General features: G+C 61.6%; 39 protein-coding genes and 1 riboswitch (1 of these 40 running past the window's edge). Of the genes, 16 read left to right on the top strand and 23 right to left on the bottom strand.

Going from position 1 to position 57671, the window contains the following annotated elements; genetic code table 11:
• Positions 1-431 carry the 5' portion of a DUF4159 domain-containing protein gene (locus ACFSDX_RS00195; RefSeq protein WP_382310927.1) on the bottom strand. Its footprint begins 193 nt before the window's first position, so 431 of the gene's 624 nt are visible here — the first part of the coding sequence; it begins with the start codon at positions 429-431; its stop codon lies off the left edge, out of view.
• 217 nt (positions 432-648) lie between these two features.
• On the opposite strand from ACFSDX_RS00195, the gene ACFSDX_RS00190 reads away from it, so the two are divergent.
• The gene (locus ACFSDX_RS00190; RefSeq protein WP_382310925.1) at positions 649-1272 is read left to right on the top strand and encodes a porin family protein; all 624 of its coding nucleotides are present in this window, start codon (positions 649-651) and stop codon (positions 1270-1272) included.
• Positions 1273-1332: 60 nt separating this feature from the next.
• Here the strand turns inward: ACFSDX_RS00190 and ACFSDX_RS00185 are convergent, their stop codons facing one another.
• The 6 genes from ACFSDX_RS00185 to ACFSDX_RS00160 all read right to left on the bottom strand — a co-directional run bounded on the left by ACFSDX_RS00185 (position 1333) and on the right by ACFSDX_RS00160 (position 10681).
• Positions 1333-2658 (bottom strand): TldD/PmbA family protein, encoded by a 1326-nt coding sequence (locus ACFSDX_RS00185; RefSeq protein WP_382310923.1) that lies wholly within the window; start codon positions 2656-2658, stop codon positions 1333-1335.
• Positions 2659-2804: 146 nt separating this feature from the next.
• Positions 2805-4457, bottom strand: coding sequence for a TldD/PmbA family protein (locus ACFSDX_RS00180; protein WP_382310921.1), 1653 nt, complete (start codon positions 4455-4457; stop codon positions 2805-2807).
• 246 nt (positions 4458-4703) lie between these two features.
• Positions 4704-6038: a TldD/PmbA family protein gene (locus ACFSDX_RS00175; RefSeq protein WP_382310919.1), complete on the bottom strand. Its 1335-nt coding sequence runs from the start codon at positions 6036-6038 to the stop codon at positions 4704-4706.
• Between the two features lie 140 nt (positions 6039-6178).
• Positions 6179-7831, bottom strand: a complete 1653-nt coding sequence (locus ACFSDX_RS00170; protein ID WP_382310917.1) for a TldD/PmbA family protein — start codon at positions 7829-7831, stop codon at positions 6179-6181.
• Positions 7832-8095: 264 nt separating this feature from the next.
• Positions 8096-9748 carry a TldD/PmbA family protein gene (locus ACFSDX_RS00165; protein ID WP_382310915.1) on the bottom strand — a complete coding sequence of 551 codons (1653 nt, stop codon included), beginning with the start codon at positions 9746-9748 and terminating at the stop codon, positions 8096-8098.
• Positions 9749-9937: 189 nt separating this feature from the next.
• Entirely contained in the window at positions 9938-10681 is a 744-nt protein-coding gene (locus ACFSDX_RS00160; RefSeq protein ID WP_382310913.1) for a LytR/AlgR family response regulator transcription factor, read from the bottom strand.
• Between the two features lie 289 nt (positions 10682-10970).
• Here ACFSDX_RS00160 and ACFSDX_RS00155 point away from each other — a divergent pair, with 289 nt between their 5' ends.
• Complete coding sequence (locus ACFSDX_RS00155; RefSeq protein WP_382310912.1) at positions 10971-11465, top strand: hypothetical protein; 495 nt, start codon at positions 10971-10973, stop codon at positions 11463-11465.
• On the opposite strand, the gene ACFSDX_RS00150 is transcribed toward ACFSDX_RS00155, so the two are convergent.
• Positions 11451-12527: a sensor histidine kinase gene (locus ACFSDX_RS00150; protein WP_382310910.1), complete on the bottom strand. Its 1077-nt coding sequence runs from the start codon at positions 12525-12527 to the stop codon at positions 11451-11453. The two genes, ACFSDX_RS00155 and ACFSDX_RS00150, sit on opposite strands and share 15 nt — an antisense overlap.
• Before the next feature lie 212 nt (positions 12528-12739).
• On the opposite strand from ACFSDX_RS00150, the gene ACFSDX_RS00145 reads away from it, so the two are divergent.
• Positions 12740-13624 carry a DUF5694 domain-containing protein gene (locus ACFSDX_RS00145; protein WP_382310908.1) on the top strand — a complete coding sequence of 295 codons (885 nt, stop codon included), beginning with the start codon at positions 12740-12742 and terminating at the stop codon, positions 13622-13624.
• Between the two features lie 112 nt (positions 13625-13736).
• Here the strand turns inward: ACFSDX_RS00145 and ACFSDX_RS00140 are convergent, their stop codons facing one another.
• Together ACFSDX_RS00140 and ACFSDX_RS00135 are read right to left on the bottom strand one after the other, a co-directional pair.
• Complete coding sequence (locus ACFSDX_RS00140) at positions 13737-17081, bottom strand: S41 family peptidase (protein WP_382310906.1); 3345 nt, start codon at positions 17079-17081, stop codon at positions 13737-13739.
• A 156-nt stretch (positions 17082-17237) separates the two neighbouring features.
• The gene (locus ACFSDX_RS00135) at positions 17238-21953 is read right to left on the bottom strand and encodes a choice-of-anchor J domain-containing protein (protein WP_382310905.1); all 4716 of its coding nucleotides are present in this window, start codon (positions 21951-21953) and stop codon (positions 17238-17240) included.
• A 283-nt stretch (positions 21954-22236) separates the two neighbouring features.
• On the opposite strand from ACFSDX_RS00135, the gene ACFSDX_RS00130 reads away from it, so the two are divergent.
• From ACFSDX_RS00130 to metF, 4 genes are all read left to right on the top strand, one after another.
• Positions 22237-23505, top strand: coding sequence for an OmpP1/FadL family transporter (locus tag ACFSDX_RS00130; RefSeq protein ID WP_382310903.1), 1269 nt, complete (start codon positions 22237-22239; stop codon positions 23503-23505).
• A gap of 30 nt (positions 23506-23535) precedes the next feature.
• Positions 23536-24990, top strand: coding sequence for an SGNH/GDSL hydrolase family protein (locus ACFSDX_RS00125; protein ID WP_382310901.1), 1455 nt, complete (start codon positions 23536-23538; stop codon positions 24988-24990).
• A 138-nt stretch (positions 24991-25128) separates the two neighbouring features.
• Positions 25129-25238: riboswitch (SAM riboswitch) on the top strand.
• Positions 25239-25311: 73 nt separating this feature from the next.
• On the top strand, positions 25312-29100 hold the full coding sequence (metH, locus tag ACFSDX_RS00120; RefSeq protein WP_382310899.1) for a methionine synthase: 3789 nt from the start codon (positions 25312-25314) through the stop codon (positions 29098-29100).
• Between the two features lie 90 nt (positions 29101-29190).
• Positions 29191-30168, top strand: coding sequence for a methylenetetrahydrofolate reductase [NAD(P)H] (metF, locus tag ACFSDX_RS00115; protein ID WP_382310897.1), 978 nt, complete (start codon positions 29191-29193; stop codon positions 30166-30168).
• Positions 30169-30248: 80 nt separating this feature from the next.
• Here the strand turns inward: metF and ACFSDX_RS00110 are convergent, their stop codons facing one another.
• On the bottom strand, positions 30249-30935 hold the full coding sequence (locus ACFSDX_RS00110; protein WP_382310895.1) for a DUF1345 domain-containing protein: 687 nt from the start codon (positions 30933-30935) through the stop codon (positions 30249-30251).
• Positions 30936-31030: 95 nt separating this feature from the next.
• Between ACFSDX_RS00110 and ACFSDX_RS00105 the strand changes: the two genes are divergently transcribed.
• A complete protein-coding gene (locus ACFSDX_RS00105; protein WP_382310893.1) occupies positions 31031-32245 on the top strand; it encodes an NAD(P)-dependent oxidoreductase in 1215 nt (404 codons plus the stop codon).
• Between the two features lie 97 nt (positions 32246-32342).
• On the opposite strand, the gene ACFSDX_RS00100 is transcribed toward ACFSDX_RS00105, so the two are convergent.
• Complete coding sequence (locus tag ACFSDX_RS00100; RefSeq protein WP_382310891.1) at positions 32343-33233, bottom strand: NHL repeat-containing protein; 891 nt, start codon at positions 33231-33233, stop codon at positions 32343-32345.
• Between the two features lie 185 nt (positions 33234-33418).
• On the opposite strand from ACFSDX_RS00100, the gene ACFSDX_RS00095 reads away from it, so the two are divergent.
• The 3 genes from ACFSDX_RS00095 to ACFSDX_RS00085 all read left to right on the top strand — a co-directional run bounded on the left by ACFSDX_RS00095 (position 33419) and on the right by ACFSDX_RS00085 (position 36324).
• Complete coding sequence (locus tag ACFSDX_RS00095; protein WP_382310890.1) at positions 33419-34135, top strand: methyltransferase domain-containing protein; 717 nt, start codon at positions 33419-33421, stop codon at positions 34133-34135.
• A 196-nt stretch (positions 34136-34331) separates the two neighbouring features.
• Positions 34332-35030, top strand: a complete 699-nt coding sequence (locus tag ACFSDX_RS00090) for a hypothetical protein (RefSeq protein WP_382310888.1) — start codon at positions 34332-34334, stop codon at positions 35028-35030.
• An 85-nt stretch (positions 35031-35115) separates the two neighbouring features.
• Complete coding sequence (locus ACFSDX_RS00085; RefSeq protein WP_382310886.1) at positions 35116-36324, top strand: putative sensor domain DACNV-containing protein; 1209 nt, start codon at positions 35116-35118, stop codon at positions 36322-36324.
• A gap of 1176 nt (positions 36325-37500) precedes the next feature.
• Here ACFSDX_RS00085 and ACFSDX_RS00080 read toward each other — a convergent pair.
• Both ACFSDX_RS00080 and ACFSDX_RS00075 read right to left on the bottom strand, forming a co-directional pair.
• Positions 37501-38613: a type III polyketide synthase gene (locus ACFSDX_RS00080; protein ID WP_382310884.1), complete on the bottom strand. Its 1113-nt coding sequence runs from the start codon at positions 38611-38613 to the stop codon at positions 37501-37503.
• Between the two features lie 207 nt (positions 38614-38820).
• On the bottom strand, positions 38821-39975 hold the full coding sequence (locus ACFSDX_RS00075; protein WP_382310882.1) for an NAD(P)/FAD-dependent oxidoreductase: 1155 nt from the start codon (positions 39973-39975) through the stop codon (positions 38821-38823).
• 148 nt (positions 39976-40123) lie between these two features.
• On the opposite strand from ACFSDX_RS00075, the gene ACFSDX_RS00070 reads away from it, so the two are divergent.
• Entirely contained in the window at positions 40124-40507 is a 384-nt protein-coding gene (locus ACFSDX_RS00070; RefSeq protein ID WP_382310880.1) for a T9SS type A sorting domain-containing protein, read from the top strand.
• Positions 40508-40919: 412 nt separating this feature from the next.
• Here the strand turns inward: ACFSDX_RS00070 and ACFSDX_RS00065 are convergent, their stop codons facing one another.
• A complete protein-coding gene (locus tag ACFSDX_RS00065; protein ID WP_382310878.1) occupies positions 40920-42305 on the bottom strand; it encodes a sigma-54-dependent transcriptional regulator in 1386 nt (461 codons plus the stop codon).
• Between the two features lie 302 nt (positions 42306-42607).
• Between ACFSDX_RS00065 and ACFSDX_RS00060 the strand changes: the two genes are divergently transcribed.
• The gene (locus tag ACFSDX_RS00060) at positions 42608-44764 is read left to right on the top strand and encodes a T9SS type A sorting domain-containing protein (protein WP_382310876.1); all 2157 of its coding nucleotides are present in this window, start codon (positions 42608-42610) and stop codon (positions 44762-44764) included.
• Positions 44765-44871: 107 nt separating this feature from the next.
• Here ACFSDX_RS00060 and ACFSDX_RS00055 read toward each other — a convergent pair whose 3' ends face one another.
• The 3 genes from ACFSDX_RS00055 to ACFSDX_RS00045 form a co-directional block, all read right to left on the bottom strand.
• Positions 44872-45645, bottom strand: a complete 774-nt coding sequence (locus ACFSDX_RS00055; RefSeq protein ID WP_382310874.1) for an exodeoxyribonuclease III — start codon at positions 45643-45645, stop codon at positions 44872-44874.
• Between the two features lie 130 nt (positions 45646-45775).
• Complete coding sequence (locus ACFSDX_RS00050; RefSeq protein ID WP_382310872.1) at positions 45776-46159, bottom strand: hypothetical protein; 384 nt, start codon at positions 46157-46159, stop codon at positions 45776-45778.
• Complete coding sequence (locus ACFSDX_RS00045) at positions 46149-46541, bottom strand: carboxymuconolactone decarboxylase family protein (RefSeq protein WP_382310870.1); 393 nt, start codon at positions 46539-46541, stop codon at positions 46149-46151. The genes ACFSDX_RS00050 and ACFSDX_RS00045 overlap by 11 nt, the downstream gene beginning before the upstream one ends.
• A gap of 94 nt (positions 46542-46635) precedes the next feature.
• On the opposite strand from ACFSDX_RS00045, the gene ACFSDX_RS00040 reads away from it, so the two are divergent.
• Positions 46636-47340, top strand: a complete 705-nt coding sequence (locus tag ACFSDX_RS00040; RefSeq protein ID WP_382310867.1) for a ComF family protein — start codon at positions 46636-46638, stop codon at positions 47338-47340.
• A gap of 229 nt (positions 47341-47569) precedes the next feature.
• On the opposite strand, the gene ACFSDX_RS00035 is transcribed toward ACFSDX_RS00040, so the two are convergent.
• From ACFSDX_RS00035 to ACFSDX_RS00025, 3 genes are all read right to left on the bottom strand, one after another.
• Positions 47570-48841, bottom strand: coding sequence for an SUMF1/EgtB/PvdO family nonheme iron enzyme (locus ACFSDX_RS00035; protein ID WP_382310865.1), 1272 nt, complete (start codon positions 48839-48841; stop codon positions 47570-47572).
• A gap of 70 nt (positions 48842-48911) precedes the next feature.
• The gene (locus ACFSDX_RS00030) at positions 48912-49973 is read right to left on the bottom strand and encodes a PorP/SprF family type IX secretion system membrane protein (RefSeq protein WP_382310863.1); all 1062 of its coding nucleotides are present in this window, start codon (positions 49971-49973) and stop codon (positions 48912-48914) included.
• 154 nt (positions 49974-50127) lie between these two features.
• Positions 50128-52221, bottom strand: coding sequence for an OmpA family protein (locus ACFSDX_RS00025; protein WP_382310860.1), 2094 nt, complete (start codon positions 52219-52221; stop codon positions 50128-50130).
• 148 nt (positions 52222-52369) lie between these two features.
• On the opposite strand from ACFSDX_RS00025, the gene ACFSDX_RS00020 reads away from it, so the two are divergent.
• Positions 52370-53572 (top strand): lycopene cyclase family protein, encoded by a 1203-nt coding sequence (locus ACFSDX_RS00020; RefSeq protein WP_382310858.1) that lies wholly within the window; start codon positions 52370-52372, stop codon positions 53570-53572.
• Between the two features lie 92 nt (positions 53573-53664).
• Here the strand turns inward: ACFSDX_RS00020 and ACFSDX_RS00015 are convergent, their stop codons facing one another.
• A complete protein-coding gene (locus ACFSDX_RS00015; protein ID WP_068339058.1) occupies positions 53665-53886 on the bottom strand; it encodes a DUF2795 domain-containing protein in 222 nt (73 codons plus the stop codon).
• 79 nt (positions 53887-53965) lie between these two features.
• Positions 53966-55297 carry a DUF349 domain-containing protein gene (locus ACFSDX_RS00010; RefSeq protein ID WP_382310855.1) on the bottom strand — a complete coding sequence of 444 codons (1332 nt, stop codon included), beginning with the start codon at positions 55295-55297 and terminating at the stop codon, positions 53966-53968.
• Positions 55298-55530: 233 nt separating this feature from the next.
• Between ACFSDX_RS00010 and ettA the strand changes: the two genes are divergently transcribed.
• Positions 55531-57198, top strand: coding sequence for an energy-dependent translational throttle protein EttA (gene ettA / locus ACFSDX_RS00005; protein WP_382312309.1), 1668 nt, complete (start codon positions 55531-55533; stop codon positions 57196-57198).
• Positions 57199-57671 lie beyond the last annotated feature (473 nt).

Genomic DNA, 57671 nt, shown 5'->3' with positions numbered 1-57671 from the left:
AAGCCTGTGTTGGGCGGCCCATCCTTAAACTTAAAGAACTGGCTGTAAATAGGATGGGTCTTCGATATTTTCTTGAGCGATGTGGCCCCGAAGCAGGCCCGCATCTGCTCCTCGAAGGAGCGGGCGAATAGCCCGTCGATGTCGTGGTTGCAGTCGTCCACGAATACGAAGCCGCCGTTGCGCACGTACTGCGTGAAGTTTTTCTTTTCCTGGGCCGAAAACTGCACCAGCCGGTGCCCGCTGAGGTAGCAAAAAGGGTAGTTGAACAGCTCGGGGCTATCGAGGGCCACCACCTTTTCCTTGGGGTCAACGGGTACCGTGGTATACTGCACCAAGGAGTGCAGTAGGTTAGCGGGCATGCGCTCATCCACCGCGTCCCAGTCGCCGGAGTGGTAGCTGAGGCGCACAAACGTGAAAGGAGCAGCGGGCATACGAAACGGTTAAGCAAGCAAATAAAGGCGGCCGGAGCGCCTAAATGAAACAGGGCGACGCCGTTGGTTGCGCCGTACGCCATTCTTTTTACAGTTTTTTCTGGCGAAAGCTCATCATAACTCCATTGGGTAGGGGGCCGTTAGTGCCTGCAGCTGTACTATTCTGCTCTTCGCCGCGTTAGCCGCTTTAGTATTTTACTCTTAAAAAATTATCCTAATGAAAGCCCTCATCCTTCCGGTTGCCGCCCTACTTACCCTCGCCCTTGCCCCCAAAGCCCACGCCCAATTTGGCGTAAAAGGAGGCGTCAACTTTGCCCAGCTGCAAGGCCGCTCGGGCGAAGATGCCAGCTACAAAACCTTCTACCACGTGGGTATTTTGTACCAGGCCAACATCTTGGGGCCGTTGTCCATCCAGCCCGAGCTGCAATACTCGGTGCAGGGCAGCGACCTCAAAGGTGCCATCACCAACTACGAAACCAAGCTGCACTACTTCACAGTGCCCGTGCTCGCCAAAGTGACCCTAGGGCCCGTTTTTGTGGAAGCCGGCCCGCAGTTTGGCTACCTCGTGAGCGCCAACGACAAAGGCAACGTGCAGATTAGCAACACCAACGGCTCGGCCAGCTACGGCCAAGTGGACCAGGCTTCTACGGGCAACTACAAGCGCGGCGACTTTAGCCTCGCCGCTGGCGCAGGCCTGAAATTCAGCGCCCTTTCCATCGGCGCCCGCTACGTGGCCGGCCTCAACGACATCAACGACGTGCGCAACCTAAGCGGCGTGAACGACCCCAAGCTGCAAAACCGCGTGTTCCAGCTCTACGCCGCCATCCAGTTTGGCAAGTAGCAATGAGTGAATGAGTGAGTTACGACTGGTAATTCACTCATTCATACCTCACTCATTGTCTTATACCGCGTCGGACAAGCTGGTGAAGGTGAAGTCGCGGATTTTCAGCGGGGGCACCAGGCAGTTAGCCAAGCGTTGGGGCCGGCCGATGGCTTCCACGTTGTTGAGCATGATGATGGGGCTTTCGTTGAAGCGCATGTTCTTGATGGGAAATTTGATAGCACCGTTTTCGATGTAAAACGTGCCGTCGCGCGTTAGGCCGGTGTAGAGCAGCGTTTGCGGGTCTACTTCGCGGATGTACCAGAGGCGCGTGACCAGAATACCCTTGGCGGTGCTTTTGATGAGTTCGGCGGTGCTTTGGGTGCCGCCCGTCATGATAAAGCTGCTGGGAAAAGCGGTGGGCGCCACGTTGTTTTTCTGGGCCCAGAAGCGCGAGTAAAACATATTCTTCACCACGCCTTTTTCGACCCAGCTCATGCGCTTAGTGGGCAGGCCGTCACCATCAAAGGCGTTGCCCGGTACCTCAGCATTCAGCGGGTCAGAGTAGATGTTCACGCGCTCGTCAAAGAGCTTTTCGCCCTTGCGGTTGCCGCCGCCTTTCTTGGTTAAGAAGCTGCGGCCCTCGTCGGCCTCGCGGGCGCCCATGCTGTACACGAGGCCACCTAGGAGCGAGAGGTCATCGCCGGCCATGAGGGCGGCCGGCTCCAGAATAACGGTGTACTTGCCCGGCTCGATGGCCTTAGCCGTTACCGACGAAGCTGCCTTGTCGGCCGCCCGCTGGGTCAACGATTTAAAATTGAGCTTGCTAGGGTCGGTGGCGTCGGCGATGGCGTAGCCCGAGCCGCGCCCGTCGGCGGTGCGCACCGTCACCGAAAAGTCGGTGTTGGTCGACTGTTGGTAGCTTTCCAAGCCCTTTGAATTGCGCAGCGCCGTGAAGCTCGTGCCCCCATTGAGAAAGCCCGCCGACGTGAGGTTTTTGGCCGCGCACAGCGCGATGCTGTCGGCCGCGGCCTGGGCGCGGGTGGCGGGCGTGAGCAGCGTAGCCGCCGCCGAGGGTGGGTTGAGGTAGGTTTGGGGACCTAGGAGGGGCATATACTCGGGGCTCTCGGGGGCGAGGCGCGCGATTTCCTCGGCGCGCTGCACGCAGCGGCGCAGCGTGGCATCGTCAAACTCGTTGCAGGTCGCGATGCCCGAGCGCTTGCCGAAGCGCGACTCCACGGTGAGCGACACCGTGTCGGAGGCGCCGGCCGTGCTCACGCTGTTGCGGGCGTAGCGGATGTTACCGGTATTGCGCCCGTCGAGGCCGACTGCGCACTCGTCGGCGGTACTGTAGGTCAGTACCTTTTTTAGTAAAGCCTGGGCTTCGTCTTTGGAGAGAATAGCCATTGTTTTTTGAGCTGTTATAATGCTGATGGAGGGGGGGCACCTGTCCTTGCGAGCGCAGCGAAGCAATCTTTCCTTTCTGCTTATCTGACGTCTGCGATGCGGGAAGGAGAGATTGCTTCGCTACGCTCGCAAGGACAAGCGTTTACCTACCCCACTTTCCGGGCCGTATTAATCACGTTCACGCCGTTAAACCGCGTCGTAGCCGAGCCGTGGCTCACCGACGAGCTTTGCGTGGGCTGGCCCTTGCCGTCGAAGAAGGTGCCGAAGAGGCGGTAGTCGCTCTGGTCGCACGAGCCGGCGCAGGCGCCCCAAAACTCCTGGGTGTTCGACTGGTAGGCCACGTCCTCAATGGGCTCCGTAATTTTGCCTTTCTCAATGGCGAAGAACAGCTGTCCGCCAAACTGGAAGTTATAGCGCTGCTGGTCAATGCTGAACGAGCCCGCGCCGGCAATGTAAATACCCTTGTCCACCTTGCTTATCATCTCATCCACGCTCATTTTGGCGGGGCTGGGCTTGAGGCTGATGTTGGCCATGCGCTGAAACTGCACATCGTCCCACGACTGGGCGTAGCAGCAGCCGTCCGATTCCTTCTGGCCCACGATGTGCGCCTGGTCCCGAATTTTCTGGTAGTCGACCAGCTTGCCGGCCTTGATGATGTCCCACTGCTTGGTTTTCACGCCCTCGTCGTCGTAGCCCACGGTGCCTACGGCGCCGGGTTGTAGCTTGTCGGCCACAATGTTGACCTCCTTAGAGCCGTAGGGCAGGTTCTTAGCCTTCCACTCCAGGGTGGCGAAGCTGGTGCCCGCAAAGTTGGCCTCGTAGCCCAGCACCCGGTCGAGTTCGGTGGGGTGGCCCACGCTCTCGTGGATGGTCAGCCCCAGGTGGCCGGGGTCGAGCACGAGGTCGTACTTGCCGGGCGTCACCGATTTCATCGTCAGCTTGGCCTTGGCTTGCTTGCCGGCTAGGGCGGCGTCGGCCAGCAGGTCGTAGCGCAGCTTGTAGCCGATGGTGTCGGTGCCCTGCGGGCCGCGCACCTGCTCAGCGGCGCTCGGCGTGAGGTACTCGTAGCCCATGCCCACGGGCGCGCTCAGCGCCTCCCGCGAGCGGAATTTGCCCGACTTGGTATCTACTGCCGTGGCGTTGAAGGTGGGCCACAGGCGGTGCACGTCCTGGTCGATGTACGAGCCGTCGGTGCTGGCAAAGTATTTCTGCTCATTTACTTGAAACAGCGCCGAGTTGATGTAGCTGGCGCCGTTGTCCATCGCGGCGGCGTTGGCGGCCAGCAGCAGGTCGGCCTTTTGCTTCACGGGCACCTCGAAGGCGCTCTGCACGAGGGGCGTCTTCCAGCTCACCTCGCCAAAGCCGGCTTGCGGGGCCAGCTGCACGGGCTCTTTCAGCACCAGCTTGTTGGCCTTGGCAATGTCGGCGGCCAGACGCGCGGTGGCGGCCAGGCTGGCCTCGGTGACGACGCTTGTGGAGGCGAAGCCCCAGCAGCCCTGCACCAGCACCCGAATGCCCACGCCGTAGCTCTCGGTGCTCACGATGTTCTGAATCTGCTTTTCGCGGGCGAAGACGTACTGGTTGAGCGAGCGGCCGATGCGCACATCGGCGTAGCTGGCGCCCGCGCTTTTAGCGGCGTTGAGGGCAGCGTCGGCCAGGCGCTTTTTCAGCACGGTGTCGGCGCCGGGCTCCAGCAGGCGGGCCGGGTCCACGCGCTTGGCCCCGAAGCCGGGGAGGCTGGGCAGCAGCAGGGCCGTGGCACCCAGGCCGGTGAGGCCCACAAAGTCACGTCTGTTCATTGAGTAGAAAAAAGGAGATGAAAGAAGAGGGGGCGGGCCTAAGCAAAGTTGGCTAAGCAGACCGAAGGAGCTGCTAGTTAAGGTAAAACTTTGAATAGTCCAGCAAAAAGACAGAAATAAAGATTTTGACCCTCTTCCGAGTAGGATATATGGCGAGAATGACTCACTTTTAAGCAAAAGCCCCCAAGCCGGATAGGCTTGGGGGCTATGCTAAAAGCCTAAAGTCAGGAATGACCTTCTAGGTGGCTACACCGCGTCGGAGAGACTGGTGAAGGTGAAATCCCGGATTTTCAGCGGGGGCACCAGGTTGCCGGCCAGACGCACGGGGCGGCCGATGGCTTCCAGGTTGTTGAGCATGATAATCGGGCTTTCGTTGAAGCGAAAGTTCTTGACCGGGAACTTGATAGCACCGTTTTCGATGTAGAACGTTCCGTCGCGGGTGAGGCCCGTGTAGAGCAGCGTTTGCGGGTCCACGGGGCGGATGTACCAGAGGCGCGTCACCAAAATGCCCTTGGCGGTGCTCTTGATGAGGTCGGCGGTGCTTTGGGTGCCGCCTTCCATGATGAAGCCGCCGGGGTTGGGCAAGGACGGCACGCCGGATTTCTGCGCCCAGTAGCGCGAGGTGTACAGGTTCTTCACCACGCCCTTCTCAATCCAGGTCGTGCGCTGCTGCGGGCGGCCATCGCCCGAGAAGGTGAGGTCGGGTACCTCTGGGTTGGTCGGGTCGGAGTAGATGGTCACGCGCTCATCAAAGAGCTTCTCGCCCTTGCGGTTGCCACCACCTTTCTTGCTCAAGAAGCTGCGGCCCTCGTCGGCCGAGCGCGCGTCGAACGACCGCATCAGGGCACCTAGGAGCGAGGCGTCGGAGTTAGACAGCAGCGCATTAGGCTCCAGAATAACGGTGTACTTGCCCGGCTCGATGGCCCGGGCGCCCACCGACGAAGCCGCTTTATCGGCCGCCGTGCGGGTGAGGCGGGCCGCGTCGAACTTGCTGATATCCGTAAAGTCCGTCGAAGCATAGCCCGAACCCTGGCCATCGGGCGTGCGCACCGTGATGCTGAAATCAAGGTTCGTCAGGCGCTGATAAGCCTCTAAACCCTTCGAGTTGCGCTTGGCCACGAAGCTGGCCGAGTCGCTCAGGAAGCCCGCCGACGACAGCTTTTTGGTATCACAATACTGCATACTGGTCGCCATCTGCGAGGCGCGGTAGTCGGGCGTGATGCCCGCCGTGCTGGCCGCATACGACTGCGGCGACGACGAATAGGTCTGCGGCCCTAGCAGCGGCATGTACTCGGGGCTCTCGGGGGCGAGGCGCGCGATTTCCTCGGCGCGCTGCACGCAGCGGCGCAGCGTGGCCTCGTCGAACTGGTTGCACGTGGCAGTGCCCGAACGCTTCCCGAAATAAGAAGTCACCGCCAGCGATACGTTGTCGGTAGCGCCGGCCGTGCTGATGGAGTTGCGCGCCGAGCGCACGTTGCCTTGCAGGCTGCCCTGCAGATTGGCCTCGCACTCGTCGGCGGTGCTGAAGCCAATGACCTTTTTGAGGATATCCTGCGCTTCGGTTTGAGAAAGAATTGCCATTTATAGCTGAGATTATTTCAGTTTAGAATACTTAAGCGGTTGTCATTGCGAGGAGGAACGACGAAGCAATCGCACCTAGGCGGGCTGTTGGGGCTCTGTTCGGGTGTGATTGCTTCGCTGCGCTCGCAATGACAGACGTTTTAACCAATCTTCCGGGCCGTGTTAATGACGTTCACGCCGTTGAAGCGGGTGGTGGCCGAGCCGTGGCTCACGGCCGAGCTCTGGGAGGGCTGGCCTTTGCCATCGTTGAAGGCGCCGAAGAGGCGATAGTCCGAGGCGTCGCACGAGCCGGCGCAGGCACCCCAGAATTCTTGGGTGTTGGCCTGGTAGGCCACGTCTTCCAGCATTTCGGTGATTTTGCCTTTCTCGATGGCGTAGAATACCTGGCCGCCAAACTGGAAGTTATAGCGCTGCTGGTCAATGCTGAACGAGCCGTTGCCGGCGATGTAGATGCCCTTGTCCACGCCCTTAATCATCTCGTCCACGCTCATTTTGGTGGCGCTGGGGCGCAGGCTCACGTTGGGCATGCGCTGAAACTGCACATCCTGCCACGACTGCGAGTAGCAGCAGCCATCCGATTCCTTCTGGCCCACGATGTGCGCCTGGTCGCGAATCTTCTCGTAGTTCACGAGTTTGCCCTCTTTGATGAGGTCCCACTCCTTGCACTTCACGCCTTCGTCGTCGTAGCCCACGGCCCCTAGCGAGCCCGGTTGCAGCTTGTCAGCCACGATATTGACTTGCTTCGAGCCGTAGGGCAGGCCCTTGGCCTTCCACTCCAAAGTCGCGAAGCTGGTGCCGGCGTAGTTGGCCTCGTAGCCCAGCACGCGGTCGAGTTCCAGCGGGTGGCCCACGCTCTCGTGAATGGTGAGCCCGAGGTGGCCGGGGTCGAGCACGAGGTCGTATTTGCCGGGCGTCACGCTCTTGGCAGTGAGCTTGAGCTTGGTTTGCTTGGCCGCATTAGCGGCGTCTTCCAGGATGTCGTAGCTGTTTTTGTAGCCGATAACATTGGAGCCCGCGGGGCCGGCCACCTTGTCGGCGGCCTGGGGCGTGAGGTACTCATACCCTAGGCCCATGGGCTGGCTCAGCGACTGCCGCGAGCGGAACTTGCCGCTGGCCCGGTCCACTACCGTAATACCGAAATTAGGGTAAATGCGGTGCACGTCCTGGTCGATGTACGAGCCGTCGGTGCTGGCAAAGTACTTCTGCTCATTGATTTGAAATAGCGCCGAATTCACAAACGACGCGCCGTTTTCGAGGGCTACCGCGTTGGCGCTCAGCAGCAAGTCGACTTTCTGCTTGATGGGCACTTCCAGCGCGTTCTGCTTGATGGGCGTTTTCCAGCTCACGTCGCCGTAGCCGCGTTGGGCGGCCAGCTGCACGGGCTCTTTCTGCACCTTCGAGTTGGCTTTGGCGATGGCCACGGCCTGCTGGGCGGCCTTGGCGATGCCCGCCTCGGTCATCTGGTTGGTGGCTGCGAAACCCCAGGTGCCGTTGGCAATGACCCGGATACCCACGCCCATGGTTTCGGTGCTACCGATATTCTGCACCTGCTTTTCGCGGGTGAAAATGCCCTGGTTGAGGGTCCGCTGAATGCGCACGTCGGCGTAGCTGGCACCGGCGCTTTTGGCGGCGTTGAGGGCCACGTCGGCAAGGCGCTTTTTTTGCAGCACGTCGAGGCCGGGCTCCAGCAGGCGCGCTGGGTCTACCAGGTCGGCGCCGAGGCTCGGAAAGTTGGGGAGCAGCAGGGCCCCGGCCCCCAGGCCAGCTAGTCCTACGAAGTCGCGTCTGTTCAAAATGAGGGTAGATTTAGTGAAATAGGAGTGAAGACAACGGGCAAGATGGGAATTTTTTCTTGAAAAAGGACTAACCTTCGGAGAAGACGTTGCGTGACGGGCGGCTATTTTTTTCAGTGGGGGGTACTCGTCATTCATGAGACCCCACCCCCGACCCCTCCCCTTCGGGAGAGGGGAGTCGACTGTGAGCGAACGCAACCTAGGCGTCAGGCTCCCCTCTTCCGATGGGGGTGGAAGCCAGGGAGTCGGGGGTAGGGTTTCACGCTACCCCAGCTTGCGGGCCGTATTAATCACATTCACGCCGTTGAAGCGGGTGGTGGCCGAGCCGTGGCTCACGGCCGAGCTTTGCGAGGGCTGGCCCTTGCCGTCGTTGAAGGTGCCGAAGAGGCGGTATTCGGAGGCGTCGCAGACCGCCGCACACGAGTTCCAGAATTCCTGGGTGTTGGCTTGGTATGCTACATCGTCGAGCATACCCGTGATTTTACCCTTCTCGATAGCGTAAAATACCTGGCCGCCAAACTGGAAATTATAGCGCTGCTGGTCAATAGAGTAGGAGCCGCGGCCGGCAATGTAGATGCCCTTGTCAACCTGGCTGATGAGCTGGTCGGCGCTGAGCTTGGCGGTGCCGGGGCGCAGGCTCACGTTGGGCATGCGCTGGAACTGCACCGAATCCCAGGAGTCGGCGTAGCAGCAGCCGTCCGATTCGGTTTGGCCCACGATGTGCGCTTGGTCGCGGATTTTCTCATAGTTCACCAGCTTGCCCTGGTCGATGAGCGTCCACTCCTTGCACTTCACGCCCTCGTCGTCGTAGCCGACGGCCCCTAGGGAACCGGGCTGGAGCTTGTCAGCCACGATGGTCACCTGCTTCGAGCCGTAGGGAATATTCTTGGCCTTCCACTCCAGCGTCGCGAAGCTGGTGCCCGCAAAATTAGACTCGTAGCCGAGCACGCGGTCGAGCTCCAGCGCGTGGCCAATGCTCTCGTGGATGGTGAGCCCTAGGTGGTTAGGTTCCAACACCAAGTCGTATTTGCCGGGCGCTACCGACTGCGCCGTGAGCTTGGCCTTGGCCTGGCGGGCGGCCAAGGCGGCGTCTTCCAGGATGTCGTAGCTGTTGCGGTAGCCGATGAGTCCGGTGCCCGCCGGACCCGCCACCCTGTCGGCGGCCTGGGGCGTGAGGTACTCGTAGCCTAGGCCCATGGGCGCGCTCAGCGCGTCGCGGGTCTTGAACTTGCCGCTGGCCCGGTCGATGGCCGTGACCGAAAACGTGGGCCAGATACGGTGCACGTCCTGGTCGATGTACGAGCCGTCGGTGCTGGCAAAGTACTTCTGCTCATTGATTTGGAAGAGCGACGAGTTTACGAAGTTGGCGCCGTTGTCGATGGCTTTGGCATTGGCCGCCAGCAGCAGCTCTACCTTCTGGGCCACCGGCACCTCAAAGGCATTTTGCTTGATGGGCGTTTTCCAGCTCACCTCGCCGAAGCCGCGCTGGGCGGCCAGGTGCACGGGCTCCTTCTGGGTTTTGGCGTTGGCCTTGGCCATGGCTACCGCCAGCTGGGCGGCCTTGGCCAAGCCTTTGTCCGACACGTCGTTGGTGGCCGCGAAGCCCCAGCTGCCGTTGGCAATCACGCGCACGCCGGCCCCGAAGCTCTCGGCGCTGGCAATGTTCTGCACCTGCTTTTCGCGGGTGAAAATGCTCTGGTTGAGGTAGCGCCCGATGCGTACGTCGGCGTAGCTGGCGCCGGCGCCCTTGGCTGTGTTGAGGGCCGCGTCGGCGAGGCGCTTTTTCTGGGCCACGTCGAGGCCGGGCTCCAGCAGGCGGGCGGCATCAACCGGAGTGCCGCCCAGGCTGGGGTAGCTGGGTAAGAACAAGGCCCCGGTGGCTAAACCAGTGAGGCCGACGAAGTCGCGTCGTTTCAAAGCGGCAGATTAAGTTATGTCCAGGTGAAAACCAGCCGGTAAGATGGCAGCTTTTTCACAAAAAAGACATACCCGGTCAGCGAGCGTTGCAGCGCTAGCCTAGGGCTGTTCATAAAAAACGCTTGTCATGCTGAGCGAAGCGCAGCATGACAAGCGTTTTGGCTAGTGACTCTCAAATAATAGTAATGCCTACCCCTTCTCCCGAATCAGCTTGAAAAACTCCTCGCGGTACGTCTCGCCCACCGTGATGCTTTCGGGGCCCACGTGCAGCAGGTTGCCCTCCACCATGCGCAGGTGGTCGAGCGAGATGATAAACGACTTGTGCACCCGCACGAAGGGCGGCTGTGGCAGCTGCGCCTCTAGGTCGCGTAGGGTCTGGTAGGTGACTACCCGCTGGCCGGCCACGTGAATCGAAACGTAGTTCTTGAGCCCCTGAATGTACAGAATATCAGCATAGTTAAGTTTGAGGTATTTGTTTTTGCTCTCGCCCTTCACGAAGAGATAGTCGGCGCTGGCCGTGACCAGTGGCGCATTCGCCACTGAGGCAGGAAGCGGAGCGAGCGCCGCGGGCGCGAGGGCCGGCAAGAGCGCCTGCGCCTTTTGCACGGCCCGCAAAAACCGGTCAAAGGCAATAGGCTTGAGCAGGTAGTCTACCACGTCGTGCTCGTAGCCGTCGAGGGCGTACTCGGGGTAGGCGGTGGTGAGCACGACCTTGCAGCGGTGGCCGCAAATCTTGAGAAATTGCAGGCCCGTGAGCTCGGGCATCTGAATGTCGAGGAATACTAGGTCGGCGCGGCCCTCTTGCACCCATTGCAGGGCTTCGAGCGGGTTGGTAGTAGTGCCGACCAATTCTAGCGTCGGAATCTTCTGGATGTAGCTGGCGAGCAGCCGGGTAGCAAACGCTTCGTCGTCAACGGCAATGCAGCGGAGCATGGGTAGGGAGGCGGTGAAAGTAGAAATGTAGCCCTAATTCTGCGGGCTGCTTCGCGAATCTGCGTTGTGGCCCATAAAATCAGGGTAGAGGCCTATGATTTTCAAACAATTACCCCTAAGTTTGCTAAGGGCGCTCCTCTACCATTGCTGATAGCTATTAAACAGCTCTTGGCAAGCGCTTGCTTCTTGTCGGCGCGGCGCCCGCTACCCTAGGTCGATGCTCGCCCGGCAGGTTGCTGCCAAACCGCCTCGACTACCTTCCTCTCTCCCCACCCAACCTGTTCACTGCATGCGTTTTATTCAATTACTCACGCTCGTGGTCGGTGGTTTGCTGGCCATGAACAATAGCTGCAAAAAAGAGGATGATGCTGTGCCCTGCCCCGGCCCCGTGGCGGTAGCCACAACCCAGGTGCCGGGTCTGCAAGCGCACATTACCGAGCCCATCCCCAACGTGGGGCAATCCAACCAGTACATCGTCAACTCCAGCGGCGAGTACCGCGAGCTATTCGACTGCGCGCCGCCGGCGATGGTCAATTTCATGACCCACACGCTGCTGGCCGGCAAGACCAAAACCGCCACCGGCAGCCGTGTGCTGACCCAGGAAGTAGTGCAAACCTGCACCGGCTACACCTACACCGTGAAGCTGGAAGCGGCTGCGAGCCAGAAGGTAGCCAGCGTAGTGTACTATGTGGTGGTGCCCAAAATTCAGCCCACGGCCAAGGTCGATTTTGATGTGCAGCTGCCGGCTCTTGACCCCAAAGCACTGACCCTAGGTACCGAATAGCAGCGTGAGATGGGTGCGGTAGGTCTGGCCATCGTCGTGCACGTGCAGGGTATGGCGGCCGGGGTAGAGTAGCGCCAGCCGCCGCCGGATATTGGGTAGGCCCACGCCGGTAGTGGCGTCTTTGTGATGCTGATTGATGCGGTTTTCGACGCTGAATTCTAGCTGGTTGGACGCCAGTAGGTGCAACCGGATGCGCACTGGGTGCGCCGCCTGGTGCACCACGCCGTGCTTGAGGGCATTCTCCACAAACGGGATGAGCAGCAGCGTGGCCACGCGCTGCCCGCCCACCGGTAGGCCGGTTTGGGTAAATTCGACAAAGAACTTCTCTTCAAAGCGCAGCCGGTGAATGGCCAAATAATTCTCCACGTATTCCACCTCGCGGGCTAGGTCCACCTGGCCATCGGGACTGTCGTGCAGCAGGTAGCGCATGAGGTCGGAGAGGCGCAGCACGGCCTCGGCCAGCGGCTCCGACACGGAGTAGGCCTGGGCGTAGAGGTAGTTGAGGGTGTTGTAGAGGAAGTGCGGGTTTATCTGGGTACGTAGAAAGGCTATCTCGGCCTGGGTTTTTTCCTTTTCCAGCACTTGCACGAGCAGCTGGTTTTCGCGCTCCTTTTCACGCACGAAGGCGTCGCGCACGGCCACGGCCGCGCCGGCCATAACGATGGTGGGTAACAGGAAATACAGGTTGTCCTGCAAGTAGAAGGCCAGTTTAACGCCCGGCGAGTAGTTACGAAAACCAAATAGTAGCGGCGTCAGCACTTCTTCCAGCACGTAGCGGGTGCCCGCAAATATCAGCGGCGTGCCCAGCAGCCCAAGTACCAGCACCGGCCAGCGCCCCCGCCGCAAGCCCTGCGGAAAAACGACCAGAAAGCAGTAGTAGAATAAGCTTATCAAACTCAGCCAAAAGGTAAGATTGAGCAGGTGCGCCTTGGGCAAATCGGCCGCCGCGATGTGGCGGCGGGCGCCGTGCATGATGCCCAGCATATCGTAGCCCAGCATATCGTAGCCGATAACCAGGGCCCAGCCCAGCACTTGGTACAGTGTAATGCGGTAGCGGTTCATGGCTTAAAAGTACCGGCCTAGGTAGGGCATTAGCCAGTCTATTATCCGAACCCGGCCCTAGGTGCCGCCAACGCCCGCCTGGGCAAGATGACCCAGCCAGGAGCGTGGTAGGGCTGGGTTGGGATAATAGTTTGACGGGTTGGGATAATAAAATTTCGAGCCCTAGGTGGGGCCGGCACCTTTGTCACATCGCTTTCAAACGCCTCCCCACTATGGTTCTCCCTACCTGCTTCCGCTCTTTACTAGCCCTCGCTTTGCTGAGCTTTGCCCAGCCCAGCGCGGCCCAAACGCCGGCTATGCCCACCGCCAAAATAAAGGTGTACATCGTCGGCACGTTTCACTTCGATGCTTCGGAGGCCGATATAAACCACGGCAAAGCAGTGGATATGCGCACGCCGCAAAAGCAGCGCGAGCTAGACGAGCTGGTGAGCAAGCTCCAGAAAACGCAGGCCGACAAGGTGTTTGTAGAATATCAGCTGCAAGACCAGCCGCGCGTAGACAGCACCTACGCGCTGTACCGCCAAAAGCAGTTTAAGGCCGGCAACAATGAGGTGTACCAGCTTGGCTACCGGCTGGCCGACAAGCTGAATCTACCGCGGGTGTACTGCGCCGATGCGCAGCTAGGGTTGAATTTTGATGCGGTGCAGGCCTACGCCAAGCAACACGGGCAGGAGGCTATTATGAACGGTTTTATGCAGGTGCAGCCCGGCGACAGCCTGGGCCAACTCATAGCCACCCGCAACCGGCTGCGAAAAGTAGCCCTGCCGGCCGGGGGCGAGTTTCCGGGCGCTACGCTACTAGCGCAGTTTAAAGTGGCTAATTCGGCGGCTACCGACCGGGCCAATATGGATGGCTATCTGCTGACGGGCGCGCGGGTAGGTGGCGGCAACAACTACGTGGGAGCCGACGTGGCAGGCGATTATTTTAAGCGCAACGTGCGCATTTACACCAACCTACTGCGGCAAGTAGATGTGCAGCACGATAAGGCCATCGTGCTCATCATCGGGGTCGGGCACGCCTCGTTGCTGAAAAGTATTCTGCACTACAATTCGCTCTTTGAAGTAGTAGAAGTGCTGCCGCTGCTGGAAGCGAAATAAACGCTTGTCCTTGCGAGGAGGAACGACGAAGCAATCACATCAGGATGGGCCGTTTGTGCGCTCCCTAGGTGCGATTGCTTCGTCGTTATTTCTCGCAAGGACAGCCGCTCGCTTACTTGCCCAGCTGCCCTAGCAGCTCCTTCACGGCGGTGTCGAGCTGCACATCGTGGTCGGTGTAGCTCTCGCCGATGGGGCGGGTTACGGGCACGTCCACGGGGCGGGGGTTCATTTCCATCACCTTGCCGTCGCGGGTCGAGCGGATGGTGCTGGTGGGCAGGCGCAGGCTAGAGCCGTCGAGCAGGGTTGTGCCCGAGGTGAAGATAATCCAGCCGCCGGTGGGCTCGCCCACTATTTTGCCGAGCTTGGAGGCGCGGTAGCCCTCGCTAAAGTCCTCGGCATCAGACAATGAATGTTGGTTGGTGACGAGCACCGTGGGTAGCTCTAGGCTGCGCTGGCCGAGGGCGCTGCGGGCGGGCATCGGCGTGGGCGTGCCGCGGTCGGCCATGGTGAGGTAGCTGCGGCGGGCCAGCACGTCGATGGCGTACACGTTCACGAAGCCGCCGTTGTTGTTGCGCACGTCCACTACCACGCCCTCGCGGCTCATGTTTTCGGCGTCGAGGTCGAGGTAGAGCTGCGAGAGCGAGGCGGCCGACATATCGAACATATGCACGTAACCGAGCTTGCCGCCGCTGACCTTGGCCACGTAGGCGCGGCGCTCCTCCACCCACTGGCGGTAGTCGAGCGCCTTTTCGGTGTCGCGGCTGAGGGGGCGCACCACTACTTCGCGCTCTTTGTTGTCGCTCGAAATGCGGAGCGTAGTGCGGCGGCCCACCTTGTATTGCAGCACCTCATCGAGGTTAGTGGTGCCATTGAGGGCGCGGCCATCTACGGCCAGTAGCACGTCGCCGGGCTTGAGGCCGGCCAGCGCGCCGGCCCCTAGGGGCAATACCGAGGTCACGCGCAGGCGGCCCGTTCGCTCGTACTCGGCGGGGTCGAAGCGCACCCCTAGGCGGCCGGTGGCGGGTGCCACCGTGCCGGGGCTGCTCGCGGCCGGGCCCATGCCCGAGTGCGAGGCGTTGAGCTCGCCAATCATGAGGTTGGTGAGGCGGCGGGCCTCGTCCGGGGTGCGGGCGCCGGCGATGTAGGGCGCAAATTTGGCGTGCTGGGCCGGCCAGTCGGCGCCGTTGAAGGTGGCGTCGTTGAAGAAGTCGCGCAGGTAGGCCCAGGCCTCGTCGAAGACCACCATTTTCTCCTGCTCGAAGTCTACGTCGAGCTCGGCGGTCACAGCCACGGCGCGGGGCGTGCCCTTGCCGGCCTCCACCGGCACCACCTGGATGCGGCCCTGGTCGAGGAAGTACACCTCCTTGCTATCGGGCGAAAACTGCGCCTCGCGCTTGGCGCCCGCCGTGGACGTAAGCTGCCGGGCGGTGGCGGGGTCCTTGCTCAGCTCATCGAGCGGATAGATGTATAAGTTGCTCTGGTTGAGCACGCTGCCCGTTAGCAGCAGCCACTTGCCATCGGGGCTGATGGTCTGGCTGCGCACGTCTATGCCCACCGGCACCAAGCTCAGGCGCCGCCGAATATCCTCGAAGTTGATAGTGACGGGCGGCTTGGCAGCTACGGCCGTGGCGGCAGTGTCAGTTCCTTTTTTGCCTTTGCTCGACTTCTTAGCGTTGGCCATAGCGCGGCTTTTGGTGCGCGCCGAGTCGGCGGCTACCGGCAGCGGGGCCGGCGTGGCGGGGGTAGCGGGCTTCTGCGGCGGGTTCTGGTTTTTGTCGGGCGACACGGGGCCGGGCGTGGTTTCCTTGAACAAGTCGCGAAACTGGTCCTCACGGAAGCGCGGTGTGCGCAGCTGAAAATCGACGCGGGCCACCTCGGCGTCTTCGGTGCGCTGGCCGGTGTCGAAGAGCAGGTACTTGCCATCGGGGCTCCACGAAAGGGTGTTGCTGTTCGAGTTGGCCAGGAAGCTCACCGGCCGCGCCGCGCCGCCCGCCGCGGGTACCACCTGCACATTGGTAAAGCCGCGGGCGCCGGCGGGCGCGAAGGCCAGCCACTTGCCATCGGGGCTCCAGACCACAGCGCGCTCGGCGGCCAGCGGCGGCCGGTCGAGGCGGCCGGTGCCCACTACGCGCTCCTGGTTGGCACCTAGGTCAAGCACGCGCACTTCCTTGGCATCGCGCTGGAAGGCCAGCAATTTGCCATCGGGCGAGAAGCGCGGGGCGGCGTCGTTGGTGGCGGCGTTGGTCAGTCGGGTTTCCTTGCCGGTGGCGAACGTGTAGCTGTAGAGGTGCTTGGCGCCGTCGCGGGCCGATACGTACACCAGCCGGCGGCTGTCGGGCGCCCAGGCCAGGTCACTTTCGGCGGCGGTGGTCACTGAGAGGCGCGTCGCGTCGCCACCGTCGGCGGCCGAGGCGGCGAAGACTTCGCCGTGCACGATAAAGGCGACTTTCTTGCCATCGGGCGAGAGGGCCATTTCCTGCAAGCGGTCGGTGAAACGCTGGCGCTCCACGGTGGGGCTGGCGGGCGCGCCGCGCCGCCGGATGGCTACCTGCTTGGCCTGGCCGCTCTGCGTGTCCAAGGTCCAGATAGCGAAGTCGCGCTCGAATACGATGAGCTTGCCATCGTAAGAGGCGCTGGGCCACAGCACGCGACCATCCTTGAAATTGGTGACTTGTTGGGGCGTGCCCTTGGTCAGGCCGGTGGTCCAGATGTTTTCGGGGCCGCCTTGGTCGCTGGTGTAGAATAGCTTTTGGCCGCCCGGCCCCCACATGGGCCACAGCGCTTTGGCTCCGCCGCTGGTGAGGCTGGTGTACCGCGGGCCGCTTTTATCGTCCTGCCGCAGCCAGATTTCGGACTCATCCAAGTGGCTGTGGCCGTGGCGCCACCACTGGTTGGAGGCAACGCCGCGGGCGGCCAGGGCCAGCGTTTTGCCATCGGGACTGGGCGCGGCGAAGAACTCGTTGGCGTAGCGGTCGGCCGAGACGGCGGTGGGCGTGCCGCCGCCCACCGGCACGCGGTAGATGTCGTTCATGCCCGCGATGTCGCGGCTGGTGGAGGAAAAGTAGAGGTATTTGCCATCGGCCGACCACCCGTCGAGCTGGTCGAGCCCGTCGTCAAAAGTCAAACGCTTGAGCTCCCCGCTCTCAAAATTCAAGAGGTAAATATCGCCGTTGCCGCTGCGGGTGGAGGTGAAGGCCAGTGATTTGCCATCGGGCGCGTACAGCGGGCGGCTTTCGGTGGCGGGGTGGGCCACCAGCAGCCGGGCCTCGCCGCCCGCCACGGGCACCGTCCACACATCGCCGCCCGAGACAAAGGCGAGTTCCTGGCGGTCGGGCGACACGGCCGGCTCCGAGAAGTAGGGCGTAGCTACGGGCGGCGCGGCTAATGCCGACAGGGCCGGCAGGGCCGCCAGCAGCGGCAGGGTAAGGACTAGCTTGGGTAGAGGTTTGCGGGGCATACGGCTGAGTAAGAAGACTAAAAAAGCAAGGTCGGGCTTTCTTCCCTGGCCGCTGCACAAATGAACCTAGGAATAAGCAAAAAACGCTCGCCGGCAAAGCCAACGAGCGTTTTCAGAATTAAGCGAGAATTCCAGGACCAAGCCCTGGTTATTGCTTTAATTGATAGTGAGGCGGCGGGTAGTTTGCTCGCTGCCGGCTTGCACGCGCACCAGGTACACGCCAGCCGGCAGGCCGTTCAGCTTGAGCGTGGTAGCGCCGCCGGTCGTGAGGGCTTGCTGGCGCACCAGGCGACCTAGGGCGTCGAGGACCTGCACCTGGCCGGCGGCCGTGCCGGTGGGCACGAGCAGCGTAGCCTGCCCCTCGCGGGTGGGGTTGGGGTACAGGGCCAGCTCGGTTTGCAGCGGGCTGGCGGTAGCCAGCGGGCTAGCCGGGCCGTTGAGGCTCAGCCAGAAGCGGCCATCGGTGGGGTCGCCGGCCGCTACCGTGAAGGAGTAGGCGCTGCCAGCGGCCGTGAGCGGGGTGCGCTGGCCGGTTTTGGTGTCTTCCAACACGGGCTGGGTGCCGGCGGGTAGGTTCAGCAGCTCGACGGCGGTGAGCGAGTAGGTGCCGGCGGCGGGCACTTGCACGCGCAGGGCCACGCGGCCCGCAAGGGCCGCCAGGCCCTGGATGCTCAGGGGCTGGCCATCGTTGGTGAGGGCGGCCAGGTTCAGGCCGTTGGCGTTGGGGAGCTTGGCGGCGTCCTGCTTCAGGTCGAAGCCGGCCGTGGCGTTGTTCTCAGCATACACGTAGAGGCCATCGGCGCTGCCGGTGGCGGTGCCTAGCGTCAGGTTTAGCAGGGGGCGGGTTTCGCCGGTGGTGCGCAGCACGCTCACCTGGGTGGCGTAGCTGGTCACGCGCTGGCTGTTGTGCAGCGCCAGGGTAGCGCTGGCCTGGCCAGCTGCCACGCGGGCAAAAAAGCCCTGGCCCATCGGAATAATGGAATTGCCGATGCCGTTGACGTAGCTGCGGTAGGTGCCCACGTACTGGCCGGCGCTCTGGTGCACGTAGATGGCGCCGTCGAGGCCGACGCGGTCGGTAAGCTCTACCAGTGAGTAGTCGAGGGGCGCGGGGTAGGGGTTGCCCACCAGCTGCCAGCCGCCATCAGCGCTTTGGTTCTGGCGAGTCAGGGTTTGGGTATAGTCGCCGTTGTTGAGGGCACCCACAAAATCGACCGCCTGGTTGGCGGCCAGGTTCACGGTGTAGCCTTTACCCACCGCCAGCGCATCGCTGAGACCGGCCGGCGAGTACCAGCCTTTGTCGAAGCCAGCCAACGTCGTAGTAGTCGTGGAGAGGCGGCTCTCGTTGTAGCCAAATACCGTGGGGTAGGGCTGCACCGCGCCGGGGGTGGCGCTGGTGTTGTACGCTGGGTTCACAACGGGCGTGAAGCTGGCGGTGGCCAGGTCGGCCACGGTCGAGCCGCTCACCGGGGCTGAGAGGTGGCGATAGCCCAGGCCGCTGTTGCGGGTGCCATCGAGGTAGCGCTGCACCGCGGCGGTGGCGCCCTGCACCGTGCCGGTGCCGCTGTTCACGACGAGGGCCGTGCCGGTGATATCCGAGCGCAGCGTCAGGGCCTGGTTGTTTAGTACCACGTTGCCGCTGCCGGCTACGGTGAGGGTGCGCACCACTGCCAGGGGCTGGCTCAGGGTCAGAGGGCTGTTATTGGTAATCGTGAGCGCGAGCACCTGGCTGGGCAGACCTAGGCCCGTTACCTGGGCCGCGGTGCCGTTGTACACGTAGTTGGCGGCTGCCGAAAACGAGCGCGTGCCCGTAACCTGAATGGCGCCGGTGCTGCCCGTGGTGGCGATGCCCGCCGCGTCGCAGATACCTAGCGTGCTGCCGTCGGCTACCGTAAAGCTGCCGCTGCCGGTGAGGGGCTGGCAGTTGGTATCGAGGCGGCCACCGCTCTGCACGGTTACCGACGTAAGCACTTGCACGGGGCCTTGCAGCGTGCCCGTGCCACCGTTGAGTACGCTGATGGTGTTGTAGTTGCCACCGGCTACTACCTGGTTGGGCGTGCTCACCACTAGGTCGGGCGCAGCAAACGAGTAGCGCGTGAAGACCGGGTAGTGGTCCGAAGTCGTGGTGGCGTAGTTCGTAATCTGGGCCGCTACATCGGTGCGGATGGCGGCCGTACCCTTGATGTAGTAGTTGGCCAGCGGCTTGGTGGCGATGGCATTGTCGATAACCGTGGCGTAGCTGGCCGTGGACTGGGCGCCGGCGCGGGCCAGCGGCAGGGTCAGCGATACGTAGTTGGCCGAGTCGCGCACCAGCACGTCGTACGACGACACGGCCGGCGTGCCCGTGGCGATGGTGCCTTCCAGCACGTCGTTGTAGTCGCCCACCAGCAGGGTGTTCTGGTTGGGGAACTGGGTGTCGAGCAGGTCTTTGAGCAGCGTGGCGCCCAGCTTGCGGCGGGCGTAGTCGTTGGCCGAGGTGGCGGTGGCGTTGGCCTTGGCATGAATCACGATAAAATTCACGCGTTTGGTGGTGCCGGCCAGCGTTACATTGGCGCTCATCAGGTACGGGAAGCGGCCGCTGGCCCAGGCGTTGTAGGCGGGGCAGGCGTCTTTTTCGGCGCAGCGCAGCAGGCCCATGCCGTTGCTGGGGTTGCTGATAACGTCGGTGCGGTACACGAAGGCCAGTTTCTGGTCGTTCGCGTAGTCGGGGTCCTGGGCGTCGTCGGCGTAGGAGCCGAAGTCCGATACCTGGAATGCGTAGGGGTGGCCGGTGGTGGCCGTGAGCTGGTCAACCACGCTCTTCAGGCGCTCCACGCTTACTACTTCCGCTAGGGCGTAGATATCCGCGTCTAGCGAGTTGAGTACTGTCGACACGTTGGTTTGCTGCAAGGCCTTGTTATTCGGGCCTAGTCCCGATACCGTCGAGCCAAACCACTCGATGTTCCAGTTCACTACTTCCAGCGTCTTTTCGGTGTCGTAGGTGTCGCCGCTCAGGGCCACGCGCAGGGGCGCCGCCGCGCCGGGCGTGCTCACGCTGATGGTGCCGGTAAACGTGGCGAAGGCCGTGGTGGGGCGGAAGCGCACGGTCACGGCCTTGGTCGTGGCGTTTACTTCGGCCGCGGTCAGCGTGAGGCTGGTGCTGAAGGTGGTGCCGTCTTTCGAGAGCGTAAACAGCGGGTCCGACGAGGTCAGGGTTACCGGGCTGGTCAGGTCATTGCCCGATACGTTGAGCGTGCGGGTGCCAGTGGCGCCGGTGGCGGTATAGCCAAACGCCAGCGTCTTGGCATCGGTGAGAATGGACGGGGCGGGCGGCGTGGCCGAGTTGTTGAGCGAAATATCATCCAGCGTCCAGCGGGCGGCGGCCGAGGTAGTCGAGGCGTACACAAACGCTACGTACACCTTGGCGCCTTTAAAAGCGGCCAGGTTGATGTTGGCCGTTTGCGTCCAGGTGTCGGAGCCCACGCCCGGAAACAACACGTTCAGGTCGGTCCAGGTGGCGGCGCTCGGGGCGCCCGAGCCGCTGTAGTTGGTCGATACGCGCAGCTTCAGCGCCGGCCCCGTAAAGGCCGTGCGGCTCCAGAACGAGAACAACGGGAAGTTGTAAGCCGAGATGTCGAAGGCGGGCGAGATAAACCAGTCTTCGTTCTCGATATTGCCCGAGGCGTAGCCGTTCATTTGCACGCCGTAGGGCGCGGCGGTGGTGCCGTTGGGGGCGTTGGGGTCGCGGCCAAACGTGGTGCAGGCCCAGGTTTGGGCGCCCGTCACGCTGAACTGGCTCCAGCCATCCGACAAAGCGGCGCCCGTGCAGGTGCTAAAGTCGAAGCTGGTCAGGTTGGGGTCGTAGCCCGTGCCCGTCAGCGCTACCACGGCCGAGGTCATGGTGCTGCTGTTGGTGATGCTGCCCGTGGTAGCCCCGCCCGCCGTGGGCGTAAACTGCACGAACACCGTGGCCGGCGCGGCTAGCTCAGCGGCCGAGTACGTGAGCGCGCTGCCGAACGAGCCGGCGCTGCCATCCTTCGAAACCGTGAATGGCCCGGTGGCGGTTACCGTGCTGGCGGCGCTTAGATTGGCGCCCGTCAGCTGGTAGGTTTTGGCCGCCGAAGTGCTACCTAGGGGCTGGCTGCCAAAGGCCAGCGCCGTGGGCGACGCCGTGAGCTGGGGCGCCGTCGAAGCGTTCCAGCTCAGCGTAAAGTCGTCGATGGCCGAGCTGGGGCGGTTGCCGCTGCCGAGGCTGGCAGCCAGGGTCGAAATGCGGATAGTAACCGGCCCGCCCTGGTTGTTGAGGGCCGCGCCGAAGTCCACACTGATAGGCTTGCTGGCAAACGTGCTGCCGCCGGTGGTGCCCGTGGCCAGGGCCGTAAAGCTGGTAGATGTGCCCACCGCGTAGTCTACCGTCCAGGTCGTGGTGCGGGGCGAGCCCGCGTCCAGCGATTGCAGATTGAACGAGAGCGCGAAGCCCGCCCGGCCGCTGGTATTGGCCGCTTGAAACACGAACGACGCGCCGGGGTCGCCAACCGTACCGGTCTGGCGCACGCCCAGGGCGCGGTTGGTGACTGTAGCTTGGTTGGCGGCAGTGAGGGTAGAAGCCTGGCCCGTGGCCGAGGCAAAGTTTTTGAAGCCGCCGCCGGTGCCCGCCCAGCTGGTGGTGCCGCTGCCGGGCGTTAGGATAACCTGCGCGGCGGTAGGGGCAGTACCTAGGGCAGTAGCCGTGGCGCCCGTGTATAAGCTGAAGCCTGCGGGCAAGCCAGTGGCTAGACCATCAAAGGCTTCAACGTAGGGGCTGGCACCGAGCGTAGCCGGCGTCTGGGCATGGGCGCCCAGCGTGGCGAGTGCCAGCATGCTTGTCCAACCCAAGGTGAGGAGTGGTTTTATCATGTAATAAGGAAGGTATGGGGAAATAGTAGCACAAAACTACCACCTGGGTAAAGCTAACAGTGTTAAATTAATGTTTTTAAATAAGGTAGTAGGCAAGCCATTGGGGCGCCGCTCGGGTGCGGCCCTGCGCCGGCTGCCGCCAGCCTAGGGCCGGAAACCATACTTTAGGGGGCGGCAATAACTTTGCAGAAAAAATGGTTCGGATATAGTAGGCATGCCGACTGTTTTTTGCAAAAAGCACAATACCTTTAGTCCATCTTTCTCACCCACCCTCATTCTACACATGCAGGCAAAATCTTTATTCCTCGCGGGGGGAGCGCTGCTGGCGTCCGCGTCGGGCGCGCTGGCGAGCGGCTTCCAAGTCGGCCTTTCGGGCCAAAAAAACGTGGGCATGGGCGGCACCGGCACCGGCCTATATCTCGACCAGGCGGCGCAGTTCTATAACCCCGGCGCGTTCGTGTTCGTGGCCTACAACAGCGTGCAGGGCGGCCTTAACATAGCCGTGCCGCGCATCTCGTTTCGCGCCGATGGCGGCGGGCCCCAGGAAACGCTTCAGAACAAGAACGTTTTTCCCTTCAACGGCTACGCGGGCTATAGCATCAGCGATAAGTTTAAGGTCGGCATTGGGGTGTACACGCCCTTCGGTAGCGAGCTGCACTATGGCCCGGGCTGGACGGGCCGCTACACGCTCACCGACATCAACCTGCGCTCGGTGTATGGGCAGCTCACGGCCTCCTACGCCATCACGCCCAAGCTGGGCATTGGGGCGGGCCTCGTGGTGTTGGCTTTGGGCGACGTGGACTTGCAGCGCGATATTCCCCTGCAGGGGCAAAATGGCAGCGTAGCCCACGCCCAGCTCACGGGCAAGGCCGACCATAAAATCGGCTACAACGTGGGCATCATGTACCGGCCCAGCGACAAATTCAGCATTGGCGCCAGCTACCGCTCGCGCATCGACGCGCGCATCAGCGACGGCACCGTCACGCTCAGCAACGTGCCGGCGGCGGCGGCCAGTAGCTTCACCGCCACGAGCTTCAGTGCCACCCTGCCGCTGCCCGACGTGTACAACTTCGGCGTGGGCGTGCACCCCAACGACAAGCTGACCCTGGCCTTCGACGCCAACCTAGTGCGCTGGAGCCACTATAAGTCGCTCGATTTTACCTACACTGGCGGCGTGCTGGGCGGCGCCGGCGTCACCTCGTCGTCGTCGGCGCGCAACTACAAAGACGCCCTGGCCCTGCGCGTGGGCGGGCAGTATAAGCTCACCAGCGGCCTCACGGTGCGGGCGGGTGCCCTCTACGATTTTGCCTGCGTGCGCGATGGCTACGTGACCCCCGAAACGCCCGACGCCGACCGCGTGGGTCTCACGGCGGGCTTCACCTACGCGTTTACGGAGCGCTTCGGCGTCGATGGCTCATTCCTGTTCGAGGACTTTCGCCAGCGCAGCCAAAGCCAGAGCCAGTTGGCTATTAACGGCACCGCCGACCGCGTGGCCGGCACCTACAAAACGACCATCAGCGTGCCCGGCATCGGGGTGTTCTACAAGTTCTAAGGCCTTCTCTTTCCCACCTGCCTATTTCTTATGACTACGTTTTCTTCTTTTGCAGCGAAGGCCTTTCCCGCGCTGGCGGTGCTGGGCCTCGGGCTGGCGGGCTGCCAGGCCGATATTGACGCGCCCAGCGCTTCGGCGGGCTCGGCTGATTTCAGCCGCTACATTGCCGTCGGCAACTCGCTTACGGCTGGCTACGCCGACAATGGCCTTTATCTCGAGGGCCAACTCAACTCCTACCCCAGCATGCTGGCCCAGCAGTTTGCCCAGGCGGGCGGCGGCACATTTACCCAGCCGCTTTTCACCACGGCTCAGTCCAATGGCTCGGGCTACCTACGCCTAGCCGGCTTCACGGCGGCCGGGGCACCCATCACGGCCGCCGTTACTACCAACCTGGCGGTGCGCGGCGGCACCGCCACGGCCCCCCTCTACACCAAGTACACCGACGCTATTAATAACCTCGGAGTGCCGGGCATCAAGCTAGCTGATATTCAAACGGTAGGCTACGGTAGCACGCAGGGCAACCCCTACTTCGAGCGCATCACGCCCGATGCCGCCGCGGGCCAAACGTACTTTCAGCGAGTGAAAGCGGAGGCAGCCACCGCCACCTTCTTTTCGTGCTGGCTGGGCAACAACGACGTGCTTGGCTACGCCACCGCCGGCGGTGCCGTAGCTAGCAGCGGCATCACCCGCACCGACACGTTTAATCTCAAGGCGGTGCGTATTATCAATGCGCTAACGGCCAGCGGTGCCAAAGGAGTAGTGAGTAATATTCCGGACGTTACGGGGATTCCGTTCTTTACCACTGTTGGGCCGTCGGCACGGGCCTCGTTTGCGGCGGCTAACGTGCCTACGGCGGCTCCATTCGTGTACACGACGGGCATCCTGGCCCCCGGCGCCGCCAATACCCGCGTGACGACGGCTACGCTGGCCAGCATTCGCAACGCGGCTGGTGGTACGCTGCTCCTCACGCTCACGGCGTCGCCCTACATTGGCCTTTATGGCCAGCCCACGGGCCGGTACTGGCGCGATTTCTACCGCCAAGCCACTGGCTCAGCTCCCACGGGGGCAGTTTTTGGGGGCTTTCTCACCGCCCTAGGAGTTGATACTACGAGAGCATTCGGCCAAAGCGTATTGAATCCGTTCCCGAGCACGCTCGTGCTTGACCCCACCGAGCAAGCCAACGTGGCCACCGCTACTACGGCTTTCAACAGTTCACTGCGGGCCGCGGCCACGGCCAAAGGGCTGGCTTTCTTCGATGCCAATGCCTTTTTTGGCTCCCTTGCCTCCGGTACTTCCACTTATAATGGGGTAAATAATTCGACCAGCTTCATCACCGGCAACCTGTTTTCGCTCGATGGCGTGCACCCCACGCCCCGTGGCTACGCCTTGGTAGCCAATGGCATTATCAGGGCCATCAACACCACCTACGGCTCCACGGTGCAGCCCGTGAACCCCACCAACTACCGGGGCGTTCTTCTCCCCTAGGTAGCCCGCCTTGCTTGTCTTGCTGAAAAGCGCCTTCCTCTCGTCGGGAAGGCGCTTTTTGCGTTTCGCAAAGCGGCAAAGCGCAACTAGTTCAGGTTTTAGGTAAAGTGCCGGCCGGCCGTTGTATCTTCGTAGTCGCTGCTATCCAGAAAGACCGAGGGACCAGGCCCGATGACGTCTTGGCAACCGCCCTAGGGCTGGTGCCAACTCCTGTTTGGTCAAGTACTTGCGACCAAAGAAGATATCAGCCGGAACCTGCGCCGCCCGGCGCGGCTTTCTTTCTGGATAGCGGTTTTTGCCGCCGTTTTTGCCCAGAAGATTATGCCCGCCGTTTCGCCCGCTGCCCCCGTCGCACCCAATCCCGCTAGTATCTCGCCGCTGCCCGCGCTGCTGCGCCAGCGCCTGCTCATTCTGGATGGCGCCATGGGCACCATGATTCAGCGCTACCCGCTGGAGGAAGAGGACTTTCGGGGCGCGCGCTTTGCGAATCATTCGCACCCGCTGCGCGGTAATAATGACCTGCTGAGTTTGACGCGGCCCGACATCATCCGGGATATTCACGCCGAGTACTTCGCGGCCGGGGCCGACATGGTGGAAACCAATACCTTTTCGGGTACCACCATCGCGCAGGCCGACTACGCCTTGGAGCACGTGGTGTATGAGCTTAACTATGAGTCGGCTAGAATAGCCCGCGAGGTGGCCGACGAGTACACCGCCCTCACACCCGAGCAGCCGCGCTTCGTGGCCGGGGCCATTGGCCCCACCAACCGCACCGCCTCGCTCTCGCCTGACGTCAACCGCCCCGGCTACCGCGCCGTGACCTTTGATGAGCTGGCCGCGGCTTACCTGGAGCAAACCCGCGGCCTCGTGGAGGGCGGCGTGGATACGCTGCTCATCGAAACCATCTTCGACACGCTCAATGCCAAGGCTGCTCTTTTCGCGGTGCAGCAGTTCTTCGATGAGGGCGGCCGGGTGGTGCCGGTCATGATTTCGGGTACCATCACTGACGCCTCGGGCCGCACCCTGAGCGGGCAGACGGTAGAAGCGTTTTGGAACAGCATCCGGCACCTGCCGCTGCTGAGCGTGGGCCTTAACTGCGCCCTAGGGGCCGACCAGCTCCGCACGTACGTGCGCGAGCTGGCTCGCCTGGCCGACGTGTCGGTGTCAGCTTACCCTAACGCCGGCCTGCCTAATGCCTTCGGCGGCTACGACGAGAGCGCCCAGGAATTTGCTGCGCTGGTCGAAGATTACCTGAAAGAAGGCTTGCTGAACGTGGTGGGCGGCTGCTGCGGCACCACGCCCCAGCATATTGCCGAGCTCAAGCGCTTAGCGGATAAATACGGCCCGCGTGGCCTCGACAAACCCGCGGCCGAAGCGCAGCCCGAGCTGGCCACTGATGGCGCGCTCGCCAATCCGGCGCTGCTCACGGCGCAGTCGTCGCTCGGGCTGGCGGGTTTGGAGCCGTTCAATATCACGCCGCAGAGCTTGTTCGTCAACATCGGCGAGCGCTGCAACGTGACGGGCTCGCGGGCGTTTGCGCGCCTCATCCGCTCGGGCGACTACGAGGCGGCCCTGGCCGTAGCCCGCGCCCAGGCCGAAAACGGCGCCCAGGTGCTCGACGTGAACATGGACGAGGGTATGCTCGATTCGGAGGCGGCCATGACGACCTTCCTTAACCTCATCGCCTCGGAGCCCGACATCGCCCGCCTGCCGTTGATGATAGACTCGTCGAAGTGGACGGTTATCGAGGCCGGCCTCAAGTGCGTGCAAGGCAAAAGCATCGTCAACTCGATTTCGCTGAAAGAAGGCGAGGAGCGCTTCAAGCACTACGCCCGGCTGGTGCGCCAGTACGGCGCGGCGGTGGTCATCATGGCCTTCGATGAGCAGGGCCAGGCCGACAGCTACGAGCGCCGCATTGAGATTTGCCAGCGCTCGTATGATATTCTGACCAAGGAAGTTGGCTTTCCGGCCGAGGACATCATCTTCGACCCCAACATCCTGACCGTGGGCACCGGCATCGACGAGCACCGCAACTACGCGCTCGATTTTATCCGGGCCGTGAAGTGGATAAAGGAGAACCTGCCCGGCGCCCGCACCAGCGGCGGCGTCAGCAACATCAGCTTCTCGTACCGCGGCAACGACACGGTGCGCGAGGCCATGCACGCGGCCTTCCTGTACCACGCCATCCGCGCCGGCCTCGACATGGGCATCGTGAACGCCGGCCAGCTCGCCGTGTACGACGACGTGCCCAAGGACCTACTCGAACTCTGCGAAGACGTGCTATTGAATCGCCGCCCCGATTCCACCGAGCGCCTTGTGGACTTTGCCGAAACGGTGAAGCAGAAGGGCAAGGTTGAAGTAGTGGCCGACGCCTGGCGTAGCCTGCCCGTGGGCGAGCGCCTACAACACGCGCTGGTGCGCGGCATTACCGAGTTTATCGACCAGGATACCGAGGAAGTGCGCCAGCAAGTGCGCCGTCCGCTCGACGTGATTGAAGGCCCACTGATGTCGGGCATGAACGTGGTGGGCGACCTCTTCGGGGCCGGCAAAATGTTCCTGCCCCAAGTGGTAAAATCGGCCCGCGTAATGAAAAAGGCGGTGGCTTACTTGCAGCCTTACCTCGAGGCTGAAAAGGAAGGCGCGGCCCGTCAAACGGCTGGTAAAATACTGATGGCCACCGTAAAAGGTGACGTGCACGACATCGGCAAAAATATCGTGGGCGTGGTGCTGGCTTGCAACAACTTTGAGATAGTAGACCTAGGCGTAATGGTGCCGCTGGAGCGGATTCTGGACGAAGCCCAGAAGCAGGACGTCGATATTATCGGCCTTAGCGGCCTTATCACGCCCTCGCTCGATGAGATGGTGTACGTGGCCCGCGAGATGGAAAAGCGCCGGATGCAGATGCCGCTGCTCATTGGCGGGGCTACCACCTCGCGCCTGCACACGGCCGTAAAAATCGCGCCCGCCTACTCGGGCTCGGCCGTGTACGTTAATGACGCCTCGCGCTCGGTGGGCGTGGCCGCCAGCCTCCTAGGGTCGAGTAAAGACACGTACACGCAGACCATCAAAAATGAGTACGCGGCGATGCGCGAAGACCACGCCGGCCGCCAGCGCGACAAGGCGTTTCTCACCATCGGGGCCGCCCGCGCTAACGGCTTCAAGGCCGATTGGGAAACCACGCCCATCACCAAACCCAGCTTTTTGGGCACGCAGGTGCTCGACAACTACCCGCTGGACGAGCTGGCCCGCTACATCGACTGGACGCCCTTCTTCCACACCTGGGAGCTGAAAGGCCGCTACCCGCGCATCCTCGAAGACGTGAACCTGGGTGAGGCTGCCCGCCGCCTGTTCGAAGACGCGCAGACCATGCTGGCCGAAGTCATTGCCAACAAGAGCCTCACGGCCCGCGCCGTGCTGGGCTTCTGGCCGGCTAATACCAAGGACTTCGACACCATCGAAATCTACGAAGACGACACGCGCCAGCAGGTGCGCGACGAGTTTTTCACGCTGCGCCAGCAGAGCGAAAAAGCGCCCGGCGTGCACAACATCGCCTTCTCCGACTACCTCGCGCCCAAGGAAACCGGCCGCCAGGACTACCTAGGTGGCTTCGCCGTGACGGCGGGCCTGGGTATTGAAAAGCTGATTGAGAAGTACGAAGCCGACCACGACGACTACTCCAGCATCATGATTAAGGCCATCGCCGACCGCCTGGCCGAGGCCTTTGCCGAGCGCCTGCACGAGCGCGTGCGCCAGGAGTTCTGGGGCTACGACCCCGAGGAGCACCTCACCGGCGAGGAGCTGATTAAGGAGACGTACCGCGGCATCCGGCCCGCGCCAGGCTACCCCGGTTGCCCCGACCACACCGAGAAAATCACGCTCTTCCGCCTGCTCGATGCGGAGCGCCAGACGGGCATCATCCTCACCGAAAACCTGGCTATGTATCCCACGGCAGCGGTGAGCGGTATGTACTACGCGCATCCAGCCTCGAATTATTTTGGCCTAGGTAAGATTGGGAAGGACCAGGTGGCTGACCTCGCCGAGCGCAAAGGCATGACGCTGGTGGAACTGGAGCGCTGGCTGATGCCGAACCTGAATTACGACCCGCAATAGTGTTAGTGTACCATGGACCCTGCGGGTCCGCGCGTGTTATCGTTTGAATCTGCTAAAACTCGCGGACCCACAGGGTCCACGGTACTACCCATGAAAGTAACTGAACACCTCACTCGCGCCAACGGCAAAACGCTGTTCTCCTTCGAGGTCCTGCCGCCCCGCAAGGGCGAAAACATCCACACGCTGTTCTCGAATATCGAGCCGCTGATGGAGTTCAAGCCGCCATTTATCGACGTGACCTACCACCGCGAGGAGTTTGTGCTGCGCGAGCGGCCGGGCGGCCTCTTGCAGCGCAAGGCCGTGCGCAAGCGGCCGGGCACGGTGGGCATCTGCGCGGCCATCAAAAACCGCTTCGACGTGGACACGGTGCCCCACCTCATCTGCGGCGGCTTTGCCAAGGAAGAAACCGAGAACGCGCTGATTGACCTGCACTTCCTGGGTATCGACAACGTGCTGGCGCTGCGCGGCGACCCCATCAAGAGCGAGGGCCACTTTCAGCCGCACCCCGATGGTCACCGCTACGCCTGCGACCTCATCGGCCAGGTATCGGAGCTCAACCACGGCCGCTACCACGACCACGACGAGCAGTACCAGCCCGCCGGCGCCGAGCCCGTGCTCTGCACCGACTTCTGCATCGGCACGGCCGGCTACCCCGAAAAGCACTTCGAGGCGCCAAATCTAGGTTCGGATATTCGCTTCTTGAAGGAGAAAATAGACCGCGGGGCCGACTACATCGTGACCCAGATGTTCTTCGACAACGAGGAGTTTTTCAAGTTTGAGCGGCAGTGCCGCGAGGCGGGCATCACGGTGCCTATTATTCCCGGCCTCAAGCCCTTAACAACTAAGAGCCAGCTCACTGGCCTGCCCCGTGCGTTTTTCCTCAACATCCCGGAGGCGCTGGCCGAAGCTATTCACCAGACTAAGGACAACGCCGCCGCCCGCGAGGTCGGCATCGAGTGGTGCCTCAACCAGAGCCGCGAGTTGATGGCCCATGGTGTGCCATGCCTGCACTACTATAGCATGGGCAAGTCGGAGAGTATTCGCCGCGTGGCCGCCGGGTTGTTTTAGGCCAATGAGCAATTAATAAAGAGCAATGAGCAGACTGAATATTTGGGCTGCTCATTGCTCCTTCTTAATTGCTCATTGGCCTAAAGAACACTCGCCAGGCCGCTGATAACCAGCGCTACCAGCGAGGTGTTGAACACGAAGGAGATGAGGCCGTGCAGCAGGGCCAGCCGGCGCAGGGTGCGGCCGCTGATGCTGACGTCGGCAGTTTGGGCCGTCATGCCCACCACGAAGGCGAAGTAGGCGATGTCGAGGTAGTCGGGCTCGGGGGTGTGGCCCGGAAAATCGAGGCCACCCACGTCGGTGCCGTCCTCGCCGGCATCGTAGTAGGCGTGGGCGTAGCGCAGCGTAAACACGGTGTGCACCAGCAGCCACGCCGCGCCCACCGCCACCATGCTCAGCCCGATGTGCCAGGCCAGCTTGGCCGGGGGCAGCGAGTGCAGCGTGTGCAGCAGCGCCACCACCGCCAGCAGGCTGGCGCCGGCGGCCACCAGTACGAAAATAAAGCTCACGGAGCGGCTCAGGTCTTCTTTGCTGGCCACTACCCGGATGCGGTCGATATCGGCTGAGAAGATGGCGGCCCACAGCAAGAGCAACGTCATAACCCCGAAGGCATCCCAGGCGGCCACCAGCCGGCTCACGGTGCCTAGGGCCGCCGGGGTAAGGAGCCACGCGGCGGCGCCCGCGGCCAGCCCCACCGCCAGGCGCAGCGCAGAGGGCAGGTGGCCGAGTAGGCGAAGCCCCGGCCACGAAAGAATAGGTGTGTTCACGCGGCCAAGGTAGGGCCAGGCGCCGTCGCAACGTATGAAGCCGGGCGTACCTCACGCCGGACGTGTACTTTGCAAGCTCACCGCTGCTCCTTACTATGCCCACCCCCTTCCTCGTCGGCTTGCTGCGCGAAGGCCGCACCCCGCCCGACCGCCGCGTGGCCCTCACGCCCAAAAAATGCGTGGAGCTGCAAGCTACCTACCCCGGCGTGCGGGTGCGCGTGCAGCCCAGCCCCGAGCGCGCCTACGCCGACCAGGAATACCGGGACCTAGGCATTGAGGTGGCCGAGGATATGCTGCCCTGCAACGCGTTGCTGGGCGTGAAGGAAGTGCCGGTAGACCAGCTGCTTCCCGGCAAAACCTACCTGTTTTTTTCGCACACCGTGAAGCAGCAGCCCCGCAACCGCGAGCTGCTGCGGGCCGTGCTGCGCCTAGGTATCACGCTCATCGACTACGAGCTGCTGACTAATGCGGCCGGCGAGCGCATCGTGGCCTTCGGGCGCTACGCGGGCATTGTGGGGGCCTACAATGGCCTGCTCACCTACGGCCGCAAGCACGGCCTCTACGACCTCAAGCCCGCTTACCAGTGCCTGGACATGGACGATATGCAGGAAGAGTTTTTCAAGATAAAGCGTCTGCCTGCCATCAAGATAGCCGTCACGGGCTCGGGCCGGGTGGCCGGCGGCGCCCTCGAAGTACTGGATAAGATGGGCCTGCGCCAGGTGAGCGTGCACGACTACCTGCACCGCGACTTCCGCACGCCCGTGTACGCCCAATTGCGCTCGCGCTACTACCATCGCCGCCGCGACGGCCTGGCCTGGGACACGGCCCATTTTCACCAGCACCCCGAATTGTACGACTCCGATTTTGCCCGCTTCCTGCCGCTTACCGACTTGCTTATCGCCTGCGCCTACTGGCACCCGGCGGCGCCCCGCCTGTTTGCGGAGGCCGATACGCAGGGGCCTGATTTTAAGATTGATACCATCGCCGACGTGACGTGCGATGTCGATGGTTCCATCCCGCTCACCAAGCGTAGCAGCACCATTGCGGCCCCGGCCTTCGACTATAACCCCGGCACCGGCGAGCTGGAGGCGCCCTACGCCCGGCTCACCAACATTACCCTCATGGCCGTGGACAACCTGCCCTGCGAGCTGCCCCGCAACGCCAGCCGCGACTTTGGCCGCCAGCTGCTCGACCAGGTATTTCCGCACCTGCTCGGGGGCGATGCGGCCGGCGTAGTGGCTCGCGCCACCATTGCCGAAGGCGGGCACCTGCTGCCCCGCTACGTGTATCTGGCCGATTACGTAGCTTAAGTAGAGCTAAGTACCCCAGCTTGGCGGAAGTGTCGTTTGATGACGCAGTTTGTCCGCAGCGCTTAAGACCACCCTAGGCTGGATTAGGAAACGGATTTTACCGAGTGGCCGTGAACGTGGCAGTGGTGCTGTCGGCTAGCGTTGAAACGTTGCCGCCCGGGCTAATTTTCTTGAGCGCGGCGTGGCCCGTATCGGTCACGTACACGGTGCCGGCCGCATCGACCGCGATGCCCGAGGGGTAGGCAAAGCCATGGGCCAGCACTGCCACCGTGCCCGTCGCCGAAATCCTACGTACGCTATTGTTGTAGGTATCGGTGATGTAGAGCGTGCCGGCCGCGTCCACGGCCACGCCGTGGGGCTTGTTTAGGTCCTGCGCGGCCACCATCGTGCTGGTGCCGTCGGGGCTGATTTTTCGGATGCTATTATTGTCGGTGTCAGCCACGTACACGGTGCCATCGGCGGCCACGGCTACGCCGTTGGGTTTGTTGAAGCCGCTTGCCAGGGTCGAAACCCGCCCAGCAGTACTGATTTTTTTGACCACGCCCGCCACTGGGCCGCTGCCCGCATCGGCCACGTACACCGTGCCATCGGGGGCTACGGCCACGCCGGCCGGGTACGTAAAGGCGTTGGCACCCAGGATAGAAACCTCCCCCTGCAAACTGATTTTCTTGATGCTACGGGCGCCGGCATCAGCCACGTACACCGTGCCGCTGCTGTCTACCGCAATGCCCGTGGGGTAGATAAAACCAGCGCTGGCCAGGCTCGTAACGCTTCCCTCGGGGCTCACTTTTAGCACGGCGCTGTTGTCGGTGTCGACCACGTACACCACATTGTGCGGGCCCACCGCCACCCCATCGGGGTAGCTGAATAGGCTGACGCCAGCTACTTGTGCGGCCGTGCCCGGTTGGGGCGCCTGCGCTAAGTCGCCCCGGCCCGCGGCCCGGCTAAGACGAGCCGCCCAACTCGCCGGCGCGCTAGGCGCAGGCAAAAAGCTGAGCGCTACCAGTAGCGTAAGTGCAAGTATTACTGCTCTCATACACGAGATTAGGGTAGGCAAAAGGCGAGCCTAAAGATACTGATATGCCCGTTGCTTTGTTGCGTAGTACGTGCCGAATTACTGCTCGGCTTACCGCTCTTGGGGCTACTGCTGCTGCCCGCCGCACCTTTGCATCCATGAACCTTGCCACCCGCGCCACCACGCCCGAGCTGATGGACGACCTAGGCCTCGCCACCGAGGAGCTGCGCCAAAACCTCGACGAGCTGGAAACCATCAATACCTGGCTCGGGGGCTACCGGCCGGTGCTGGCGGCGCTGGCCCGGCTGCGCCCGCGCTTCCCCGCGGGCCGCCCCCTGCGCCTGGCCGACCTAGGTAGCGGCGGCGGCGATACCCTGCGCCACGTGGCCGCTTGGGCCAGGCGGCAGCGGGTGCCGGTGGCCCTCACCGGCATCGACGCCAACGCCTTCATGCTCGACTACGCCGCCGTCAAAAGCCGGGCTTACCCTGAAATCAGCTACCGGCAGCTCGATATTTTCGCGCCCGAGTTTGCCGCTCAGCCCTACGACGTGCTCACGGCCAGCTTGTTCTGCCACCACTTCACCGATGCCGAGCTGGTGGACCTGCTGCGGCGTTGGCAGCAGCAAGCCGGCTTGGCCGTCGTCATCAACGACCTGCACCGCCACCCGCTGGCCTACTACAGCATCAAGTATCTGACGAAGCTCCTAGGTGGCTCGCGCCTGGTGCAGCACGATGCGCCGCTCTCGGTGGCTCGCGCCTTTTCGCGCGCCGACTGGCAGCGGCTGCTGGCCGCGGCGGGCATCACGCGCTACGCGCTGCGCTGGTGCTGGGCGTTTCGATGGCAAGTGGTGGTTTTGGCGGGCGAGAGCACATAGGTAGCCAAGGGTAAACGGTTATGATTGAGCTATGCAGCGTTGCGAATAAACCGGGGGTTTCCACCCATTTGTTTAACAATCTCGCCAAGCTTCATTATTTAGTAACTTGATTTTTGGAAGTGGTCAATAGTATCGCTTGAGTGAAACAGGATATTTGTGCGCTACGCTAATATTGTTTTCCTCAAATACCAATCCTATGTTTTTCGGACATTTCGGCGTCGGCTTCGGCGCCAAGACGCTGCGGCCGCGGGTATCGCTGGGCACGCTGTTTCTGGCCGCCCAGCTAGCCGATTTGGTGTGGCCCACGCTGCTGCTGCTGGGCATCGAGCGGGTGCGCATCGTGCCGCACTTCACGGCTACCAACGCGTTTGATTTCGAGTATTATCCCTTCACGCACAGCCTGGTGGGCGAGCTGGTGGCGGGCCTCTTGCTGGGCCTGGCCTACTGGCTGCTGCGGCGCAATAGGCGCGACGCGCTGCTGGTGGGCCTGCTGGTGCCCAGCCACTGGCTGCTCGATTTGGTGGTGCACACTCCCGATTTGCCGCTGTACCCCGGCCCTTCGCCGCTGTTTGGCTTCGGGCTGTGGAACCAGTTTGCCCTGACGCAGGTGATCGAGTTTGCGCTCCTGAGCGCGGGCCTGTGGCTCTACGTGCGGCGCACCCGGGCTCGCAATGGTGCGGGCCGTTACGGCCTGCTGGGGTTGGTGGCATTTCTGGTGCTGATTCACGTGGGCGGCCTCTTTAGCCCGCCGCCCACTTCGGTGGCGGCGCTAGGTTGGTCGGGGCAGCTGTTTTGGGTGACCGTGCTGCTGGCCTATTGGGTGGACCGCAACCGTGAGGTGAGTGGCCTGTCGGGTAGCGACACGCTCCGGGCGCCTGCCCCGGCCGTTTCTTAACTGGCGTATTCTCGGCCTAGTGCAGCACGCTACTAGAGCCGATTTCCCTAGCTTGCAGCCAAAACCAGCCCCCACCGCTTACCAGATGCCTGCTTATCATTACCCCCCCGACGTAGCGAATGCGCTGCGCCAGCAGTGGCCCGCGCACGGGCATGCGCTACCGGCGCCCGAGGTGCTCACGGACCTGATAAACGTGGCCTACCAGGCCAGTTTATTGCAGGAAGAAAGCCGCCCCGTGCTGGCCCACCTGGTCCTTGTGCCCGACTCCTACATCCGGTACGGGGCGCACCAATCGCCTAATTATCAACTGCTGGGCTTTACCCAGCCCCGCCCCTACCACGAGCAGGAGCTACGCCGCCTCAGCCCCACGGTGCAGCGCCCTGGCCACTTGCTGGCGGTGAGCAGCAACCCGGCCGGCGAGCTCGCCATCTGGGGCATGGTGCTCACCGTGCGGCCCTGGGACTACGCGCACGAGCCGGCCAACCCGGCCTCGCTGCCGCCCGTGCTGTTCGTGCAGGTATACGGCGCGGGCAACCTGGCTTTTTTCTGCGGCATCGAGCAGGTGCTGGTCTTGCAAAACGGCCGGCTGGCCGGGCCTAGCCAGCCGGCCTTTCCGGTGGCCTGGATAAAAGGGCATTTCGACGAGGCCGCCCCCCTGCAAGGGGCAACTGATACGGTGTACCTGGCCCGGCAGCTGGCCCAGCACACGGCGCGCCGCATGCTGACGCAGGCGCGGGAAGCCGGGCACGGGGGCATGGTGGTGCTGGTACCCAGCGCGAACGCCGCCGCGCTGGTGCGCCCCCAAGGCCTGCTGCAGCCCAAGTACGGCTTGCAAGCCAACGACCTAGGCACCCGCTACCTCACCGTGCTCACGCGCCTGGCCGAACGCAGCCAGCAGCTGGGCCTCGATAGCTGGGCCGCGTACCGCCTCTCCGCCGACGGGCTGCTGCAAACCTTGCACGCCGAGCTGGAAAATTTTGCCGACCTGCTGGCCGGCCTCATGACGGTAGATGGCGCCCTGGTGCTCAATAAGCAGTTCGACGTGTTGGGCTTTGGGGTCGAAATCCACGCCCCGGGCTTCGCCGCCAACCAGGTGTACCGCGCCCTCGACCCCGAGGCCACGCGGCTGCAGGCCGAAGCCGCCGATAGCGGGGGCACCCGCCACCGGGCCGCCTACCGCCTCTGCCACGCGGAGGCCGCGTGCCTGGTAATGGTCGTGTCGCAGGATGGCGGGGTGAAGTTCGTGCGCCAGCAACAGGGCCAGGTAGTCTTCTGGGAACAGTCACCGGTGTAAGGTTGACCAGCGGCGGGCATCACGCGCTACGCTGGTGCCGGGCGTTTCGGTGGCAGGTGGTGGTTTTGGCGAGGCGGGAGCGCCTAGGCAGCCAAGTCGGCTAAAATATGGGATAGCTCACCTAGTCTCAAACAGGGTAAGCCTCTCTTGGAGAACGTACTTTAATACGTTCGCCTTTGAGCTAAATATATTGATAACGTTTCTTAAACGTTCGTGGCTGTTGCAGAACTATGGGGCCGCAGTTGCGCCTGGATTGCTGAAGCTGCTAACTGGTTGTTGACTTAGCTTCTCAGGTGGAGTTGGAATCCTGGCTACAGTATTAGGGAAAGACTCCCATACTGCAAGCAAGCCCTTTTGATAGGCCTATCAAAAATTGAGTCAGGTGGTGGATGAGACGTCCCATATTCTTAGCTGATGAATTTAGTTAGAAACAGTCAAGCGCAATAATAACAGATTGCTTGCAACTATCGATGGCACTCTAATTGAACAGGAAAGAGAAGACGGCCCGCTACGGGCTGGCTCCCTTCGCGGAAATTCCACTTTACATAACATTGCTTCTCGGACAACTCTTGGAAAAATGGTGGTTTCTGGCTCACTTGGCTGCTACGCCCGGCGTGGTACTTTGCAACGCATTCTCCATCCGAAGCTTTCACCACATGAGATTGTCTGCTATCCTCACTACTTTCTTCTGTGTGCTAGGTAGCTTACAATACACACATGGGCAAACAACGGCTGATAAAGTCTATGCGGACCCAGACGAAATTCAATTATTTGACCCAATGGCCTTAGCTAAGGCAGGGCGAAAGGCCTTCTCCGCAGTTGAGCGGTTAGCACTCTGCCAAAGAGGAAGAGGCTTTATCTCGTTGGCCTGTCAAATAGATAGCAGTGGACGAATTCAGACTATTAGTGGTGTGAAACTCTATCAGGCCGCACAGTCTCTATCCCCTGCCATACTCAACAGGTTGAAAGAAAGCGTTCGACAGAGCGTAGTCTTTCATGTGCCTACTGTTGATAAAAGCCCTAAAATGAGTCGCTATAGACGGCCCTCTGTAGTTATTCCCTTGCGAGTGTTTTGCAAGTGAATTCTGCGGCATACATCCTAAGCAAACCCTTTTACATTCTGCAAACGACCGTTTACAACACGTAAAACTGGCGATTTTAAGCCGTCATAGACCCCTACCCGACCACCTCCAATAACATCGCCTCCAGCGTAAGGCCCGGCCCAAAGGCGCAGCTGAGCACGGGCGCCCCGGCGTCGGCGGGGGTGGCGGCGGCCAGCAGCTCGCGCAGCACGAAGAGTACCGTGGCCGACGACATGTTGCCGTAGTCGCGCAGCACCTGGTAGGCAAAGCGGTTGTCGTGCTTGCTCAGCCCTAGGGCCTGCTCGATGGCTTCCAGAATCTTGCGGCCGCCGGGGTGCAGGGCAAACTGCCGGATGTCGGCCAGTTGCACCGGCAGCTCGTGCAGCAGCCCGGCCACGAGCTGCGCGATGCCCCGCTCGATGAGCGCCGGCACGTAGCCCGAGAGCGTCATCTCGAAGCCCGTGTCGCCGATGTGCCAAGCCATGTCGCGAGTGCCCTCGGGCTCGAGACCGCAGTGGAAGGCCCGCATGGCCAGGCAGGGCGCCGGGCCGGGCAGCGGCTGCCCCAGCACCAGGACCGCCGCCGCGCCATCGCTGAAGAGGGCATTGCTCACGAGGTGGTCGTCGGCGCGACTTTTCTGGAAGTGCAGCGTGCACAGCTCCACGCTCACCACCAGCACGCGAGCGGCGGGGTCAGCGCGCACCATGCTATCAGCCAAGCGCAGGGCATTCACGGCCGCGTAGCAGCCCATGAAGTTAACGCAGGTGCGGCGCACGCTGGGGCGCAGCCCTAGGGCCTGCACCAGCTCAATATCGAGCCCCGGCGCGTACATGCCGGTGCAGCTCACCGTGATGAGGTGGGTGAGGCTGTCGGCCTCTATGCCCGGCGCCTGGCGCAGCGAGTCCTGCGCGGCGGCCACGGCCAGCGGCAGGGCCTCGCGCCGGTAGGCCGCCATGCGCGGGCTCACGCTTGGGAAGGGCTCCAAGCTGGGCGTATTCGGAAAAAACTCGTAGTCGCCCAGCGTGCGGCCGTAATCGGGCAGCACCGAGTAGCGGTGCTCAATGCCCGACACCCGGTACAACGCCCGCAGCTTGCGCGTCCCGTTGGCATCCAGCTCCAGGGCCCGCGCCATGAAATCGGCGATAATGGGCTGGGGCAGGCGGTGGGCGGGAAGGGCGGTGCCGATGGCACCCAGGTAGCTGGGCATTGAGGAGTGCGTGGGAGCTGAATAGGAGAGGTAGGCGGGCGGATAGCAACGGGCGGGCGGGCCCACGCTGGCTGCATAGCCTCCTATGTGCGGCGGGTGGGGCCGCTACCACTTGCAGGAGGCTTGCTTACTAACCAGCAACTACCAAAAAGCTCTACTTACGCAGCCCAGGTAGTTTTGGAAACACCATCCCCAAATAATGTACTCTTAGAAAGGTGCGCCGTGGGTTTGGCGCATCAGGGCGCGCACGGCGGCCGGCCAGTGGCGCAGGCCGCCCACTACTAGTTCGCTCAGCACGGGCCCGCCAAAGAGGCGCTGCACGGCCCGCCCCACCCGCAGCCGCGTGCCAAAGGTGCGGTGCCAGGCCTGGGCATACGCCGCCTCCAGAGCCGGCCGCCCTAGGTGCCCGCGCAAAAACTCGTCGGCCAGCGGTGCAGCCAGCGCCGCACCGTGCAGAGCCATCGCCATGCCGTTGCCGCAGAGTGGCGTAATGAGCCCGGCCGCATCGCCGAGTAGCAGCAGGTGCTGCTCTACGGGCTGCTTGGGAGCAAACGAAATCTCGTTGATAACCTCGGGCTGGGCATACAGCCGCTCGGCGTTTCGCAGGATGTCGGCCAGGTGCGGGTTTTGGGCCAGCACCTCGCTTTCCAGCCCCGCGATGGTGCCGCCGCTGGCCTTCAGATTGTCGCGGGTGGTGAGGTAGCAGAAACAGAGCTTGTCGTCCTCAATGGCCGAAATGCCCGCGTAGCCATCCCGAAAGTTGTGCAGCGCAATCACGTCGCGGGCGAAGCCCGGCAGGCGCAGGTGGTGCTTGACGCCGAGGTAGGGCGAGCGCTGCGCGAAAAAAGCCCGGCCCAGCTGCCGGTCCAGCGCGCTGCGCTTGCCGTAGCTGCCCAGCACCAGCCGGGCCGTGAGCTGGCGGCCATCAGCCAGCGTCAGGGTGTGGCGGCCGGCCGCAGGGTCGAAGGTCACGTCGGCCACCGTGGCGGGCAGCACAAACGCTACGCCGCGCGCCAGCGCTAGCTTATATAGGTAGTCATCAAGCAGGTAGCGGCTCACCCCAAAGCCGCCTAGGTCGAGTGCGCTGTCCAGCACGCGCCCGGCCGGCGACGAGAGCCGGAACCTGGTGAGGCTAGCCGGCCCCAGCGGCGCCGGGTCGGCCCCGAGCCGGCGCAGGTAAGGCAGCACCTCGCGGCTCACGTACTCGCCGCATACCCGGTGAAAAGGGTATTGCTTGCGCTCGACCACCAGCACCCGGTACCCGCGCCCGCTCAGGTCGAGCGCGGCGGCCAGCCCCGCTAGCCCACCGCCGATGATGACGACGTCGGCCGAGTCAGAAACAAAATTAGGGGGTGATGACACTACTTAACCTAGCTAAACTTGGCTTTAGCCGTTATATTGCGTTTTTGCTTAGTTTATCTCGGCAAGGTATTGTACTTTTGTAAAACCAAAATCATAGCTAGCCGTAACTTTAATCCCACCCAGCTAAGCTATTCTGGTTGATATTGCTATGAAGAAAAAAATACTATTTTTCGGGATGTTGCTGGCTAGCCTAGGGCTGCTGCGCGGCGGCCTGGTGCTGCCGGCCGAAGCCGCTGCACCAGCCGTGCATCACCAGGCCGCTCCCAAGGCCGTGGTCGAAGAGCGCACACTGGTCGTTTATCCCAACCCTAGCACCGGCATCGTTCATCTTACCATCAGCGGCCTCGAAGGCCGCCGGGCCGAAGTTAGCGTGCTCAACGTAATCGGCACCGTGATGTATCGCGAAACCCTGAGCGAGCTGAACGAGCACTCCACTAAAACGCTGGACCTAAGCAAGTTTGCTAATGGTTTATACTACGTAAAGCTGGAGGCAAATAACTCTAGCCAGCTTTGTAAGCTTATCATTCGCTGAGGCCCGCTGCTTGGCGGGGGTGGCCAGTTAAAACAAGAAAAGCAGCCTAATCCAGGCTGCTTTTCTTGTTTTAAAACCTTGGGCACCCGCTGGTTTAGCGGGCAGCTACCGGAACCGGGGTTACGAGGTTGCGCACCCGGCGAGCAGTTTCGAGGGCAAGAATGGCAGTGACCACAATAAGGCCGAAGAGCAAGAACCACATACTAAAAATCTTGAAAGAATAAAAAATATACTCGCCCTACCGCAGCAGGGCAAGCGTCTTTAAATCTAACTCTAAAAAGGCAGCCAGGGTTAGTATAAAATTAAGGCATTTAGGCAGTAAGCTGGCCCAAAGCTGGGCAGTAAGCTGCCAAAGCCACCGGCCGGCCGCTGCCGGCCCCTAGGTGAGGGCAGTGCAATAGCAGAAAGCGGGTCAATCTTGGGGCAGCCGCAGGTGGCCGCTCTGCAAGAGCCGGTACAGGGTAGAGCGGCCGATGCGCAGGCGGCCCGCGGCGGCCACCACGTCGCCCTGCGTCTGAAGCAGTACGCTTTGCATAATAGCCAGCGTCTGCTCACGGAGCGAAGGCATCGAGCCGTTGGCGGTAGGCGCGGCGGCGGGGCTAGCGTCGCGCCCAGTGGCGGGGGCTTGCAACGGGGGGAGGTCGGCGGCCCGGATGTGCGAGCCGTCGGCCAGCACCGCCGCCAGCTCCACCACCGCCTTTAGCTCGCGCACATTGCCGGGAAAGGGGTAAGCCAGCAGGCGCCGCTTGGCCTCCGCGTCGAAGCTGCGCACGGGCAGGTGGTTGAGGTGGCTAAAATTGCGCACGAAAGAGTCGGCCAGCAGCAGCCGGTCGTCGCCACGGGCGCGCAGGGGCGGCAGCTCGATGGGTAGCCCTAGCAGGCGGTAGTAAAGGTCCTCGCGAAAACGCCCGGCGCGGGCTTCAGCGGCTAGGTCGCGGTGCGTGGCCACTACCAGGCGCACATCGAAAGGCACCGGCTTGGAGGCCCCTAGGCGCATCACCACGCGCTCTTGCAGCACGCGCAGCAGCTTGGCCTGGAGCGTCAGCTCTAGGTCGCCTATTTCGTCCAGGAAGAGCGTGCCCCCGCTGGCCGCCTCAAAATGGCCAATGCGCCGGGCCGCAGCGCCCGTAAAGGCCCCTTTCTCGTGGCCAAAAAGCTCGCTTTCCAACAGCTCGCGCGGGATGGCGGCCATGTTCACGGCCACGAAGGGCTGGCCGGCGCGGCCCGATTGGGCATGAATGGCCTGCGCCACCAGTTCTTTACCCGTGCCCGTTTCGCCCGTTATCGACACCGTGATGGTAGTGCGCGCCGCTTTGCCGATGAGCTCGCGCACGTGCTGCATGCTGGCGTGCTCGCCCAGGAGCACGCTGGCAGCCTCGGGGCAGGGGCCCTTGTGGGGCTGCGGCGTGGAGCGGGGCTGGCAGGTTTGGGCCAGTAGCTGCCACAGGCGGTCGGGCGTGGTCGCATCCTTCACTAGGTAGTCAGATGCTCCGTGGCGCATTAGCTCAACGGCCGTGCTGATGTCAGCCTGCGTCGAAACAAGAAAAATGGCGGTTTGCGGCAGTAGCTCGCGTAGCTGCCGCACGGCCTGGTGCACTATCCCATCGGGCGTGGGCCCGCAGTCGAAGATGATGGCTTCGGGCCGCTCGCCCTCAATTGCGCTGGTCAGCGCCAGCGGAACAGTAGCGAAGCGCCGTAGTCGATAATCCGGATTGCGCCCTAATTGGTGACTGAGTAGGCTGCTGTAGGCTTCATTATACCCCAGTAACCATATTTCGAAAGTAGCTGCTGCTATCATAACCAGTAACGCTACAGCCAAGCTAAAAACTAGCTGTAGATGATAAGAAGAAAATAAATTATTGGAAAGTTTATAAAAGGGCAACGTAATGTAACTCAATAGTATCTGCACAAAAATACGTCGTTAATAGTTAAAAAGATTCTCAAACCGTCCACTTACAAGAATGGTGTTCCAATCTGGGATGATATAGTAAAAACTATATAAATTCAACTTGCTTATTACCAGCAATATGAATGAAATGGCAATATCATTGGGGGAAAGGCCAGTACATCTGCTCTTCATTTCTCCTAATGCTATCAGCCATGAAAATAATACCATTTTTGCGTAGTGCGGCCGAAAGCCACAAGCAATTCGGACTGTTGCTACTGCTCTTGCTGGTAGTGGCTCTGCAAGGGCGGGCGGCAGAAATAGCTTATTACTCTAACGGGCAGAATGTTACGACGCCGACGGGTAGTTCCAACGTGAGTGTGGCGCTGGCCACGGAGGCCGTCCAGCTACAACTGGCGGCTACCGTAACGACGTCCATTGGTGGGCCCGTGGCGGTGCGGCTGCCCCTCACCGGTACCGGCCAGCCGGGCTTTCGGGCGGGGGTGCTAATTTCTACCGCCAACTCGCCGTCCCTGCTGGGCTTGTCGCAACTGCTGCAGCTGCGGGCGCTGGGCACCGTTACCCTGCGCACGTACCTCGGCACGGTGTTGCAGCAAGAGCAGGTAGTAGATGCCTCGGTAGCGCAGCTGGCCCTGCTAGCCGGCGCCGGCCAGCCCACGCAGCTTGAATTCATCAGCCAAGCGGCCTTCGACCATGTTGAGGTAGCGTTTGGCCAGGCCTTGCAAGTGGGGCTTGTCACTAAAATCCACTACGCCTATGCCATTGGGCCCGACACCCCGAAGCGGGTGAAGGGGTTTCTGTCGCAGTTCGACCCGGCGGCGGATAAACGCTACGACACCGCTGGTACGGATGGTGGCGGGGTATGCGTCAATAGCGGCATCGACAACCCCGAGCGGGCCGTTGATGCGGACCTTACTAACTATGCTTCTTTCAGCAACCTGGCATCGCTCGGCACGGGCTGCGGCGGTACTCTGCGCGTGCAGCTGGCCGGCACGGTGCCCGCCACCGGCTACCGCGCCGGGTTTGTGATTGGCAACGCGGGCCTGCTCGACCTAGGGGTGCTCAATGCCCTGCGCCTGCGCACCTACCGCGGTGGCGTGCTGCAACAAACGGCGGCCGGCGCCAGCCTGCTGCAGCTCACGCTGCTGGCCGATGACAAGGCGTTTATCAGCTTTCCGGCCACCAGCGCGTTCGACGAGGTGAGCATCGAGCGCACGGCGGTGCTTGATTTGCTCAATAACCTGAATATCTACTACGGCTTCGGCCTCGAAAACGCGGCCTTCACCACCAACCCCATTGCGCAGTCCTTCCCGCTCAACCAGAAGAAGTATAAGGTCGACACGGACGGTATCTGCATCGGCTGCGGCAGCACCGTTGTAGTGCCGCCCACCGGCTCGCCCTATCTGCGCTTCGACCAGGGCGCGGGCGTGCTATCGTCGGAGCAGGTAGTGTTTCCGCTCACCAGCGCGGGCATCGTGGGCAACCGGGCCGGTATTGTATTGGGCCAGAATACCTTGCTTGATGCTAAAGCCTTGTCTAATATTACCATCACGACCCACAACGACGCCGGCGACGTGCTCGAAACGGCTAACGGCAACGCGCTGCTGGCCGTGAGCCTGCTGCCGGGCGGCAAGCAGGAGGTCAGCTTTCGCACTACGCGCAGCTTTGCCCAGGTAGGTATTGAGCTAAGCTCGGCCGCGGCGCTGCTCACCAACGTGCGCGTGTACTCGGCCTTCGCCGACGACCTAGGTGCCCTGCAAACAATATCGCCGACCGGCCCGCTGCCCGTGGTGCTCACCAGCTTTGGTGTGAGCCGCCCCGCCGGCGCTACCGCCGCCGAAGTGGTTTGGGCCACGGCCAGCGAGCAGCGCAGCGCCTACTTTGTAGTCGAGCGTGCTACCAACCCGCAGGCTGGTTTTCAGGCCGTTGGTCAGGTAGCGGCGGCGGGTACCAGCGCGGCCACGCACCAGTATCGCCTGCGCGATGCTGCGGCGCCCACCGGCCAAGTGCTTTACTATCGCCTGCGTCAGGTAGACCTCGATGGCAGCGAGCAGCTCTCGGCCGTGGCCACGCTGGCGGCCGCCATTACCCTAGGCGAAGGCCTGGCGTTATATCCCAACCCCGCCGGCGATGGCCCCGTGTCGCTGCGCCTACCCGCCCAAGTAGCCGCGGGGACTACGGTAGCCATTTATTCTGCCGTGGGCCAATTGCTCAGCCAGCAGCCTGTTAGCAGCGAGCAGCAGCCAGCCGCGCTGGTCACTACCGGCCTGCCCACGGGGATTTACCAGGTGGTGCTGCGCGACGCGGCCGGCCAGCGGCTGGCAACTAAGCGCTTAGTCCTCAATCGATAAGTACATGTCCTATTATCCATTTCCTGTATTTATAGTCCTTGTATTGTTGTCCTGTTATTCATAGCTAGTAAAAGAGCCGCCCCTGCTGCCAGGGGTGGCTCTTTTGCTTAGGGGGCCAGTTCAACCCAGGCCGGGCAATGGTCGGAGTGCACCACGTCGGGCCAGAGGCCGGCCGCGTGCAGCTGCGGCAGCAAGGCTTGGTCGAGCAGCAGGTGGTCGAGGCGCCAGCCCACGTTGCGCTTGCGCGAGCCCGCCCGGTAGCTCCACCACGAGTAGTGGCCCGTGGCCTCGGGGTGCAGGTGCCGGAAGGAGTCGATGAAGCCATCGGCCAGCAGGTCTTTGAACCACTGCCGCTCCTCGGGCGTGTAGCCGGGGCTGTTTTGGTTGGCCTTGGGGTTGTGCAGGTCGATGGGCGTCTGGCAGCAGTTGTAATCGCCGCCGATTACCAGCGGCCCCACCGCCGCGTCTTGACGCAGCCGGGCCACGTAAGTGCGGAAATAATGCAGCCACGCTACCTTAAAAGCCTGCCGCGCCGGCCCGCTCGTGCCCGACGGCATGTAGGTGTTCAGCACCGACACGCCCTCAAAATCGAGCCGCAGCACCCGGCCCTCGTCGTCGTACAGGGCTTCGCCGCAGCCCGTTACCACTGCCTTGGGCACGGTGCGGCTGAAGGTAGCCACGCCGCTGTAGCCCGGCTTCTGGGCCGGGTGCAGGTAGGCGTGGTACCCTAGGTCGGTCAGCCCGCTCACGTCGAGCGCCGTGGTGCCGGCCTTTATTTCCTGCAAGCACAATACGTCGGGCCGGGTGGTGGCCACCCAGTCAAGCAGACCCTTGCTCAGGGCCGAGCGCAGGCCATTGACGTTATATGAAACGATTTTCAAGGTATCAGGTGAAAGGATTATGGAGTAAGAAGGTGACGAGGTAATGTGTTAGAGAGGGAGAGAGTAAAAGACGAAAAATCAGAAAAAAATGAAGTGAGCACTTCACTTCCTCACCTCGTCACCCTCTCACCTACTCCTCGTCTTCCAGCTCTTCGAAGTACTCCAGGATGTGCCATTTCAGCATGCGCTCCTGCTCTTTGAGGTTGGCAAACGGCACGGGCTGCAGCAGTTTATAGTGCGGCCAGCCTTCCTCATCTACCCGCTCTAGCTCGTAGTAGTGGCTGAGGCTGAAGAGCTTGCAAGTAGCAATGTGCATGAGGTCCTGCTTTTGCTCTTTGGTAAACTCAGCCACGCCTTGCCCCAGCTCCTGCACCCCAATGAGCAGCAGCAGCGCATTAAGGTCGGGCCGGCGGCCAAACCGCTCCTGCATGGTAGCCAGCAGCGCCTCCCAGCGCGCCGTAAACGCGGCCTCGGTTTCGTGCGCGGCCGCGTCCTGAAAGCTGTTAGTGCTCATGCGGCGGGTGCGTAGCCGGCTGGTGCGCGGCCCCTAGGGCGGCTTCGGCGCGCAGCACTTCCCAGTACTCCACGGCGCGGCGGAAGTGCGGAATCACGATGCTGCCGCCGATGAGGTTGGCGATGGAGAATATTTCGAACACCTCGTCATCGCTTACTTCTTCTTCGTGACACTTGCCTAGGTGGTACTTCACGCAGTCGTCGCAGCGCAGCACCAGCGAGCAGGCCAGGCCAAGCATTTCTTTCACCTTCACGGGCAGCGCGCCCTCAGCGTAGGCGTTGGTGTCGAGGTTGAAAAAGCGCTTGATGACCTTATTGTCGTAGGCCATCACCCGCTCGTTCATGCGCTGGCGGTAATCGTTAAAATCAGTGGTAAGGGACACGTTTTGGGAAATTATGAATTAGAAATTATGAATTAAAAATTGGTGGCTGCTGGTTGGCGGCGAACTTACGGCTGATAACCGCTTTCCTCCCGAAATGATGCTGCTTGCTATCCTCACCGATTTTGTGGCCTTGTTCTTCCCGCGGGCGTGCCTGGCCTGCCAGGCTGCGCTGGTGGCGGGCGAGCAGCACCTGTGCACCACGTGCCGGGCCGAGCTACCCTACACCAATTACCACCTGCTGCCAGCCGCCCAAAATCCGCTGAGCCGCCGCTTCTGGGGCAAGCTGCCGGTGGTACATACGCTCAGCTACTTGCGGTTCTTGCAGCACGGCCGCGTGCAGCACTTATTGCACCAGCTCAAGTACCAGGGCCAGCAGGACGTGGGCAAGGCCCTAGGTCAGCTCTACGGGGCCGAATTGGCCACGGCCGGCTTCAGCCCCGAGTTTGACCTTATTGTGCCCGTGCCGCTGCATCGCCGCAAGCTCGCCCGCCGCGGCTACAACCAGGCCGATGCCTTTGCGGCTGGCCTAGCTACCGCGCTACCGTGCCCCTGGAGCGCCACCGCGCTCCGCCGCACCGAGCACACCACCTCCCAAACCCGTAAAAGCCGCACTGAGCGCTGGCAAAACGTGGCCACGGTATTTGAGGCGGCCCACCCCGAAGAAATAACCGGCCGCCACATCCTGCTAGTCGACGATGTGCTAACCACCGGCGCCACCCTAGAGGCCTGCGGCGCGGCCCTCCTAGCCGCCGGCGCCCGCCAAATCAGCATCGCCACCATCGCCACCGCAGAATCGTAGATTTAACGGATTGCGCAGATACGCCCGCCTGCGGCGGGCTGACTAAGCAATGAAATGGGCGAGGCTACGCAGCGTAGCGCTACCGCGCTAGTTGTTTGGCCTAGGTGGAAAAAAGAAAAGGATGCTCAACTGAGCATCCCTTTCTTTTGTAAAGCGACTAACGTTTGAGTAGTCAGCCTGCCACAGGCAGGCGTATCTGTGCAATCCGTTAAATCAGTTAAATCTGCGATTATTTGTTGGAGCCGGCGTTAATCATGGCGCAGCGAAAACCGATGGTGGCCGTGGCCGAGTCTTCGGCCATGAAGCGGCGCGTACCGGGCGAGAGGTAGTACGCTACGTCGCGCCACGAACCGCCTTTGTAGACGCGCACGTGGTCGTCAATCAGCGACTGGTAGCCTTTCTTGTCGTACTTCGAGTCGGGGTCACCCACGCCGTTGCGGCGGAAGGGGTTCAGGTCCTCTACATCCTGGAACGAGAGCGGGCGGTACACGTCCTGCACCCACTCGTTCACGTTGCCAGCCATGTTATACAGGCCGTAGTCGTTGGGTGGGTAGGCGTACACGTAGTCCGTAATCATGGCGCCATCGTTCAGGCTGCCCGCGATGCCAGCGTAGTCGCCGCGGCCCCGCTTGAAGTTAGCCAGGAACTGACCCTGCTTCTTGCCATAGGCATTGCGGGTCGAGCGGCCATCCCACGGATAGATGCGCTTAACCTCCTGGTTTTCATTTCCAACCTCCTGGGTGCCAACGAGCGCCTGCGCCGCGTATTCCCACTCAGCCTCGGTAGGGAGGCGGTAGTTGGGCAGCGACGTGCCCTGCTCGATAGACGGGCCACCCTTGCCATCGGCCAGGGCGCCAGCAGTAGCGCCTTCGGCCGAGCCAGCGGCGGCAGCATCATCACCTTTTTTCTTTTTCTTGCCAAACAGGCCGCCACCTTTCGTCGAGCCGCCGGTCTTGCCGAGGTTCTCGTTTACTTTGGCCGTGCGCCACGTGCAGTAGCGGTCGGCCTGCAGCCAGTTCACGCCCACCACCGGGAAGTAGCGGAAGCCGGGGTAACGCAGGTAATATGTAACGTAGGGGTCGTTGAAGGACAAGTCGCGGGCCCACACGGCGGTGTCGGGCAGGGCGGCCTTGTACTGCTCCTCAGTCGAGTCCTTGCGCAGGTAGTGCAGGTACTCGAGCCAGTGAATGTTGGCCACCTCCGCTTCGTCCATGTAGAACGAGGCGATAGTCACCGTGCGCTCCATATTGTCGTGGGTGTTGGTCACGTCCTCTTCCATCGTGCCCAGCACCGTGCGGCCGCCTTCGATGTACACCAGGCCCGGACCAGTCGGAATTTTCTTGAAGCTCGACACCTTCATGCCCTCATCGGTATTGTATTCGAGGCCGGTGGTCGAAGATTCTTTGCCGGGGTTGGTAGCCGTGCCTTGCTTGCTGCTGTTGCAGCTCGCCAGGGCCAGGGCTCCCATCGCCAAGAGGCTAATAGTTGGGGAGAATTTCATAGAATTAAAAGGATTCTGAGCTAAAGGCTAAAAGTTAATACGAGCTATTTGGTTGCAATATTACAAAAAGTTAGAAAAATGGGCAAGCGGCAAGCGGATAATTTCTTCGCCGCAGTCGCCGATACGCGCTCTCGGCTTTGTCAAACGCACGAATGGTGAAAGTTATTTCATGCGCACCGCCCAAATCCTGAGCTAGTTGACTCAAGCCTACGTCGTAGCTGTACCCCAGGCGAAAGTCCCCGAATTCGAGGCCAATTATTGCGGCCAATACATGCTGCGTACCTTCTTTATTTGCAATTATCAGGTTCCGATACGTGGCGCCGAGCGTTAGTGGTTGCGCGTTAAAGTACAATCCGGCCTCAGTGCGCTGCGAGCCGCCCTGGCGGGTATACGAGCCCACCGGACTAAAACTTATTTCGCGCACATCGTTTGTGCCCCGGCCCACGGTGGGGTGCTGCACAAAGAATTTGTAGCCGCCGCTTACGTTCAAACGCAGCGGGAGTTCGGCCTGCGTAGCGAAGCCCAGGCTCGGCCGGTTGAGGTGCTGGCCCGATACGCTGAGCCACGCCTGCTCGGCGTACAGCACGGCGCCCACCCCTAGGGTGAGGTAGTTGCTGGGCGGGAAAGCCGACAGCAATTCGGCCGAAGGCCCGCTTATGCTGCCATCAGCCGCGAGCTGGTCACCAAACACGAAGTTGTCGTAGCCTACGCGCTGGCGGCCATAGCCCACGCTGGCGCCCCCGCTCAGGGCCACCTCGCGGGTGAGGCGCGTGTGGTAGGCGTACTGGCCCGCCACTTCGAAGCGCGTGTAGCCGACCTCGCCGGTGCGGTCTTGGTTCACGAGCAGCCCTAGGGCGTGGTGCAGGCCCGCGCTGGGTAGGCGCCACTCGCCGGCCAGCTGCACCGTCTGGAAGGTGCCGGCTAGCGTGGGGTGCTGATTGCGAAAGCTTAGCGTGCCACTATAGTCGTCGAGCAAGCCCGCGAACGCCGGGTTCAGGGCCTGCCGGTTGGCCAGCGGCTGCGAGAAATACACATCCTGCGCCCGCGCCCTGGGGGCCGCCAGCCCGAGCAGCGCCAGCACCGAGAGCGCCCGAAGCGCGCTGCGACCACAACAAATAGACGTATCCGGCACTAAAGCAAAGGGTTAGAAAGTAGTGGCCTCCATGCCCGCCCAGGCAGCGCACGACGCTAACCTAGGCAGGGAATGGTGAAGATACCAGGGCAAAAAACAACCGGGCGGGCCGCTCCTAACAGCAGCCCGCCCGGCAAACGCTCCATCCTGAAAATTATTTCTTTGTAATCGTAAACTCTACCCGGCGGTTGAAGCGGCGGGTTTCTTCTTGCTCGTTGCTCGAGATGGGCTGCGCGCCGCCAAAGCCCTGGGTTTTGAGGCGCTCGGCCGAGATGCCCTTGGCTACCAGGTACTTCTTCACTTCGGCTACGCGGTCCTCGCTCAGCTTCACGTTCAGGGCTGGGTCGCCCTGGTTGTCGGTGTGGCCGCCGATGAGGATTTCTACGGTCGGGTACTGCTTCAAAATCTTCACCAGGCGCAATAGCTCCGGGAAGGAGCTGGGCTGCAAGTAGAACTTACTCTGCGGGAAGAAGATGTTGTTGAGCCGCACTTTTTGGCCCACTTTGAAAGGCACCAGAAACAAATCCTGAGTCTTCTCCGAGTACTTGTCGGTCTTCGACACGTCGAGGTTGGCGTTCTCGGCTAGGTACTCGGGCGCCTCGGCGCGGTAGCCGTACTGCACGCCGGCCGGTAGCACAATGGTATACGAGCCATCGACCGGTGAGCTTTCGGCGATGCCGATTTCCTCGCCCGTAATCAGGTTTTCATAGTGAATGATGGCCCGAATCGGCTTCTTGGTCACGGCATCCAGCACCTTGCCCTGCACCAGCGTCACCACGTCGGGCTTGAAAGCGGGCGCCAGCGCAATGCGGAAAATGTCCTTGGAATTATCAATGCCATTGCGCGACGACACGAGGTAGGCGTCTTCGCCAGCGGCCGACAGCGTGTAGTAGGCGTCGAAGTCGGGCGAGTTCACCACCGGCCCTAGGTTGCGCGGTGCGCTCCACTTGGTCCAGGTGCTGTCGAGGCGCTTCGAGTAGAAAATATCGCTCTTGCCGTAGCCGCCGTGCCCGTCCGAGGCAAAGTACAGCGTCTTGTCGTCGGCGGCCAGAAAGGGCGCGAAGTCCGAGCCCGGCGTGTTGATGTTGCGCCCTAGGTTGATGGGTTTGGTCCACACCACGGGCCGGTTGGGGTCGGGCTGCACGCCAATATCGTCGGGCTTCGGAAAGCTCACGTAGAGGTCCTGGCCGCCCTGGCCGTCGGTGCGCTCCACGGCCATCAGTAGGGCTTTGCCTGAAGTAGCCAGGTAGGCGTCGATGTGCTCGGGGTCTTTGTTGTAGTAGTTGTCGATTTCCACCTTCAGCGGCTTGCTCCACCCGCCCGGCGAGCGGCGGCTGGTGCTAAAGCCCTTGGGCTCCATCAGGCCATCCACGTACACCCCAATCAGCAGCGCTACCTGCCCGTTGGCCGATACCGAAGCGAGGCCGTTGGGGTCCTCCGGGCTGTTGGGCGGGGTACCTAGGTTCTTGGCCAATCCCCAGGTCTTGCGCTGCCCGCTTTCGAGCTTGGAGTACCAGATGTCCTGCGGGTCGCGGGTGCCGCCGCGGTTGCCGGGGTGGTTTTGGCGCGCAAAAAACAGGGTGCGGCCGTCGGGAGAAATTACGGGGTGCGTGTCCGTGAATTTCGTGTTAACGTTGGTACCTAGGGTCTTGAGGGTCGAGTCCATCTGCACAGTCTCCACATCCGAAGCTGCATTTTTGAAGTCCTGCTTCACAATCTGCACGTCCACGTTGGCTACTCCGATGGCGTCAATCTGGTTGTCGCCGGGCACTTTGGCCGCGTTCATCGTCACCACCGCCCCGATAGTGAGGTACTTCTCCGGTTTGAACTTTACCTGGAGCGTGCGAAACGCTCCCGGAATCGGCCCCGGCGTGGCATTCTTATACACCTCGTGGCGCTCGCCCTTCGTATCAATCAGCTCAATCTTAGTAATGGCGCCGGGGTTGAAGTTCTCAATCACCGTCACCTGCTGCGCCTTCACCGAGCGAGCAAAGCGCACCTCAATGGACTCGTTGGAACCGTCCTTGCCGGGCGCCCACGCCTCTTTGTTGCTCTCACCCAGGGGCAGGGCGTTAGGCACGCTCAGTACTTTGTCGGCTGAGAAGGGTGCTTTACCGGTTCCTTTCTGCGAAGAAACGTCCACCACTTTGGCCGCCCACAACACCGTTTGGGCGCGGGCCGCCGAGCTTATCAGCCCCAGGCCCGCCACTAAAGCTAATTTAGAAAAAGGAACAGAATACAATTTCATAACGCTGAATAAATGACCAGTAATGCTAAAACAATGCTGCAAGATAATATAATACTATAAATGGCCCTTGGGCAGCGTTCTAGTTACGAACCTACTACTAAAGTGCGGCGTCTGCAAATACCAGGCGCCGCCGCCGCATCTTTGCCCCATGAACCCTGCCGCCCCCACGCCCGCCCCCGCCTACGATTACTTGCTGGTAGGCGGCGGGGCGGCGGGCCTCAGCCTGGCCTACCACCTGGCCCAGGAGCCGAGCCTGGCTGGCAAGCGGGTGCTGCTCATCGAGCCGGCCACCAAAGACCAGAACGACCGCACGTGGTCCTACTGGACCGATGCGCCCGGCCTGTTCGACGAAGTAGCGGCCCACGAGTGGCACAAAATCGCGTTCCGCAGCCCCGGCTTCGAACGCACGTTTGACCTGAAAAAGTATAGCTACCGCACCCTGCGCGGGCTGGACTTTTACCAGTTTGTGCACCGCGCCCTAGGTGCCCGGCCCGCGCAGTTTACCCTGGTGCGCGCCGAAGTGGCCGACTTAGCAAACACCGCCGCGGGCGTGCAGGCGCGCACTACCACCGGGCAGGTTTTCACGGCCCACTATGCGTTTGATAGCCGCCCGCCCGCCATCGAGCCGCAGCCCGGCACGTACCGCTACCTGCTCCAGCACTTTGTGGGTTGGGAAATCGAAACTCACCACGATGTCTTCGACCCCGAGGTGGTCGAGTTTATGGATTTTCGCGGCGCGCAGCACCACGAAGCGCGGTTTATGTACGTGCTGCCCTTCAGCCCGCGCCGGGCGCTGGTCGAGTACACCCTCTTCTCGCCCACGCCGCTGGCTAAGGCAGAGTACGAGACGCATATTATTGATTACTTGCGTAATACCCTAGGTCTGGCCGCCGACCAGTACCGAACAGTAGCCGAAGAAGTAGGCGCCATCCCCATGACCGACCACCCGCTGCCTAGTCGTGTCGGCGCCCACATCATCAACCTAGGCACGCGGGCGGGGCGGGCCAAGCCCAGCACGGGCTACGCCTTCCAGCGCATCCAGGCGCAGTCGGTGCGGGTGGTGCGGGCGCTGGCCACTACCGGCCGGCTGCCCACCGACCCCACCGGCGAGCAGTGGCAGTTTCGTCTCTTCGACACGCTGCTGCTCGACATTATGCAGCGCCAAGGCGAGCGCACGCGCGACATTTTTACCCAGCTCTTCCAGCGCAACCCCGTCGAGCGCATCTTCCGGTTTCTGGATGAAAAAACCAGCTGGGCCGATAACCTGCGCATCATGAATTCGGTATCGGCCGGGCCGTTTCTGTACTCTATCGGGCAGTGGCTGCGCGGCCACGCCAGCCAGCGCAAGTAGAGTAGCGCACCAGCCCCTCACCAAGCCGGCCACAAAAAAGCGGCGCGTACCCTAGGTGCGCGCCGCTTTCATAATAGGTAGTCAGCAGACTGCTAGTATTCGTCCTCGTTGAACATGAAGTCCTCCTTAGTCGGGTAGTCAGGCCATACTTCCTCGATGTTCTCGTAGGGTTGGCCATCATCTTCTAGGCCTTGGAGATTTTCCACTACTTCCATTGGGGCGCCCGAACGGATGGAAAAGTCAATGAGCTCGTCTTTGGTGGCGGGCCAGGGGGCATCTTCCAGGTAGGAAGCGAGTTCGAGAGTCCAGTACATAGTAAGAAGAAGAAGTGGCGTGAAAAAAGGTTTGTAAATGTAAGCCGCTGAGTTGACAACGGCGCCGGGCTATCTGGGGTTAGCGGCCATCAGCAGGGATGGTGGCGCTAAAAATTGCAATTAGCTCAGTCTTAGTTTGAATCTTCCGCTCAAAGGTGCGAATTTTTCCTTGGAGTAGCTGCCGGAACTGGTCATTAGCCGAGGCCGAGCTGAGCTTGTCGAGGTTGTCACGCAGCAAATCCAGCTCTTGGCGGTCGTTTTCAATAAACTTGCGCAGGGCCGTCGTCGCAGCCAGCGCGCGCTCGGTGGGCGTGGTAGTAGTGCCCTCAGCCTGGCGCTTGCGCAAGTAGTAATCCAAAGCACTCATTTCAAACACTTTGTCGCAGGCTAGCATAAAACGCTGCCACAGGCGGTCCGACTCGGGGCCGCGTACGGCGCCGCTCTGCTTCCACTCGGCTTGCAGGGCTTTGGCCTGGTTCACGGCCTGGTTAGAAGGCACGCTCAGTAGCGCTTCGGCGCGGTTGGCCAACTCGCGCTTGCGCAACAAGCTTTCATCCGCTGAGGAGGGCACGCTGGAGCGGCCTTCGGTGGCCGCTACTACCCGCTGACTTTCGATGTGCGTTTTGAGGCGCTCGAAGAAGTGGTTATTGGCCGCCCGAAACTTGGTCCACAGTTCAGCGGCTTGTTTCTTAGGCAAGTTGCCATTGACATCGCGCCAAGCGGTTTGCAACTGCTTGAGCTGCCGCGAAGTGGCCTCAAACTGGTCGGAGTTTTTCAGCGTCTCGGCTTGGTTCACTAGGTCGCGGTAGCGGTCTACGGTGCGGCGGGCAAGGGCCTTGCGGTCGGTCTGGAAAGCCTTGCGGCGGTCAAAAAACAGCTGCACCGCCCCGTGGAAGCGGCTTTCCAGGTCCTCGGTCAGTTCCTTATCTACAGGGCCGGTTTTGAGCCAGGCCTGGCGCAGCTCTTTTACGGTTTCGCTGGCCTCAATCCACTCGATGCTATTGCTCAGCTCCTCGGCCTGCTGAATGAGGCTTAGCTTAGTAGCTAAGTTCTTTTCACGGTTGCGTGCCACCGATACCTTCAGCTGGTCTTCGGCTGCGCGCAGGCGGTGGTGCAGGGTTTCGTAGTCGCCTAGGCCATCGTGCTGCTTGCATTGCTCTTGCAGATGAAGAATCTTCATCAGATAAGAGCCTTGGTTGTCGGCCGTTTCCAGGCGGCTAAGCAGCTCATCGACTTTAGCGCGGAAGGCCTCGTAGCGCTGGGCAAAGTAACGCAGCGCATCGTCGTCGGTATCCTTCACCTGGCCAATACGGCGGGCAGGCTGCCCCAAAACTGGGCGCAGCCACACGCCCCCATCTTCCACGTAGCCATAGCGGCGGGCTTCCGTGAGCGGGTGGTCGGGGTGTTCCATTAGAAAGTCGGTGTAATCGGGAAGGAGCTCCTTGCTGATGGTTTAGCAGTGAACTGAAGGGAGAGAATGAAATACAAGTTTACGCGGAAAAGGCGTATTCGCCTAATATTTTGTACTGGCCAGAGCCGGGCCGTAGCCAGCAGTTGCCGTTCTTTGTGAGAAGGCGCGCTACGCTGTTGGCTACGCCGCATATTCGCACCTTATTTTTGGCTTTTACTCCCATCCTCGCCTCTATGTCCGACCAGCCCACCATTATTTTCAGCATGGCTGGGGTAAGCAAAATTTACCCGCCTCAAAAACAAGTTCTTAAGAACATCTACCTCTCGTTTTTTTACGGAGCCAAGATTGGCGTGCTCGGCCTCAACGGCTCGGGCAAGTCGAGCTTGCTCAAAATTATCGCGGGGGTCGATAAGCAATTTCAGGGCGAAGTCGTGTTCTCGCCCGGCTACTCGGTGGGCTACCTAGAGCAGGAGCCGCACCTCGACCCCACCAAAACGGTGCGCGAAGTAGTGGAGGAAGGCGTGGCCGAAACGGTAGCCTTATTAAAGGAGTACGACGAAATCAACGAAGCCTTCGGCGCCGAGGATGCCGACTTCGACAAGCTGCTCGAACGTCAGGGGGTAGTACAAGAGCGCCTTGACCAGCTCGACGCCTGGAACCTCGACAGCAAACTAGAGCGCGCTATGGACGCCCTGCGCACCCCTGCCCAGGAAGCCATCATCGGTAACCTTTCGGGAGGTGAGAAGCGCCGCGTAGCCCTCTGCCGCCTCCTATTACAGGAGCCCGATGTGCTCCTCCTTGATGAGCCCACCAACCACCTCGACGCCGAAAGCGTGCTCTGGCTGGAGCAGCACCTGCAACAGTATAAAGGAACCGTAATTGCCGTTACCCACGACCGCTACTTCCTCGATAACGTGGCTGGCTGGATTCTGGAGCTCGACCGCGGCACCGGCATTCCATGGAAAGGCAACTACAGCAGCTGGCTCGAGCAGAAGACTGACCGCCTGGCCAAGGAAGAGAACTCGGAGAGCAAGCGTGCCAAAACCTTGCAGCGCGAGCTCGACTGGGTCCGCATGTCGCCCAAAGCCCGCCAGAGCAAAGGCAAAGCCCGCTTGGCCAACTACGACAAGCTGGTTAATGAAGAGGCCAAAGACAAAGAGCAGAAGCTCGAGCTCTTCATCCCCGATGGCCCGCGCCTAGGTGCCCAGGTCATCGAGGCCGAAAGCCTGCGTAAAGCCTTTGGCGATAAGCTGCTGTTCGAGAACCTCAGCTTCTCCCTGCCCCAGGGCGGTATAGTAGGTATCATCGGCCCCAACGGTGCGGGCAAAACTACGCTTTTTCGCCTCATCACCGACCAGATGCAGCCCGATGCGGGCACTTTCGAAGTCGGTCCCACGGTGCAAACGGCTTACATCGACCAGCAGCACGATTCGCTTGACCCCACCAAGTCGGTATTCGATACCATCACGGGTGGCACCGAAACCATGCTGCTCGCCGGCCGGCCCGTCAACTCCCGCGCCTACGTCAGCAAGTTCAACTTTGGTGGTGGCGACCAGGAGAAGAAAGTCGGTACCTTATCAGGAGGAGAGAAGAACCGCGTGCACCTCGCCATGACCCTAAAGCAAGGCGCCAACCTACTCCTATTAGATGAGCCTACCAACGACCTCGACGTAAATGCCATTCGGGCGCTGGAAGACGCCCTGGAGAACTTCGCGGGCTGCGCCGTCATCATCAGCCACGACCGCTGGTTCCTAGACCGCCTAGCCACCCACATCCTCGCTTTCGAAGGCGACTCCGAAGTAGTATGGTTCGAAGGCAACTTCTCCGATTACGAAGAAGCCAAGCGCAAGCGTCTCGGCGATGTCGAGCCTAAACGCGTCCGATATAAGAAGCTGGGCTAGCCCAACCAGCCTAAATACAGCAATAAAAGACCATCTAGTAGCAGTACTAGGTGGTCTTTTGCTATGATGAGACATATCCACTAGTAAGTAGTAGAAATGTAAGCATCAGTCATTCAGTATACCACAACTTAGGTAAACTGAATTCGAGCATATTTTTGGAGTCGAAACTTGCGTCATCAAAATAAAACCGTACTTTTGCACTCCCAATCCGAAAGGGACTGGCCCGGCAGCTGACTAACTCGAAAATGCTCCCAAGAATTTTTAAATAAGAAATTTGGAAAATGAAAAAGTATTCGTACCTTTGCACTCCCAAATCGTAGAAAGCTTATTGGTTCACAGCAAACGAAGCCAGACGCCACGAGCAGTTTTATTTTAATCAAAAATAAAATTTGGAAGTTAAGAGATTTTACTTACCTTTGCACTCCCAATCACAAACAGGGCTTGCAAACGGCAAGAAAACGAGTCGCTAAACT

It is taken from the genome of Hymenobacter bucti (assembly GCF_042681145.1).
Classification (GTDB): domain Bacteria; phylum Bacteroidota; class Bacteroidia; order Cytophagales; family Hymenobacteraceae; genus Hymenobacter; species Hymenobacter bucti.
The sequence above is the reverse complement of the archived record's forward strand: the minus strand, read 5'-3'. Positions and strand labels throughout refer to the sequence as shown.

Coding starts and splice junctions, on each gene's coding strand:
- ACFSDX_RS00190 (WP_382310925.1), top strand. CDS start 649: ATGAAAGCCCTCATCCTTCCGGTTGCCGCCCTACTTACCCTCGCCCTT.
- ACFSDX_RS00185 (WP_382310923.1), bottom strand. CDS start 2,658: ATGGCTATTCTCTCCAAAGACGAAGCCCAGGCTTTACTAAAAAAGGTA.
- ACFSDX_RS00180 (WP_382310921.1), bottom strand. CDS start 4,457: ATGAACAGACGTGACTTTGTGGGCCTCACCGGCCTGGGTGCCACGGCC.
- ACFSDX_RS00175 (WP_382310919.1), bottom strand. CDS start 6,038: ATGGCAATTCTTTCTCAAACCGAAGCGCAGGATATCCTCAAAAAGGTC.
- ACFSDX_RS00160 (WP_382310913.1), bottom strand. CDS start 10,681: ATGCTCCGCTGCATTGCCGTTGACGACGAAGCGTTTGCTACCCGGCTG.
- ACFSDX_RS00155 (WP_382310912.1), top strand. CDS start 10,971: ATGCGTTTTATTCAATTACTCACGCTCGTGGTCGGTGGTTTGCTGGCC.
- ACFSDX_RS00150 (WP_382310910.1), bottom strand. CDS start 12,527: ATGAACCGCTACCGCATTACACTGTACCAAGTGCTGGGCTGGGCCCTG.
- ACFSDX_RS00145 (WP_382310908.1), top strand. CDS start 12,740: ATGGTTCTCCCTACCTGCTTCCGCTCTTTACTAGCCCTCGCTTTGCTG.
- ACFSDX_RS00140 (WP_382310906.1), bottom strand. CDS start 17,081: ATGCCCCGCAAACCTCTACCCAAGCTAGTCCTTACCCTGCCGCTGCTG.
- ACFSDX_RS00135 (WP_382310905.1), bottom strand. CDS start 21,953: ATGATAAAACCACTCCTCACCTTGGGTTGGACAAGCATGCTGGCACTC.
- ACFSDX_RS00130 (WP_382310903.1), top strand. CDS start 22,237: ATGCAGGCAAAATCTTTATTCCTCGCGGGGGGAGCGCTGCTGGCGTCC.
- ACFSDX_RS00125 (WP_382310901.1), top strand. CDS start 23,536: ATGACTACGTTTTCTTCTTTTGCAGCGAAGGCCTTTCCCGCGCTGGCG.
- metH (WP_382310899.1), top strand. CDS start 25,312: ATGCCCGCCGTTTCGCCCGCTGCCCCCGTCGCACCCAATCCCGCTAGT.
- metF (WP_382310897.1), top strand. CDS start 29,191: ATGAAAGTAACTGAACACCTCACTCGCGCCAACGGCAAAACGCTGTTC.
- ACFSDX_RS00105 (WP_382310893.1), top strand. CDS start 31,031: ATGCCCACCCCCTTCCTCGTCGGCTTGCTGCGCGAAGGCCGCACCCCG.
- ACFSDX_RS00095 (WP_382310890.1), top strand. CDS start 33,419: ATGAACCTTGCCACCCGCGCCACCACGCCCGAGCTGATGGACGACCTA.
- ACFSDX_RS00090 (WP_382310888.1), top strand. CDS start 34,332: ATGTTTTTCGGACATTTCGGCGTCGGCTTCGGCGCCAAGACGCTGCGG.
- ACFSDX_RS00085 (WP_382310886.1), top strand. CDS start 35,116: ATGCCTGCTTATCATTACCCCCCCGACGTAGCGAATGCGCTGCGCCAG.
- ACFSDX_RS00080 (WP_382310884.1), bottom strand. CDS start 38,613: ATGCCCAGCTACCTGGGTGCCATCGGCACCGCCCTTCCCGCCCACCGC.
- ACFSDX_RS00070 (WP_382310880.1), top strand. CDS start 40,124: ATGAAGAAAAAAATACTATTTTTCGGGATGTTGCTGGCTAGCCTAGGG.
- ACFSDX_RS00065 (WP_382310878.1), bottom strand. CDS start 42,305: ATGATAGCAGCAGCTACTTTCGAAATATGGTTACTGGGGTATAATGAA.
- ACFSDX_RS00060 (WP_382310876.1), top strand. CDS start 42,608: ATGAAAATAATACCATTTTTGCGTAGTGCGGCCGAAAGCCACAAGCAA.
- ACFSDX_RS00050 (WP_382310872.1), bottom strand. CDS start 46,159: ATGAGCACTAACAGCTTTCAGGACGCGGCCGCGCACGAAACCGAGGCC.
- ACFSDX_RS00040 (WP_382310867.1), top strand. CDS start 46,636: ATGATGCTGCTTGCTATCCTCACCGATTTTGTGGCCTTGTTCTTCCCG.
- ACFSDX_RS00035 (WP_382310865.1), bottom strand. CDS start 48,841: ATGAAATTCTCCCCAACTATTAGCCTCTTGGCGATGGGAGCCCTGGCC.
- ACFSDX_RS00025 (WP_382310860.1), bottom strand. CDS start 52,221: ATGAAATTGTATTCTGTTCCTTTTTCTAAATTAGCTTTAGTGGCGGGC.
- ACFSDX_RS00020 (WP_382310858.1), top strand. CDS start 52,370: ATGAACCCTGCCGCCCCCACGCCCGCCCCCGCCTACGATTACTTGCTG.
- ACFSDX_RS00015 (WP_068339058.1), bottom strand. CDS start 53,886: ATGTACTGGACTCTCGAACTCGCTTCCTACCTGGAAGATGCCCCCTGG.
- ACFSDX_RS00010 (WP_382310855.1), bottom strand. CDS start 55,297: ATGGAACACCCCGACCACCCGCTCACGGAAGCCCGCCGCTATGGCTAC.
- ettA (WP_382312309.1), top strand. CDS start 55,531: ATGTCCGACCAGCCCACCATTATTTTCAGCATGGCTGGGGTAAGCAAA.